The sequence below is a fragment of the Dyella sp. genome (genome assembly GCF_036746095.1).
Lineage (GTDB): Bacteria > Pseudomonadota > Gammaproteobacteria > Xanthomonadales > Rhodanobacteraceae > Dyella_B.
Map to the genome: position 1 here is coordinate 57,672 of NZ_DAIOEU010000010.1, position 54,277 is coordinate 111,948.

51 protein-coding genes and 1 tRNA gene (1 of these 52 running past the window's edge) are annotated in these 54,277 nt (G+C 62.5%); 26 read left to right on the forward strand and 26 right to left on the reverse strand.

What is annotated here, in order from left to right:
- Both glyA and V7M64_RS06870 read right to left on the reverse strand, forming a co-directional pair.
- A protein-coding gene (glyA, locus tag V7M64_RS06865; protein WP_333678029.1) for a serine hydroxymethyltransferase crosses the window boundary here: on the reverse strand, positions 1-1,069 show its 5' portion. It extends 185 nt beyond the left edge of the window; the window shows 1,069 of its 1,254 coding nt (coding positions 1-1,069); it begins with the start codon at positions 1,067-1,069; its stop codon lies off the left edge, out of view.
- Positions 1,070-1,238: 169 nt separating this feature from the next.
- Positions 1,239-2,099, reverse strand: a complete 861-nt coding sequence (locus V7M64_RS06870; protein WP_333678031.1) for a DUF817 domain-containing protein — start codon at positions 2,097-2,099, stop codon at positions 1,239-1,241.
- A gap of 234 nt (positions 2,100-2,333) precedes the next feature.
- On the opposite strand from V7M64_RS06870, the gene ettA reads away from it, so the two are divergent.
- The 5 genes from ettA to V7M64_RS06895 all read left to right on the forward strand — a co-directional run bounded on the left by ettA (position 2,334) and on the right by V7M64_RS06895 (position 8,913).
- Positions 2,334-3,995, forward strand: coding sequence for an energy-dependent translational throttle protein EttA (gene ettA / locus V7M64_RS06875; RefSeq protein WP_333678032.1), 1,662 nt, complete (start codon positions 2,334-2,336; stop codon positions 3,993-3,995).
- A 177-nt stretch (positions 3,996-4,172) separates the two neighbouring features.
- Entirely contained in the window at positions 4,173-4,991 is an 819-nt protein-coding gene (pyrF, locus tag V7M64_RS06880; protein WP_333678034.1) for an orotidine-5'-phosphate decarboxylase, read from the forward strand.
- Positions 4,992-5,128: 137 nt separating this feature from the next.
- Positions 5,129-5,626 carry a hypothetical protein gene (locus V7M64_RS06885; protein WP_333678036.1) on the forward strand — a complete coding sequence of 166 codons (498 nt, stop codon included), beginning with the start codon at positions 5,129-5,131 and terminating at the stop codon, positions 5,624-5,626.
- 237 nt (positions 5,627-5,863) lie between these two features.
- Positions 5,864-7,825 (forward strand): trypsin-like peptidase domain-containing protein, encoded by a 1,962-nt coding sequence (locus tag V7M64_RS06890; protein WP_333678037.1) that lies wholly within the window; start codon positions 5,864-5,866, stop codon positions 7,823-7,825.
- Positions 7,826-8,082: 257 nt separating this feature from the next.
- The gene (locus tag V7M64_RS06895) at positions 8,083-8,913 is read left to right on the forward strand and encodes an undecaprenyl-diphosphate phosphatase (RefSeq protein WP_333678039.1); all 831 of its coding nucleotides are present in this window, start codon (positions 8,083-8,085) and stop codon (positions 8,911-8,913) included.
- A 100-nt stretch (positions 8,914-9,013) separates the two neighbouring features.
- Here V7M64_RS06895 and def read toward each other — a convergent pair whose 3' ends face one another.
- A complete protein-coding gene (gene def, locus V7M64_RS06900) occupies positions 9,014-9,553 on the reverse strand; it encodes a peptide deformylase (protein WP_333678041.1) in 540 nt (179 codons plus the stop codon).
- Between the two features lie 345 nt (positions 9,554-9,898).
- Here def and V7M64_RS06905 point away from each other — a divergent pair, with 345 nt between their 5' ends.
- The 4 genes from V7M64_RS06905 to V7M64_RS06920 all read left to right on the forward strand — a co-directional run bounded on the left by V7M64_RS06905 (position 9,899) and on the right by V7M64_RS06920 (position 13,400).
- Positions 9,899-11,983 carry a carbon starvation CstA family protein gene (locus tag V7M64_RS06905; protein WP_333678042.1) on the forward strand — a complete coding sequence of 695 codons (2,085 nt, stop codon included), beginning with the start codon at positions 9,899-9,901 and terminating at the stop codon, positions 11,981-11,983.
- Between the two features lie 3 nt (positions 11,984-11,986).
- Positions 11,987-12,175, forward strand: coding sequence for a YbdD/YjiX family protein (locus V7M64_RS06910; RefSeq protein ID WP_333678043.1), 189 nt, complete (start codon positions 11,987-11,989; stop codon positions 12,173-12,175).
- 108 nt (positions 12,176-12,283) lie between these two features.
- Positions 12,284-12,769, forward strand: a complete 486-nt coding sequence (locus V7M64_RS06915; RefSeq protein ID WP_333678044.1) for a DUF2127 domain-containing protein — start codon at positions 12,284-12,286, stop codon at positions 12,767-12,769.
- Between the two features lie 142 nt (positions 12,770-12,911).
- Complete coding sequence (locus V7M64_RS06920) at positions 12,912-13,400, forward strand: DUF2127 domain-containing protein (RefSeq protein ID WP_333678046.1); 489 nt, start codon at positions 12,912-12,914, stop codon at positions 13,398-13,400.
- Between the two features lie 77 nt (positions 13,401-13,477).
- On the opposite strand, the gene V7M64_RS06925 is transcribed toward V7M64_RS06920, so the two are convergent.
- The 7 genes from V7M64_RS06925 to xerD all read right to left on the reverse strand — a co-directional run bounded on the left by V7M64_RS06925 (position 13,478) and on the right by xerD (position 22,905).
- On the reverse strand, positions 13,478-14,374 hold the full coding sequence (locus tag V7M64_RS06925; protein ID WP_333678048.1) for a DMT family transporter: 897 nt from the start codon (positions 14,372-14,374) through the stop codon (positions 13,478-13,480).
- The gene (locus tag V7M64_RS06930) at positions 14,371-15,237 is read right to left on the reverse strand and encodes a glycosyltransferase family 2 protein (RefSeq protein WP_333678050.1); all 867 of its coding nucleotides are present in this window, start codon (positions 15,235-15,237) and stop codon (positions 14,371-14,373) included. Before V7M64_RS06930 ends, V7M64_RS06925 begins: the two co-directional genes overlap by 4 nt.
- A gap of 147 nt (positions 15,238-15,384) precedes the next feature.
- Positions 15,385-16,173 (reverse strand): hypothetical protein, encoded by a 789-nt coding sequence (locus tag V7M64_RS06935; protein WP_333678051.1) that lies wholly within the window; start codon positions 16,171-16,173, stop codon positions 15,385-15,387.
- Complete coding sequence (gene purL, locus V7M64_RS06940; RefSeq protein WP_333678053.1) at positions 16,131-19,991, reverse strand: phosphoribosylformylglycinamidine synthase; 3,861 nt, start codon at positions 19,989-19,991, stop codon at positions 16,131-16,133. Before purL ends, V7M64_RS06935 begins: the two co-directional genes overlap by 43 nt.
- Positions 19,992-20,106: 115 nt before the next feature.
- Positions 20,107-20,973, reverse strand: a complete 867-nt coding sequence (locus tag V7M64_RS06945) for a DNA ligase (protein ID WP_333678054.1) — start codon at positions 20,971-20,973, stop codon at positions 20,107-20,109.
- 60 nt (positions 20,974-21,033) lie between these two features.
- Positions 21,034-21,816, reverse strand: a complete 783-nt coding sequence (locus V7M64_RS06950; RefSeq protein WP_333678055.1) for a thioredoxin fold domain-containing protein — start codon at positions 21,814-21,816, stop codon at positions 21,034-21,036.
- A 165-nt stretch (positions 21,817-21,981) separates the two neighbouring features.
- Entirely contained in the window at positions 21,982-22,905 is a 924-nt protein-coding gene (gene xerD / locus V7M64_RS06955; protein WP_333678056.1) for a site-specific tyrosine recombinase XerD, read from the reverse strand.
- Between the two features lie 79 nt (positions 22,906-22,984).
- Here xerD and V7M64_RS06960 point away from each other — a divergent pair, with 79 nt between their 5' ends.
- Together V7M64_RS06960 and phaZ are read left to right on the forward strand one after the other, a co-directional pair.
- Positions 22,985-23,485 (forward strand): RDD family protein, encoded by a 501-nt coding sequence (locus tag V7M64_RS06960; RefSeq protein ID WP_333678057.1) that lies wholly within the window; start codon positions 22,985-22,987, stop codon positions 23,483-23,485.
- A 133-nt stretch (positions 23,486-23,618) separates the two neighbouring features.
- Positions 23,619-24,890, forward strand: coding sequence for a polyhydroxyalkanoate depolymerase (phaZ, locus tag V7M64_RS06965; protein WP_333678059.1), 1,272 nt, complete (start codon positions 23,619-23,621; stop codon positions 24,888-24,890).
- Positions 24,891-24,941: 51 nt separating this feature from the next.
- Here phaZ and ltaE read toward each other — a convergent pair whose 3' ends face one another.
- The 4 genes from ltaE to lptF form a co-directional block, all read right to left on the reverse strand.
- Positions 24,942-25,955 (reverse strand): low-specificity L-threonine aldolase, encoded by a 1,014-nt coding sequence (gene ltaE, locus V7M64_RS06970; RefSeq protein WP_333678061.1) that lies wholly within the window; start codon positions 25,953-25,955, stop codon positions 24,942-24,944.
- Positions 25,956-26,007: 52 nt separating this feature from the next.
- Positions 26,008-26,472, reverse strand: a complete 465-nt coding sequence (locus V7M64_RS06975) for a putative toxin-antitoxin system toxin component, PIN family (RefSeq protein WP_333678063.1) — start codon at positions 26,470-26,472, stop codon at positions 26,008-26,010.
- The gene (gene lptG, locus V7M64_RS06980; RefSeq protein WP_333678065.1) at positions 26,465-27,571 is read right to left on the reverse strand and encodes an LPS export ABC transporter permease LptG; all 1,107 of its coding nucleotides are present in this window, start codon (positions 27,569-27,571) and stop codon (positions 26,465-26,467) included. Before lptG ends, V7M64_RS06975 begins: the two co-directional genes overlap by 8 nt.
- A 177-nt stretch (positions 27,572-27,748) precedes the next feature.
- On the reverse strand, positions 27,749-28,852 hold the full coding sequence (lptF, locus tag V7M64_RS06985; protein WP_333678067.1) for an LPS export ABC transporter permease LptF: 1,104 nt from the start codon (positions 28,850-28,852) through the stop codon (positions 27,749-27,751).
- Positions 28,853-28,949: 97 nt separating this feature from the next.
- Here lptF and V7M64_RS06990 point away from each other — a divergent pair, with 97 nt between their 5' ends.
- Positions 28,950-30,443, forward strand: coding sequence for a leucyl aminopeptidase (locus tag V7M64_RS06990; protein WP_333678069.1), 1,494 nt, complete (start codon positions 28,950-28,952; stop codon positions 30,441-30,443).
- Between the two features lie 60 nt (positions 30,444-30,503).
- A complete protein-coding gene (locus tag V7M64_RS06995) occupies positions 30,504-30,926 on the forward strand; it encodes a DNA polymerase III subunit chi (protein WP_333678070.1) in 423 nt (140 codons plus the stop codon).
- 99 nt (positions 30,927-31,025) lie between these two features.
- Here the strand turns inward: V7M64_RS06995 and V7M64_RS07000 are convergent, their stop codons facing one another.
- Positions 31,026-34,631, reverse strand: a complete 3,606-nt coding sequence (locus V7M64_RS07000; RefSeq protein ID WP_333678071.1) for an ATP-binding protein — start codon at positions 34,629-34,631, stop codon at positions 31,026-31,028.
- A gap of 168 nt (positions 34,632-34,799) precedes the next feature.
- Between V7M64_RS07000 and V7M64_RS07005 the strand changes: the two genes are divergently transcribed.
- The 3 genes from V7M64_RS07005 to V7M64_RS07015 are packed head-to-tail and all read left to right on the forward strand — an operon-like array spanning position 34,800 to position 36,546.
- Complete coding sequence (locus tag V7M64_RS07005; protein WP_333678072.1) at positions 34,800-35,414, forward strand: YceI family protein; 615 nt, start codon at positions 34,800-34,802, stop codon at positions 35,412-35,414.
- Positions 35,411-35,992 (forward strand): cytochrome b, encoded by a 582-nt coding sequence (locus V7M64_RS07010; protein WP_333678073.1) that lies wholly within the window; start codon positions 35,411-35,413, stop codon positions 35,990-35,992. The genes V7M64_RS07005 and V7M64_RS07010 overlap by 4 nt, the downstream gene beginning before the upstream one ends.
- Complete coding sequence (locus V7M64_RS07015) at positions 35,989-36,546, forward strand: YceI family protein (RefSeq protein ID WP_333678074.1); 558 nt, start codon at positions 35,989-35,991, stop codon at positions 36,544-36,546. Before V7M64_RS07010 ends, V7M64_RS07015 begins: the two co-directional genes overlap by 4 nt.
- Positions 36,547-36,557: 11 nt before the next feature.
- Here V7M64_RS07015 and V7M64_RS07020 read toward each other — a convergent pair whose 3' ends face one another.
- Positions 36,558-36,845, reverse strand: a complete 288-nt coding sequence (locus V7M64_RS07020; protein WP_333678075.1) for a glutaredoxin family protein — start codon at positions 36,843-36,845, stop codon at positions 36,558-36,560.
- Between the two features lie 76 nt (positions 36,846-36,921).
- Between V7M64_RS07020 and V7M64_RS07025 the strand changes: the two genes are divergently transcribed.
- Positions 36,922-38,304: an L-serine ammonia-lyase gene (locus V7M64_RS07025; protein ID WP_333678076.1), complete on the forward strand. Its 1,383-nt coding sequence runs from the start codon at positions 36,922-36,924 to the stop codon at positions 38,302-38,304.
- A gap of 47 nt (positions 38,305-38,351) precedes the next feature.
- Here V7M64_RS07025 and V7M64_RS07030 read toward each other — a convergent pair whose 3' ends face one another.
- The 4 genes from V7M64_RS07030 to V7M64_RS07045 form a co-directional block, all read right to left on the reverse strand.
- Positions 38,352-39,638 (reverse strand): HAMP domain-containing sensor histidine kinase, encoded by a 1,287-nt coding sequence (locus V7M64_RS07030; protein ID WP_333678077.1) that lies wholly within the window; start codon positions 39,636-39,638, stop codon positions 38,352-38,354.
- A complete protein-coding gene (locus tag V7M64_RS07035) occupies positions 39,622-40,308 on the reverse strand; it encodes a response regulator transcription factor (protein WP_115494911.1) in 687 nt (228 codons plus the stop codon). The genes V7M64_RS07030 and V7M64_RS07035 overlap by 17 nt, the downstream gene beginning before the upstream one ends.
- Before the next feature lie 364 nt (positions 40,309-40,672).
- Positions 40,673-41,566 (reverse strand): 30S ribosomal protein S6--L-glutamate ligase, encoded by an 894-nt coding sequence (gene rimK / locus V7M64_RS07040; RefSeq protein WP_333678084.1) that lies wholly within the window; start codon positions 41,564-41,566, stop codon positions 40,673-40,675.
- Positions 41,541-42,011 (reverse strand): RimK/LysX family protein, encoded by a 471-nt coding sequence (locus V7M64_RS07045; protein ID WP_333678086.1) that lies wholly within the window; start codon positions 42,009-42,011, stop codon positions 41,541-41,543. The genes rimK and V7M64_RS07045 overlap by 26 nt, the downstream gene beginning before the upstream one ends.
- Positions 42,012-42,319: 308 nt before the next feature.
- Between V7M64_RS07045 and V7M64_RS07050 the strand changes: the two genes are divergently transcribed.
- The 4 genes from V7M64_RS07050 (at position 42,320) to V7M64_RS07065 (ending at position 45,738) form a co-directional block, all read left to right on the forward strand.
- A complete protein-coding gene (locus V7M64_RS07050; RefSeq protein WP_333678088.1) occupies positions 42,320-43,204 on the forward strand; it encodes an RHS repeat-associated core domain-containing protein in 885 nt (294 codons plus the stop codon).
- Positions 43,205-43,221: 17 nt separating this feature from the next.
- Positions 43,222-43,617, forward strand: coding sequence for a hypothetical protein (locus tag V7M64_RS07055; protein ID WP_333678090.1), 396 nt, complete (start codon positions 43,222-43,224; stop codon positions 43,615-43,617).
- A gap of 447 nt (positions 43,618-44,064) precedes the next feature.
- Positions 44,065-45,057 carry a hypothetical protein gene (locus V7M64_RS07060; protein WP_333678092.1) on the forward strand — a complete coding sequence of 331 codons (993 nt, stop codon included), beginning with the start codon at positions 44,065-44,067 and terminating at the stop codon, positions 45,055-45,057.
- Between the two features lie 51 nt (positions 45,058-45,108).
- Positions 45,109-45,738: a hypothetical protein gene (locus V7M64_RS07065; protein WP_333678094.1), complete on the forward strand. Its 630-nt coding sequence runs from the start codon at positions 45,109-45,111 to the stop codon at positions 45,736-45,738.
- 63 nt (positions 45,739-45,801) lie between these two features.
- Here the strand turns inward: V7M64_RS07065 and V7M64_RS07070 are convergent, their stop codons facing one another.
- The 6 genes from V7M64_RS07070 to V7M64_RS07095 all read right to left on the reverse strand — a co-directional run bounded on the left by V7M64_RS07070 (position 45,802) and on the right by V7M64_RS07095 (position 49,304).
- Entirely contained in the window at positions 45,802-46,083 is a 282-nt protein-coding gene (locus V7M64_RS07070) for a hypothetical protein (protein WP_333678095.1), read from the reverse strand.
- A gap of 1,170 nt (positions 46,084-47,253) precedes the next feature.
- Positions 47,254-48,114, reverse strand: a complete 861-nt coding sequence (locus tag V7M64_RS07075) for a site-specific integrase (protein ID WP_333678097.1) — start codon at positions 48,112-48,114, stop codon at positions 47,254-47,256.
- Positions 48,115-48,177: 63 nt separating this feature from the next.
- Positions 48,178-48,312, reverse strand: a complete 135-nt coding sequence (locus V7M64_RS07080) for a hypothetical protein (RefSeq protein WP_333678098.1) — start codon at positions 48,310-48,312, stop codon at positions 48,178-48,180.
- Between the two features lie 4 nt (positions 48,313-48,316).
- Positions 48,317-48,535: a hypothetical protein gene (locus tag V7M64_RS07085; RefSeq protein ID WP_333678100.1), complete on the reverse strand. Its 219-nt coding sequence runs from the start codon at positions 48,533-48,535 to the stop codon at positions 48,317-48,319.
- Positions 48,536-48,624: 89 nt separating this feature from the next.
- Positions 48,625-49,125, reverse strand: a complete 501-nt coding sequence (locus V7M64_RS07090; protein WP_333678102.1) for a hypothetical protein — start codon at positions 49,123-49,125, stop codon at positions 48,625-48,627.
- Positions 49,126-49,230: 105 nt separating this feature from the next.
- Positions 49,231-49,304: transfer RNA gene (locus tag V7M64_RS07095), tRNA-Gly, on the reverse strand.
- Positions 49,305-49,537: 233 nt separating this feature from the next.
- Between V7M64_RS07095 and V7M64_RS07100 the strand changes: the two genes are divergently transcribed.
- From V7M64_RS07100 to V7M64_RS07120, 5 genes are all read left to right on the forward strand, one after another.
- Complete coding sequence (locus V7M64_RS07100) at positions 49,538-51,583, forward strand: DUF6600 domain-containing protein (protein WP_333678104.1); 2,046 nt, start codon at positions 49,538-49,540, stop codon at positions 51,581-51,583.
- Between the two features lie 89 nt (positions 51,584-51,672).
- A complete protein-coding gene (gene thiS, locus V7M64_RS07105) occupies positions 51,673-51,873 on the forward strand; it encodes a sulfur carrier protein ThiS (protein WP_333678106.1) in 201 nt (66 codons plus the stop codon).
- Positions 51,874-51,897: 24 nt separating this feature from the next.
- Positions 51,898-52,698 carry a thiazole synthase gene (locus tag V7M64_RS07110; protein WP_333678108.1) on the forward strand — a complete coding sequence of 267 codons (801 nt, stop codon included), beginning with the start codon at positions 51,898-51,900 and terminating at the stop codon, positions 52,696-52,698.
- A 150-nt stretch (positions 52,699-52,848) separates the two neighbouring features.
- A complete protein-coding gene (gene trmB, locus V7M64_RS07115; protein ID WP_333678110.1) occupies positions 52,849-53,553 on the forward strand; it encodes a tRNA (guanosine(46)-N7)-methyltransferase TrmB in 705 nt (234 codons plus the stop codon).
- Between the two features lie 249 nt (positions 53,554-53,802).
- The coding region (locus tag V7M64_RS07120) for an SLC13 family permease (protein ID WP_333678114.1) at positions 53,803-54,277 on the forward strand (475 nt) is incomplete at its 3' end.

Consider the following 54,277-nt stretch of genomic DNA (forward strand, 5'->3'; position numbering starts at 1 on the left):
ATGGCGAGCGCGGATCGTTCGGCACGGCGTTCTTGTTGACGGTGATGTGTGCCTTGCCGAGCGCCGCTTCCGCATCCTTGCCGGTGACTTCGCGGCCGATCAGGTCGATCAGCATCAGGTGGTTTTCGGTGCCGCCGGAAACCACCTTGTAGCCGCGTTCGATCAGCGTCTTGGCCATGGCCTTGGCGTTCTTCACCACCTGCGCCTGGTAGTCCTTGAAGGCCGGTTCCAGCGCTTCCTTGAACGCCACCGCCTTGGCGGCGATCACGTGCATCAGCGGGCCACCCTGGATGCCGGGGAACACGATGGACTGCAGCTTCTTTTCCAGCTCTTCGCTCGCATCCTTGGCGATCACGAAACCGCCGCGCGGACCACGCAGGGTCTTGTGCGTGGTGGAGGTGACCACGTGCGCATGCGGCAGCGGACTGGGGTAGACGCCGGCGGCAATCAAACCGGCGACGTGCGCCATGTCGACGAACAGATAAGCGCCGACCTTGTCGGCAATCGCGCGGAAGCGCGCCCAGTCCATCACCTGCGAGTACGCGCTGAAGCCGGCCACGATCATCTTGGGTTTGTGTTCGAGCGCGAGGCGTTCCACTTCGTCGTAGTCGACCAGGCCGTGCTCGTTCACGCCGTACTGCACCGCGTTGAGCAGCTTGCCGGAGATGTTGACCTTGGCGCCGTGAGTCAGGTGGCCGCCATGCGCCAGGCTCATGCCGAGAATGGTGTCACCCGGATTGAGCAGCGCGAAGTACACCGCCTGGTTGGCCTGCGAGCCGGAGTGCGGCTGCACGTTGGCGTAGGTGGCGCCGAACAGCTGCTTCAAGCGCTCGATGGCCAGGCGCTCGGCCACGTCCACGTATTCGCAACCGCCGTAGTAGCGCTTGCCCGGATAGCCTTCGGCGTATTTGTTGGTAAGCACGGAGCCCTGGGCTTCCAGCACGCGCGGGCTGGCGTAGTTCTCCGAAGCGATCAGCTCGACGTGGTCCTCCTGGCGGCGGGCTTCGTCGGCAATGGCCTTGGCCAGCTCATCGTCATAACCGGCAATGGTTTGCTGCTTCGGGAACATTCGGGCCTCGTGGGGTGGCATGACTGGGGGTAAGACTTAAAAGTGTAATGGCCGGGGGGAATGGCGGCCACCTCCGAGCTTATGGCATTCGCTTGAAAGCGGCTCTCGCGCCGGGTGTAACAAGGCCCTACCCCTCGCCAAAGACTGACGGTAAATCAAGAAGATATGGCTAGCGAGCGGATTTACGCCTGGCCACGGCGCTTACCATCACATAGCTGATGATCATCAGCAGAAACCATGATCCCAACTTCGACGGAGGCACCATCTGCCACCCATGGTGTTGCATGGGATAGCGCCACGCCGCGGTGAAGGTGCCGATGTTTTCGGCAAACCAGATAAACAGCGCCACCAGCGAGAATCCCAGCGGCAACGGCATGCGCCGATGCACGTGGCGGATACGGAAATGCACCCAGGTACGGCCAAACAGCATCCCTACGGCCGCAAACAATAGCCAGCGCATGTCCGGCATGAAGTGATGCGTGAAGAAATTCGCATAGATCGCCATGGCCAGCCACACGGTGGCCGCAAACGGCGGATGCCGCGTAAAGCGGAAATCGAACAACCGCCACACCCGCGCAAGATAGCTGCCCACCGATGCATACATGAAACCGCTGAAGAGCGGCACGCCGCCGATGCGCAGCAACGAGGGCTCCGGATAGATCCATGAACCCATTGCGGTCTTGAATACTTCCATCACCGTGCCGACCACATGGAACAGGAGAATCACCTTCGCTTCCTCCGGCGTTTCCATGCGACTGATGATGAGCGCCCCTTGGATGAGCAGCGCGACGAGCGTGAGGAAGTCGTAGCGCGCCAGGTGCGCATGCGGCGGATAGCACGCCCAGCTGAGCCCCAGCAGCAGCACCATGCTGCCGCCGAACAGGCAGGCCGAAGCCTGCTTCACGCCGAAGCAGACCAACTCGTGCAAACCCACGGCGACAGGGCCCCGTGCACGCGCCCACGTGGCCGCGCGCTCATCCCAGCTACGCAGCGCGCCGAACACATCGGGGAATCCCGTTCCTATCGCCATTCGGCCTGCCGCCACCTGCCTCATTCGCAGGCCACGCAGCCTGACAGCAAGACATGGCCCAACCGGCGCGAAAAGTGGCGAACGCGTGTCCAACGGCTCGCAAGAAGACGGCACGGAATGGCCCGGTTGTCACCGGCGCTTACAGAGAAGCCGTTATACTAGACGGCTTAATACCCACGCCCTGCGCGTCGCCCGCTCATCCGGGCCGGTCTCGCGCATGCCCACGGAGCCAGCATGCAATACATCTACACCATGAACGGGGTCAGCAAGATCGTTCCCCCGAAGCGCCAGATCATCAAGGACATTTCGCTGAGCTTCTTCCCGGGCGCCAAGATCGGCCTGCTCGGATTGAACGGCGCGGGCAAGTCCACGGTGCTGCGCATCATGGCCGGCGTCGACAAGGACTTCCAGGGCGAAGCCCGTCCGCAGCCGGGTATCAAGGTCGGTTACCTTGCGCAGGAGCCGGAGCTGGATCCGGAGAAGACCGTCCGCCAGGCGGTGGAGGAAGGCGTGTCGGTGATCTTCGACGCGCAGAAGCGCCTGGAAGAGGTCTATGCCGCCTACGGCGAAGAAGGCGCCGATTTCGACAAGCTCGCCGCCGAACAGCAGCAACTGGAAAACATCCTGGCCGTGAACGACGCGCACGCGCTGGAGCGCCAGCTGGAAGTGGCCGCCGACGCACTGCGCCTGCCGCCGTGGGACGCCAAGATCGGGCCGCTCTCCGGTGGCGAAAAGCGTCGCGTGGCCCTGTGCCGCCTGCTGCTGTCCAAGCCCGACATGCTGCTGCTGGACGAACCGACCAACCACTTGGACGCCGAGTCGGTGGATTGGCTGGAACAGTTCCTGCAGAACTACCCCGGCACCGTGGTAGCCGTTACCCATGATCGCTACTTCCTCGACAACGCTGCCGAGTGGATCCTGGAACTCGACCGCGGCCGCGGCATTCCGTGGAAGGGCAACTACACCGAATGGCTGGAACAGAAAGACCAGCGCCTGAAGCAGGAAGCGCAGCAGGAAAAGTCGCGCCAGAAAGCGATCGAGAAGGAACTGGAGTGGGTGCGCTCGGCCGCCAAGGGCCGGCAGTCCAAGGGCAAGGCGCGCTTGAACCGCTTCGAGGAACTGAACGCGGTCGAATACCAGCGCCGCAACGAAACCAACGAAATCTTCATTCCGCCGGGCGAGCGCCTGGGCCAGGAAGTGATCGAGTTCAAGAACGTCAGCAAGTCGTTCGGCGATCGCCTGCTGATCGACGACTTGTCGTTCAAGATCCCGCCGGGCGCCATCGTGGGCGTGATCGGTCCGAACGGCGCGGGCAAGTCCACGCTGATGAAGCTCATCACCGGCGTCGAGAAGGCCGACAACGGCGAAGTGAAGATCGGCCATACCGTCAAGCTCGCCTACGTCGACCAGTCGCGCGGCGCGCTCGATCCGAAGAACAACGTGTGGCAGGAAGTCTCGGGCGGATCGGACATCCTCACCATCGGCAATTTCGAAATCCAGTCGCGCGCCTATATCGGCCGCTTCAACTTCAAGGGCACCGACCAGCAGAAGATCGTCGGCAATCTGTCCGGCGGTGAACGCGGCCGCCTGCATATGGCCAAGACACTGCTACAGGGCGGCAACGTGCTGCTGCTCGACGAACCGTCGAACGACCTGGATATCGAAACCCTGCGCGCACTGGAAGACGCCCTGCTGGAATTCCCGGGCTGCGCGATGGTGATCTCGCATGATCGCTGGTTCCTCGACCGCATCGCCACGCACATCATCGCGTTCGAAGGCGATTCGCACGTGGAATTCTTCCCGGGCAACTACAACGAGTATGAGGCGGACAAGAAGCGTCGCCTGGGCGACGAAGCGGCCAAGCCGCATCGCGTGAAGTACAAGAAGCTGGCGTAATACCGCTGCTTTAACTCCCTCTCCCCTCCGGGGAGAGGGCTGGGGCGAGGGGCCAAGGCTTGCCCCAAACTCCAATAAATCCACGCTCTGATCTACCAACACCGCAAGATTCGTCCCTCACCCTACCCTCTCCCCAAAGGCAAGAGGGAAAGAAGATAGTGGCAAGGAGAGAGAAACATGCATTTCATGCAGAGCCTGCAAGCCGCATGGACCCGCAACAACTCCCTGGTCTGCGTCGGCCTCGATCCCGAACCCGCCAAATTTCCCCCGCACTTCAAAGGCCGCCCCGACGCGGTATTCGAATTCTGCGCCGCCATTGTCGACGCCACCGCCGACCTGGTCTGCTCCTACAAACCGCAAATCGCCCACTTCGCGGCGCTGCGCGCGGAAGAAACGCTGGAACGCCTGATCGCGCACATCCACGCCAAGCATCCCGGCATACCGGTGATCCTCGATGCGAAGCGCGGCGATATCGGCAGCACCGCGCAGCATTACGTCACCGAAGCGTTTGAGCGTTTCAAGGCCGATGCGGTGACGCTCAATCCGTATCTCGGCCGCGACTCCGCGCAGCCCTTTCTCGATCGCGCCGACAAGGGCGTGATCCTGCTCTGCCACACCTCCAATCCCGGCGCGGCTGACCTTCAAGACCTGGACGTCGGCGGCAAGCCGCTGTACCAGCATGTCGCGCGCCTGATCGCGCAGACATGGAACACGAACGGCAATTGCGCCCTGGTTGCCGGCGCCACCTACCCGGAGCAGCTTGCCGAAGTGCGCGCACTGATCGGCGATATTCCGTTGCTGGTGCCAGGCATCGGCGCCCAGGGCGGCGACGTGCAGGCCGTGGTGCGCAACGGCCGTACCGCAGCTGGCACGGGCCTGATGATCAATTCATCCCGCGCGATTCTTTACGCCGGCCATGGCGAAGACTTTGCCGACGCGGCGCGCAAGGCCACACTCGACCTGCGCGACAGCATCAATCACCATCGGCAAAGTTGATTCTTCCGAAACTTCTCCCTTCGAGGAACGCGCAGCATGCCGAACTTCGATCTGTTGATGTTGTTTGGCTTCGTTCTGCCCGGCGCAATCATCTGCCTGATTCATAGATACCTCACGCGGACACCGCGCTGATGTACATGGGCCACTTCGCCCTGGCCTTGGGGGCCCGACGCTCGCTGAAGCCGCTGCCGATGGCGTGGCTGCTGTTCGCATCGATCGAGCCGGATCTGCATGACGTAGTGGGTAATGCGATTCCCATGCTCAGCATGGGACCGGACACGCATACCGTTGCCGGCGTAGCCGGCGCTGCCGTGGTCGTTGCATTGCTCGCGCTGCTCCTGTTCCGGCAAGCATCGCTCGCTTTGGGTAGCGGCTTGCTGGTGCTTTCCCATGTCTGCGTGGACTACCTCACCAGTCGTCTGCCGCTGTGGCGCCATGGTCCGGTTGTCGGGCTGCACCTCTACGCAATGCCATGGGCCGATTTTGTGCTGGAAGCGCCCGTGATCGTGATCGGCTTGATCGTCTATGCCACATCGCCCGATCTACGTCGCCCCGCGCACGGCGGCCTGATAAGCATGGGATTGCTGATGCTGGCCGCACAGGCGATATTCAATTTTGGCCTGGGCAGCCGGTGACGTCTCGAGGCCGCCGACCCCATTTCTAACCTGCTGAAAGTCTGATCATGCGATCAGCCACCAGCCGCCTCCCTGCACGAGCTTCCGGCCCTCCCCCGCCCCTCGGCACTGTGTCAGTATCACGCGCGGAATCGGCGATGTGCCGATCGGGGAATCCTCAAGAGGGAACGTATGCGGACGTTGAATGGGCGGGCTCGGGAAGCGGTCTCGAATTCTTGCGTTTTTTTGTGTCGGGCGATGTTGACGGTAGGGTTGGCCACGCTTGCACTGGGTTCGGTGCAGCGCGTTTACGCAGCCAGCCCTGATCCGTCGCTGGTGGCGAAAATCAATGCGGCCACGTTCGAGGTGGTGATTCCACGCGCGGTGGATGATCCACTCACCTACGAAAAACCCCTGCCGCTTGACCTGCTGCCGTATGAAGAACGCACGGACAAGTATTTCTCTGTCGGCACGGCGTTCGCGATCGGGCACAACCATTACGTCACTGCCGGTCACGTGCTGATGGCCGCCATCGGTGATCTCACCGGCGCGCCCGCGCTGCGCGATGCCAGCGGCCATGTCTATGCCATCGACAAGATCGAGAAATTTTCCCTGCAGCAGGACTTTGTGATGTTCTCGCTGAAGGAGCCGCCCAAAGGCGATGCCTTCTTGGCCACCAACACCAAAGCCGGGTTGAACAGCGTGGTCTACGCGGTAGGCAACGCGCTCGGTACGGGCGTGGTGATTCGCGATGGCCTGTACACCTCCGACACGCCGGAAGACGAAAACGGCCGCTGGAAGTGGATGCGGTTTTCCGCAGCGGCATCGCCCGGCAACAGCGGCGGCCCGCTGCTCGACCAGAACGGCAAGGTCATCGGCGTCGTGCTGATGAAATCGCCCAACGAGAACCTCAACTATGCGCTGCCGATCGGCGAAGTGCTCAACGCTTCGGACAGCCAGGCGGTGATGGACAAGCGCATGACCTACCAGCTCGACGTGGTCGAAGACACGTTGACCGGCACGTTCAAGGCGCAATTCCCCTTGCCGGCGAGCTACGCGGACTTCAGCGCCACCTACCTCAAGCTGTTCTATGCCCAGGGCGACAAAGAGCTGAAAGAGCTGCTGCAACAACAAGGTAACGATCTGTTCCCGCACGGTGCCGGCTCCAACCACATCCTGCACGACACCCCGGAATTAAGCCTGTTTCCTGAGCTGATCGTGCGCAACCGCAGCGGCCAATGGACGTACACGGGGCACGAACTCAACCGTGTGCCGCTCAGCGGTAACGGCTACGTCGCCGGTGGTTACGTGGGCCACAACTTCCTGATCCATCTGCGCCGTCCCGACGACATGAAGGCGGCCACGTTCTACAACGATCCCAAGCAGATGATGGACCTCATCCTCAAGACCGGCTTCTGGACGCGCCAGGTCGGCCCGGAAAAGATCAAGGTCACCTCGCTCGGCAATCCCGCAAGCAACAGTACCTATACGGACAACTGGCAACGCCACTGGAAGGTGCTGGTGTGGTCGCTGCCGTACATCAACGCGCAAATGGCCGTGTTCGCCCTGCCGGTGCCGGATGGTTACGCGATCATGATGCGCATGACGCCCTCCATGAGCACGCATGACAGCTTGGCCGACATGACTGCGCTCACCGATTTCTTCAATGTCGATTACGGCGCCACGCTGGCGCAGTGGAAGGAATTCCTGGCCGATCCGTCCCTGCTGCCTGACGTGCTCAAAGACGCGCACATCCGCTTCGACGATGGCAAGCAATTCAGCTACGACTCCAGCAACATCAGCTTCAGCTATCCGTCCGCGCTGCAGCCGATCGCCGCGGACAACGTGCTGTCTGTGGGTGTTGGCTATTACCAGGACCACGGCAAGTTTGCGCTGCAGACGGGGGTGATCCAGATTCGCAAGAACATCACCGATCCCGATCGCATCAGCATCAAGCGGCATATCGCGCCCAGCCCCGATCTCGACGACAACTTCAAGGAAGCGTGGGGCAAGTTGCAACACAAGCAGCATCCGTTCGATGGCGTGCCGTACAACGACGGCGACGAGATGGACGTCGCGGCGGTGATCAACGCCCCCGATGGCGATGCGGCATCCGAGTTGTATACCGCGTTTTATGCCACGCAAGGCACGCACAAGCCGGACGCCATGAAAGCGAAGCTGAAACTGCTGACGCAGCAGTTCAAGGTGAAAGCGCACTGACGCGGAAACGCCTCCTCCCTGCTTGCAAGGGAGGAGGCGACAAGCGAAGCTCATTTCCAGCTGCGACCGCATATGCTTGCGTCACAGCGTTGCAACTTTCAGCCCATGTGATGCAGCACCGCCATGGCGTGCGCGGATAGCTGTCGCGAAGCTTTCTCGCCCATCCACATTCGCGCTGCCCTCATCTTTGTTTCCGATAATGACGAGTCGGCTCGCTTGGCTGGCCGCTTTTTCCATGACCCCATAAGGATCGATGCGTGAGCTTGTGGTTCCTGATTTTCCTGAGCGTGCTGCAAGGCGTTACCGAGCTTTTTCCGGTCAGCAGCCTGGGCCACACCCTGATGGTGCCTGCGCTGTTCGGCGTGCACATCGACAAGCACGCGCCGCAGCTGATTCCCTTTCTGGTGGCATTGCATCTCGGTACGGCGCTGGCCTTGCTGGGTTATTTCCGCCATCGCTGGGTCGCGTTGATCCGCGGCTTCTTCGCCACGCTGGCCGGCCGCCACAACGATGAAGGGCACATGATGTGGGCGCTGGTCATCGGCACGATTCCCGCATGCGTGGTCGGATTGCTGCTGGAAAAACGCCTGGAACTCGTCTTCAAGGATCTGCGCATCGTGGCCGTTGCGTTGATCGCCAACGGCGTGCTGCTGTGGCTGGGCGATCGCCTGGAGCGCACACGCCCGCACAAGGCACCGGAAAAACTAAATTTTAGACAAGCGTTTCTGGTCGGGCTGGCGCAGATCGGCGCCTTGATTCCGGGTTTCTCGCGCAGTGGCCTCACCATGATTGCCGGTTCGGCTACGGGCCTGGACAAGGAAAAGGCGGCCGAATTTTCCTTCCTGCTCGGCACGCCGATCATTCTTGCCGCCGGCGTGCTGGAGATCCCGAAGCTGTTCAAGGCGCCGGAACAACTGGGCAGCGCCTTGCTCGGCGGCGTGCTCACGGCGATTGCAGCGTGGCTGAGCTTGCGCTTTTTGATGAGCTACTTCGAAGGCCGCGGGCGATTGGCATCGTTCGGCACGTATTGCGTGATCGCTGGCGCGGTATTCCTCGGCTGGTTCCTGCTGCACCCACAGCCCGTGTAGGTCGGGGTGAGGTGAGGCGAGGACGAACCCCAACATCGCATGCTGATGCCAGGAATGTCGTGGGTCGCGTTCCGCTCATCCCAACCTGCGCGGCTAGACGTTAGTCGTCTGCGGCTGGATCCATCCCAGGAAACAACACCTCAGTAAACCCGAACTTGGTGAAGTCGGTAATGCGCGAAGGATACAAGCGCCCGATCAGGTGATCGCATTCGTGTTGCACCACGCGCGCGTGAAAGCCATCCGCCGTGCGATCGATGCGTTCGCCTTTCGGATCGATGCCTTCGTAGCGGATCAGCGAATAGCGATTCACTGCACCACGCAGCCCTGGCACGGAAAGGCAACCTTCCCAGCCTTCTTCCATGTCTTGCGACAGCGGCGTGATGACCGGATTGAGCAGAATGGTTTGCGGCACCGGCGGTGCATCCGGATAACGCTCGGAGCTGTCGAAACCGAAAATCACCAGCTGCAGATCCACGCCGATCTGCGGCGCGGCCAGTCCAACGCCACCGGCTGCATGCATGGTTTCGAACATGTCGGCGATCAGCGCATCGAGCTCGGCGCTGCCGATCATGTTTTCGGGTACGGGTGGAGCAATGCGGAGCAGACGCGGGTCGCCCATCTTCAGAATCTCGCGGATCATGCCAACCTCACGCCGAAGCCCAGGAATGCTGTGATTAATTCTACGTAGGCAGCAAGTGTGAGGCATGAGCTATGCGTGAATCCATCGGGACAGTCCATCGCATGCCTGGAATGTGACCGCCCTAACGCGCTGCAAAAAGCGCCCCGCTCGCCTTCCGTCCGCCGTCATCCCCGCCAGTACGGCGCATGATTTCGGCGTATCGGCTATTGACCCACGGCGCTGTCAGGACGAACCTAGGCGCCAACAGAAACCCCGCGCGGATCGGACGGTACTGTTTACCGCAGCCATGCTGCGCTGCCGGAGCCCTCTGCGTGGGCGGCATGAAGTCCTGACAGGAGAACTTTCATGGCAACCCTCGCAATGAGGCCCGCCGGTATCGCCGGCAAGATCCTCTGGGCTTTGATCGCCGCCATCGGCGCCGCCTGCCTGGCGGTGATCGCCTTGCGCCGCGGCGAGCCGGTCAACGCCATCTGGCTGGTGGCTGCCGCGGTGGCGATTTTCCTGATCGGCTACCGCTTCTACGGTAAATTCATCGAGCATCGCGTGCTGCAGATGGATCCCGGCCGCGCGCCGCCGTCGGTGTTGCACAACGACGGGCTGGACTACGTACCGACCGACAAGTGGGTGGTGTTCGGCCACCACTTCGCTGCGATTGCCGGCGCCGGTCCGCTGGTGGGCCCGGTATTGGCGGCGCAGATGGGCTATCTGCCGGGCACCCTGTGGATTCTGTTCGGTGTGGTGCTGGGTGGCGCGGTGCAAGATTTCATGGTGCTGGGCCTGTCGGTGCGGCGCGATGCCCGCTCGCTCGGGCACATGCTGCGCGAAGAACTGGGCGCACTGGCCGGCGTGGTGGCCATGTTCGGCCTGCTGGCGTTGATGATGATCGTGCTGGCGGTGCTGGCGCTGGTGGTGGTGAAGGCGCTGACCCACAGTCCCTGGGGCACGTTCTCGGTGGCTTGCACGATTCCCATTGCGCTGTTGATGGGCGTGTACCTGCGCTGGCTGCGGCCCGGACGCATCCTGGAGGTATCGCTGATCGGCCTGGTATTGCTGCTGGGCTCCATCGCTTATGGCGCGCACATCGCGGCAACGCCGGAGCTGGCGCGCTGGTTCGACTTCGACGCCAGATCGCTGGCATGGCTGCTGATCATCTATGGCTTCGTCGCATCGGTATTGCCGGTGTGGCTGTTGCTGGCGCCGCGCGATTATCTGTCCACCTTTCTCAAGATCGGCACGATCCTGCTGCTGGCGATCGCGATCATCTTTGCCGCGCCGCAGTTGCAGTTGCCGGCGGTGTCGCGCTTCATCGATGGCACCGGCCCGGTGTTCCAGGGCCAGCTGTTCCCGTTCCTGTTCATCACCATCGCCTGCGGTTCGGTATCGGGCTGGCATTCGATCATCGCCTCGGGTACGACACCGAAGCTCCTGTCGAACGAAGGCGAAGCGCGCATGGTTGGGTACGGCGGCATGTTGATGGAAGCGTTCGTGGCGATCATGGCGTTGATCGCCGCGGCATCGCTGCACCCAGGCGTGTACTTCGCCATGAACTCGCCATCGGCGGTAATCGGCACCACGGTAGAGCACGCTGCCAGCGTGATCAGCCAGTGGGGTTTCGTCGTCACGCCCGATGAGCTGGCGCGCACGGCGAAAGACATCGGCGAAACCAGCATCTTGAGCCGTGCCGGCGGCGCACCCACGCTGGCGGTCGGCATGGCGCAGCTGCTGCACAACATTCTTCCCGGCGAAGGCATGGTCGCGTTCTGGTACCACTACGCGATCCTGTTCGAAGCGCTGTTCATTCTCACCACGGTGGATGCCGGCACGCGCGTGGGTCGCTTCATGATCCAGGAGATTGCAGGCCTCGTGCATGAGCCGCTGAAGAGCACCGAATCATGGATCGGCAACGTGCTGGCCACCAGCATCTGCGTCGGCTTGTGGGGTTATTTCCTGTATCAGGGCGCGGTCGATCCGCTGGGCGGCATCAATACCTTGTGGCCATTGTTCGGCATCGCCAACCAGATGCTGGCGGCGATCGCGCTGATGCTGGCCACGGTGGTCACCGTAAAGCTAAAGCGCGAACGCTATGCGTGGGTGCCTGGCATTCCCGCGGCGTGGCTGGTGATCTGCACGCTTACGGCCGGCTTCGAGAAACTGACCGGCCCGATCAGCTTCACCGCCGCCGCGCAGAAATACCAGGACGCGATGGACGCCGGCAAATTGCTGGCGCCCGCCAAATCCTTGAACGAAATGCAGCGCATCATCACCAACAACAGCGTCGACGCCACGTTGACGGCTGTGTTCGTGCTACTGGTGCTGACGATGCTCGGTTTCAGCCTCTACGCAATCATGAAAGCCATGCGCAGCAGCGCGCCGACGGCGCACGAGGCGCCGCGTATCGCACTGGCCAGCGTGGCAAGCCGGAGCAGCTGAGCCATGACACTCCACCAATTTTGGCAGCGCCTGGTACAAACCGCCCGCTTGAGTTGCGGCGTGCCGGACTACGAGGTGTACGTGGCGCATCTGCGCGCCCATCATCCGGAACGCAAGATCCCCACCTACGCCGAGTTTTTCCGCGATCGGCAAACCGCGCGCTACAAGGGCACCGGCGGGCGCTGCTGCTGACCCTGCCTTTGGTCACGCTGGAAATACAAGGCCATGTCCATATGAAGACATGGCCTTGTTTTATATCTCCCATCGAACTTCTCGCGTCGTGGCCCTGGGTGTTCCCACATGACCAAGCCCGTTTCCGTCGTCGAAGCCCGGCACGTTTTTGGGCTGCGCCTCATCGCCGTGTACAAGGCGATCAAGGTGGTGTGCCTGATCTTCGTGGCCTTCGTGGCCTTCGGTCTGCACAAACCCGAAAATTTCGATCATCTGATGCACACGCTGGAGCACCTGTCGCTGCAGGACAGCAGCGGCATGCGCTGGCGGCTGGTCGGATTGCTGCAGAAATGGGGGCCCAGCAAGTTCATCGCCGTGGGCATCGCGGCGCTGGCCTATGCGGCAATCTTCGCGACGGAAGGCACCGGTCTGTGGCTGCGCAAGCACTGGGCGGAATGGTTCACCGTGATCGCCACCGGCTCGCTGATTCCAGTGGAAGCCTATGAAATGTTCCACAAGTTCAACTGGCTGAAACTGGGAGCATTGATCGGCAACATCGCGATCGTGATCTACCTGGTGCGTATTGCGATGCAACCTCACGGGCGCAAGCTTTAAGGCAACACTGATCACGTATCGCCGACAGGCACCATGCGGCACCGTACGCAGAGCCGCGCCCCTACCTGCACATCGCCTTGCCGTAACGACCTGCGGTTAGACTTGTCCTTTTCACCCGAGCCACCGCCCTGGGCGTCCCCACATGACCAAGCCCGTTTCCGAGATCGAGGCCAGCCACAGCTTCGGCCTGCGCGTGATCGCCATCTACGAGGTGATCAAGACGCTGTGCCTGCTCTGCGTGGCCTTCGTCGCGTTCGGCCTGCACCAGGAGCAGAACTTCGAGCGGCTGGTACACACGCTGGAACACCTGTCGCTGCAGGACAGCAGCGGCATGCGTTGGAGCCTGGTGCAATTGCTGCAGGAAATGGGGCCCAGCAAGTTCATGGCGATCGGCATCGTGGCCTTGGCCTATGCCGCCATCTTCGCGACCGAAGGCATCGGCCTGTGGTTGCGCAAGCACTGGGCGGAATGGTTCACCGTGATCGCCACGGCGTCGCTGATCCCCGTGGAAGCGTATGAGATGTTCCACAAATTCAGTTGGCTGAAACTGGGCGCATTGCTCGGCAATATCGCGATCGTGATCTACCTGGTCCGCATTGCGATGCAGCCGCATCGACGGAAAACCCCGTAGCGCAGCTTCGCAGGCTCGAATGCAATCCCAGCTTTTTTGATACCTGATGCCGGGATTTCATCCCAGCCTACGAACACCTACACCTCGTGATGGATCGCTTCGGCCGGCGGCTCGCGACGCGGCATCAATTCCACCAAATACATCGCCGCGAGCACCAATCCACCACCGCACAACATGCGCCAGGTGAGCACGTCGCTGCCGAATGCCACGGCAAAACCCGCGGCAAAAACCGGTTCGGTGGTCATCACGATGGCCGCGCGCGTCGCCGGCAAATGGGCTTGCGCCCAGGTCTGTATCAGCATCGCGCCGGCGCCGGCAATCAGCGCCATGTACAGCACGGCGATCCATGCACTGCGATCCGGCGGCAGGACCGGACCGCCGTGTCCGGCCGTAGCGAGCAGGCAAACCAATGCGATCATGCCCATCTGGACGGCAGACAAACCGAACGCCTCGTCCGCGCGCGACCAATGCCCCAGCGCCACGATGTGCAAGCCGTACAGCAACGCGGAAGCGAGTGTGAGCCAAACGCCGAGGTCCACGGAAAGACCGTTGAGCGAGAGCAGCGCCAGGCCAAACGTAGCCAGCGCGACCGCCAGCCACACCGTAACCGGCATGCGTTGGCGCAATAGCGCGGTGGCGAGTATCGGCGTGAACACCACATACATGCCGGTGACGAAGCCGCTGACGCTGGGCGAAATCAGTGACAGGCCCCAGGTCTGCAACAGCTGTCCGCAACCATACAGCGCGCCCAGCGCCATGCCGCGCAATAATTGCCGGCGTTCCAGCCGCGCGACGTGGCGATGGAACAGCGCGAACATGGCGATGGCGGCGACGGTGAAGCGCACGGCCAGGAAATCCGCCACCGGCATGCGATCGACCACACCCTTGATCAGCACGAAGGTGGAGCCCCACACGGCTGTCATGACCAGCAGACCCACGGTCGCCAGCAAGCTGATACGCGATGTGCCGCTCATCGACGAGCAGCCCGCAACCACTGGCCTGGGACTTTCAGCAGGAACCGGCTCCAGATGCCCAGCCACACCACGGCGGCAGTGAGCGGATTGCGCGAGGCCGGATCGAACTTGCGGAACCAGCGCCACATGCCGCGATGCTTGTGATAACTCACGAACACCGGACGATGCCGGCTCGATCCACCCTTGCCGTGCAGGACGCGCACGTCGCCGGCAAGCAATACACGCCAGCCCGCATCGCGCACGCGGCGGCACAGATCGAGATCTTCGCAATGCAGGAAATATTTTTCGTCGAAACCGTGCAGCAGTTCGAATACGCGCAATGGCATCAGCATTACCGCGCCGGAGACGGCTTCGGCTTCGACCACCTGGTCCGGCACGCGCTGCGCATTCACGCCATCCTTGCGCCTGAGCAGCGTGGCAAGTGCGCGCCCGAGCACGGGATCACGCCGGAACGAGGCCGGATCGGGCACGCCTTGCGCATCGCAGACCACCGCACCCACCAGTCCGACTTTCTTTTCGCTGGCAAGGACATCAAGCAGGCGCTGCAAGGCATCCTGGGTGATCAGGCAATCCGGGTTGAGGATCAGCAGGGCCTCGCCATGCGCTTGCGCGGCAGCACGATTGATGGCCGGACCAAAGCCGAGGTTGGCGTGGTTGTAGATCACCTTGAAACGCGGATCGCTTTCGCGCGCACGGGCGACCGCTTGCGGCATGCTGTCCGAGGAGGCGTTGTCGATCAGCAGCACTTCGAGCGGCGTCGTGCATGCCAGCACGCTTTTGACGCAGTCGCGCAGACTCGGGCCGCTATCGGCCGAGACGATGATGACGCTGACTTGCGGTTTGACGGGATCGAGGGCGGACATGATCGGGCGGCGGGTTCCGAGTTTGCGGTCTTACGAAATCGAACGACTCTACGACGGACGGCGCAGGTTGCGTTAGCGCAGCATCACCCGGCGTTTTTCAAAAACGTCATCGGTGATGCTGCACTGGCCCTGCCTGCGACGGTGCTGCTAGGACCTGTCGATCACATCCTGTCCCAGCACGTGCGACAGCGCCAACGGCGGCTGGTCCTCATCGCGGCTCAGCCACGCCTCGCCGGCATGCCATCCATACAGTCGCCAGCCACGCAAGCGATACGACCTGTCGTGGACGCGATCGTACAGCAGCACGCCGCGCCCGGCTGTCATCGACCACGCGAGCCAGCGCTCGCCGGGGGCGATGGAAACCTGTGGCTCGACCGGACCGACCTGCGTGTGTGCGCCGATGCGGCAATTATGTTCATCCAACATGTTTATATCGGCGGGAAGCTTTCGCGACGTACCATCCAGCGCGATCCAGCATGGCACCTGCAATTCGATCAGCGTATGGGCGGGACCGATCGGCGCCAGCGCCAATTCGTTCCAGTCGGGCGAGGCAACCGCGCCAGCGACGCTGCGCCGAGGTTTGTGATCCTGCCAGGATTCGAGCAGCACCAGCAGCGAAAATCCTGCCAATGCCGCCAGCGCGGTCAGGGTAAGGCCGAGGCCATGGTGGTCGAATGCGCGATAGGTGGCGAACAGCAAGCCGGCAAGGCCCCAACGCAAGCTACGCCGCAGCGCGTAGTGATAGCGCTGCAAGCGCGGCAACCGAATGACCTGGATGGTGGCCAACCCCAGCAGCAACGGCAGGCCGGCCCACCACGGCATCACGCCAAGCAACACTGCCCAGGCGATGGCCAGCAACCAGGGCGGCCATCGGTGTCCCGGTGCGGCAAACGTCAGCCGCACCACACCCTGGCGTTGCGGAACATGCGCATCCACGGCGAATCCTCGCCCCAGTTATCCGGATGCCAGCTCATCTGCACGCTGCGGAACACACGTTCCGGATGCGGCATCAGGATCGTCACGCGCCCATCCGCCGCGGTGAAGCCCGCCAGGCCACCCGGCGAGCCGTTGGGATTGAGCGGATAGTGTTCGGTGGGCTTGCCGCGGTTGTCGACGAAACGCACCGCACTGCCGGACTTGGACGGACTGCAGGAGGCCGGGAACGCCACGCGGCCTTCGCCGTGCGCCACCACCACCGGAATGCGTGAGCCATGCATGCCCTTGAAGAAGATGCTGGGCGAATCCAGTACTTCGAGCGTGGCCAGGCGCGCTTCGTATTGTTCGGAGGCGTTGCGCAGGAACTTCGGCCAGTGCTGCGCATCGGGAATGATGTCTTTGAGCTGGCCCAGCATCTGGCAGCCGTTGCACACGCCCAGCGCGAACTTGCCGGCGTCGGCAAAGAACGCGCTGAATTCGGCGCGCAGCATCTCGTTGTAGAGAATCGACGCCGCCCAGCCACGTCCCGCCCCAAGCACGTCGCCATAGGAAAAGCCGCCGCACGCGGCAAAGCCACGGAAATCGCCAAGCTTGATGCGACCGCTGGCGAGATCGGACATGTGCACATCGACCGCGTCGAAACCGGCACGCGTGAATGCCGCGGCCATTTCGACCTGGCCATTGACACCTTGCTCGCGCAGGACCGCCACGCGCGGACGCGCTGCTTTGCCGATGTACGGCGCGGCGATGTCCTGGGCCGGATCAAAGGTCAGCTTCGGGCTGATGCCGGCATCGGCGTCGTCGATGCGCCATTCCAGTTCGGCATCCGCATTCGCCGGGTTGTCGCGCAGGCGCTGCATCGCGTAGCTGGTTTCGTTCCATGCCTTGAACAGCTGCGTCCAGTTCCACTTGAACAACGTGTCCTTGTTGAGGAACAGCTTGATGCCAAGTTTTTCCTTTGGACGGCCGATGCGATTGCTCATGCCGGCCACGCCATGCTTGATCAGCAGCGACTCGAACGCTTCGCGATTGGCCGCCGCCACTTGCATCACCGCGCCGAGTTCTTCGTTGAACAGCGAACGCAGCGTGGCTTCGGCCCAGCCATCCAGGATGATTTCAAGGCCGCAACGGCCCGCGAAGGCCATTTCCAGCAGCGTCACGATGACGCCGCCGTCGGAACGGTCGTGATAGGCCAGCAGCATGCCTGCGCGGTTGGCTTCCTGCACCAGGTCGAACAGCGCTTTCAGGCGCTTGGCGTCATCCAGGTCCGGTGGTACGCCGCCGCCGCGATTGAACACTTGCGTAAGCGCGGAACCGCCGAGACGGTCGCGGCCTGCGCCAAGGTCGATCAGCCACAGGTCCGACTCGCCACGATCCAGGCGCAGCTGCGGCGTGAGCGTGCGGCGAACGTCGCTGACGCGCGCGAAACCGGTGATCACCAGCGACACTGGCGCCACCGTGCGTTGCGGCGTATCGCCGTCCTTCCACACGGTCTGCATCGAGAGCGAATCCTTGCCGACCGGAATGGAGATATCCAGTTCAGGGCACAACTCCATGCCCACGGCTTTCACCGCATCGAACAAGGCCGCGTCTTCGCCGGGATGGTTCACGGCGGCCATCCAGTTGGCGGAAAGGCGCACTTCGTTCAACTGATCGATCGGCGCCGCAGCGAGATTGGTGATCGCCTCGCCCACCGCCAGGCGCGCCGCGCCCGCGCTGTTGAGCAGCGCTACCGGCGCGCGCTCGGCCATCGCCATCGCTTCGCCCTGGTAGCCTTCGAAATCCAGCAGCGTGACCGCGCAATCGGCCACCGGCACCTGCCACGGGCCAACCATTGGATCGCGCGAGCACAAGCCGCCCACGGTGCGATCGCCGATGGTGATCAGGAAGCTCTTGCTGCCCACCGTCGGCAGGCGCAGCACGCGCATCAGCGCTTCGTCCATGCCGATGCCGCTGAGATCCGGCACCAGGTCGATGCGCGGCTTGATGTGCCGGGTATCGCGATGCATCCGCGGCGCCTTGCCGAACAGCACGTCCATCGGCAGATCGATCACTTTCAGCTGGCGACGCGGGTCGGTCACGCGCAGCACGCGCTCTTCGGTGGCCGTGCCGACCACGGCATACGGACAACGCTCGCGTACGCAGAACGCTTCGAACTGCGGCAAGTGTTCCTGCGCGATCGCCAGCACGTAGCGCTCTTGCGATTCGTTGCTCCATACCTGCATCGGCGACAGCGAAGGATCGTCGCACGGCACTTTCGACAGATCGATCTCGCCGCCCACGCCCGCATCGTTGAGCAATTCAGGAATAGCGTTGGACAAGCCGCCCGCGCCGACGTCATGAATGCTGACGATGGGATTGCGTTCGCCCAGCGACCAGCAGCTGTCGATCACTTGCTGGCAACGACGCTCCATTTCGGCGTTGTCGCGCTGCACGGAAGCGAAGTCGAGTTCCGCGCTGGATGCACCGGACGCCATCGACGACGCGGCACCACCGCCCAGGCCGATCAGCATGGCCGGACCGCCCAGCACGATCACCGCATGGCCCGGCTGCAGCTCGCGCTTCTGCACGTGGTCGTTGCGGATGTTGGCGATACCGCCGGCGATCATGATCGGCTTGTCGTAGCCGCGCCGCACGCCGGCTTCACCGGTTTCGTGCTCGTAGGTGCGGAAGTAGCCGCCGAGGCACGGGCGGCCGAATTCGTTGTTGAACGCCGCGGCGCCGAGCGGGCCATCGCGCATGATTTCGAACGCGCTGGCCATGCGTGGCGGCAATGGGCGTTCGAGTTCCCACGGCATCGGCGTGCCGGGAATGCGCAGGTCGGAGACGGAGAAACCGGTGAGGCCCGCTTTCGGCTTGGCGCCACGGCCGGTGGCGCCTTCGTCGCGGATCTCGCCGCCGGCGCCGGTGGCCGCGCCCGGCCACGGTGCGATCGCGGTGGGATGATTGTGCGTTTCCACCTTGATCGCGTATTCGATGCGTTCTTCGTTGGCGCGCCACACGCCATCGTCGCCGCACACGAAACGCTTGCCGGCGTGGCCTTCGACCACGGCGGCGTTGTCCTTGTAGGCCGAAAGCGTGTAGGCCGGCGAATGCTGGTGCGTGTTCTTGATCATCCCGAACAGGCTTTTCTCCTGCGCCTCGCCGTCCAGCGTCCAACTGGCGTTGAACACTTTGTGGCGGCAATGCTCGGAGTTGGCCTGCGCGAACATGAAAAGTTCGGCGTCGGTCGGATCGCGGCCGAGTTCGGCGTAGCGCGCGGCGAGGTATTCGATCTCGTCGTCGGCCAACGCGAGGCCCAGGTCGGTATTGGCGCGAGCCAACGCCGCGCGCGGATCGGCGCCCAGCGCGATGTGCACCAGATCGCCCGGCTGGCCGGCCAGGAACAGGCCCTGCGCCTGCTCCAGGCGAGTGAGCACCGATTGCGTCATCGCATCGTGCAGTACCGCCAGCAGCTCGCGGTAACTCGCATCCTCGAGCGCCGGCAGGCCGCTTACCTGGTGGGCGATGCCGCGCTCGACACGGCGCACGTCGAAGCCGCAGTCATGCAGGATGTCGGTGGCCTTGCTCGACCATGGGGAAATCGTGCCCAGCCGCGGCACGATCCACAGCGAAGCCGGCTCGGGCTTGCTGTCCTTCGCTTCCAGCGCCTCCAAGAGGCGCTTGCGCTGCTCGCCCTCGGGCTCGGCGGCGGCATCGATGAAGTAGACGAACCAGCAGGCCTGCACGCGGGTGCCACGATGCAGGGCATCCAGGCGGGCGTTGAGACGGTCCAGACGAAACGGCGAGAGGGCGCTCTGCCCGTCGAGTGCGATCATTGCGGGGAAAAGGCGCTAAGCGGTGGAAGCCGCGTATTGTACCTGAGCGGGGGCGTTCCCTGGGCAGAGCCGCGGCAAGGGTCGGATTTCATCCCGGCTTGCGCGCCATACAGGGTCAGGGCTCTTCCCGTACCCGCATGAAGCGTGCAAACCGTGGCTTGCCGGCAGCCGTCATGCCCTGATACCGGAACGTGACCATGGTGCCCACGGGTGGCGGATTTTGGCGCTGCTCGTCGCTGAAGCCGGTGCCGATGCGAAAACGCGTACCGTCCGGCAGTTCCATCATCAGCGAACCCATCATGCCTGCGTATTTGCCCTTGCCGGGCACGATGCCGACCACGCGGGCCTCGGCGTCATCGAAGGGTTTGAGTTTCAGCAGGTCGTCGCTGCGGCCGGCGCGGTACAGCGAGGCGCCCCGATGCAATACCAGGCCTTCACCGCCGCCCTGCACCACCTGGTCGAGTTTGTGTTGCAACTCGGCGGCGTCGGCAATCTTGAACTGCGTGACGGCCTGCACCCACGGATGGTCGATCTGTGCCACGAGCTTGTGCAGCACGGGAATACGCTGATCGAACGTGCCCGCATGCCCGGGCAGGTCGAACACCATGTAGCGCATCCGGCGCCATGCATCGTCATCGGCAGGCTGTTGGCGAATGGTCGACGAAGCCTGCTCGAATCGGCCGCGTCCTGCCCATAACTCACCATCCATTGGCGTCTTCGGCCAGCGCGAGGTAAACCACGCGGGCGCGGGAATGATGGCGCCGCTGCGCGTGCGCAAGGTTTCGCCATCCCAATAGCCGCGCACGCCGTCGTACTTCTCGCTGATCCAGTAATCGCCGAGCGTGATGCCGGCGTGATAGACGTTGGCCAGCATCACCGGCGACGACGCAAGCGTCGCCGCGTAGGCCGGCGCAACCAGGCTCAACCCTAGCCACAACGGCAAGCCGCACCACCGGCCTGCCAGACGCTTCGCTATGCGCATGACACTTCCCTGTAAACGACCTCGCCGTTGCTGCGGCGTGCGCCGATGAATCCACCTCGATCAACCACCTTTGGCGGAATGTTCCTGCACCGCCTTCAGCATGTCCTGCGGCGACAGATAACCGCCGATCAGGGTGCCATCCTCGGCATACACGGCCGGCGTGCCGGTGACGCCGAGGCGCAGGCCGAGATCGAATTGATCCTTGACCGGATTCTTGCAATCGGCGGGTTTCGGATCCTGCCCTTTCTTGGCTTGCGTGAAGGCATCGTTGCGATCGGCCGCGCACCAGATCGACACCATCTCCTTGTACGTCTTGGTAGGCTTGCCGTCGTCGCCGGTCACACCCGAGCGCGGCCATGCCAGGTATTGCACGGCGATGCCTTCCTTGTTGAAGTCCTTGATCTGCTCGTGCAGCACGCGGCAGTACGGACAGGTCACATCCGTAAACACCGTAACGGTGTACTTGGGATTGGGCGGTGCGAACACGATGCGATCGGACACCGGCACCTTGGCCAGTTGCGTCTTGCGATACGCGGCCCAGGCATCGTCGGTGAGGCTGCTGCCCTTGCTGGTGTCGATGACGTCGCCGTTGATCAGGTACTTGCCGTCGCTACTGACGTACACCAGATGCCCGGAGGCGATCACCTGGTAGAAACCCGGCAATGGCGACGGCGCGACCTGATCGATCTGCGCCTTGGGCACGAGCTTGAGCAATGCCTGCCGCACCACGGCCTCGGGCGTGTTCGCCGCCGGTGGCGTCGAAACCGTGGCACCGGCCAATGCCGTGCCTGCCTGCATCGCCAGCACGCTCGCGCAAAGCATCTGCCAGAACTTCTTGGACATATAACCTCTTACCGAGCGGCTACGTGAAAGGCGTCGAGTATCGCATACCGACTGCGATAGCCCGTTGTAGGGAAGTACCGATATGACTGTCCCGTTTGCCGCCATGCTACGCCGCCTGAATGATGCCGGTTTGAATCTCCAGCACATTCTGTCATCGCACTCGCATCAACCGCGCGGATGGTGCTGCGCATGCAGGCGCTTCAACCCTTCCTTCGCCACCAGCGTATAAATTTGCGTCGTGCTCAGCGCGCTATGGCCCAGCAGCATTTGCAATGCCCGCAGGTCCGCGCCGTGATTCAGCAAATGCGTCGCGAACGAATGTCGCAACACGTGCGGAGAAATGCGCTTGCCGTTGATACCCACGGCAATGGCGTGGCGCTTGACCAGGGTCCAGAACATTTGACGCGTCATGCCTTCGCCGCGCTTGCTCAGGAACAATGCCGCCGGCTGCCGCCCTTTGGCGAGCACCGGACGCGCCTGCGCGAGATACGACAGGACAAATTCCAGCGCCACCTCGCCTACCGGCACCAGCCGGTCCTTGCCGCCCTTGCCGGTCACGCGCAGCACGCCCTGGCGGGTATTCAGTGCGGCCAGTGGCAATTCCACCAGCTCGGAAACACGCAAGCCGGAGGCGTACATCAACTCCAGCATGGCGCGATCACGCAGGCCTAGCGTGGTCGCTACGTCGGGCGCATGCAGCAGGCCTTCCACTTCGCGCTCGGCCAATGCCTTGGGCAGGCTGCGCGGCATCTTGGGGCGCTCGATCAGCAGCGTGGGATCTTCAAAACCGGGTTCGTTGCGCGCCATCGAGGCGTAGAAGCGCCGGAACGCCGATTGGCGCCGCGCCATCGAACGCACCGCCACCGGCTGCGAACCGTGAAACGCCGAGAGGTCTTCGCGCCGCGCCGTGCGCAAGATGCGGCCACGGGTCGAGAGCCAGCGCGACAGCGCTTCCAAGTCCTGGCGATAGGCCTGCAGCGTGCGTTCGGCCAGGCCATCTTCGGACCATACACGCTCAAGGAAGGCGGCAATTTCCAGCTCGTCCGCCTCGGCAATGGCGGCTGGCTCTTTACTAGCGTTCTGTTTCATGCGCACGATGCTCGGCGTTACGCCTGCGCAGTGCAAGCGTGACGCTGCGCAATCACATGGCTGAGTTGATGGCGAACCGATGACGCAAGCGACCACGACCGATCCGTATTGCCCTTTGTGGCGGCGCCTGTTCGCCTTGTTCTACGACTTGTTCGCGGTACTCGCCATCGTGGCGACAGTCGGCCTGGTCTGCCAGTTCGCCACGCGTGGACAACTGATCACCGCCGGCGCACACGTGCATATCGCCTGGTGGTATCAACCGCTGCAAGGTTTGATGGTGGCGGCGTATTTCCTGGTGTCATGGTTGCGTGGCGGCCAGACGCTGGGCATGCGGCCATGGCGTATCCGTATCGCAACCAGCGACGGCGCACGCCTGACGTTGCGGCAGGCGCTGGTTCGGCTACTCATCGCCGCTTTGCCTTTGCTGCTGCTGTGGCTCGCCCCTGCGTGGGGGCTGCGGTCGGCGCTTTGGGCCATGGCTGCCGCATGGGGCGTATGGTTTGCCGCGGCCTTGCTCGATCGTCGTCACCGAACCGTGCATGACCTGGTGGCTGGCTGCGAACTGCGGCGAGTTGCCTGACCTCGCCGTCGCTGGCCACCTGAGACACGCCAATTCGTAACCTGTTGATATGCAAGGCGGCAGCAGCCTGTCGCAATGCAACAATGCGCGGCATAAACGGCTATCATATGACTTTAGTCGCCGGTTCCCGCCCATGCTTTACCAGCTCCACGAATGGCAACGCGCCTTCCTCGGCCCTTTGAGCCACTACGCTGAAGCCAGCGCCCGCATGCTTACCGATCCCAGCAGCCCCTTGGCGCAGATGCCGGGCGCGCAGCGCATGGCGGCGGGTTACGAGCTGGTCCATCGCCTGGGCAAGGATTACGAAAAGCCGTCCTTCGACATCCACAGCATCACCAACCCGCAGGGCAACCAGATCGCGATCATCGAGCGCATCGATCTGGAAACCCCGTTCTGCCAGCTGCGCCGCTTCAAGCGCTTCAGTGACGATCCGGAAACCATCGAGAAGATGAAATCCGAACCGGTCGTGCTGGTGGTGGCTCCCCTGTCTGGTCACCACGCGACGCTGCTGCGCGACACCGTGCGCACGCTGCTGCAGGACCATAAGGTGTACATCACCGACTGGATCGATGCGCGCATGATTCCCGCCTCGGCCGGCGCGTTCCAGCTCGACGACTACGTCGCGACGATCGAGAACTTCATCCGCCATATCGGCGCCGAATCGCTGCACGTGATCTCGGTATGCCAGCCGACCGTGCCGGTGCTGGCGGCGATTTCGCTGATGGCCGCACGCGGCGAAGCCACGCCGCGCAGCATGACGATGATGGGCGGCCCGATCGATCCGCGCCGCAGCCCGACCAGCGTCAACAACCTGGCCATGCAACAGCCGCTCAGCTGGTTCCGTGGCAACGTGATTCATACCGTGCCGACCAACTATCCCGGTCACGGCCGCGAGGTGTATCCGGGCTTCCTGCAGCATGCCGGCTTCGTGGCGATGAATCCGGGCCGCCACCTCAGCTCGCACTGGGATTTCTATCTCAATCTGTTGCGTGGCGATCTGGACGACGCCCAGGCACACCGCAAGTTCTACGACGAATACAACGCCGTGCTCGACATGCCGGCCGAGTATTACCTGGACACCATCAGCACGGTGTTCCAGCAATTCCTGCTGCCGCGCGGGCTATGGGAAGTGAATGGCGAACGCGTCGCCCCAAGTGCGATCAAGCGCACCAGCTTGCTCACCATCGAGGGCGAACTGGACGATATTTCCGGTATCGGCCAGACCGAAGCGGCGCATGACCTGTGCACCGGCATCCCTGCTTCGCGCCGCGCGCATCGCGTGGTGGAAGGCGCCGGGCATTACGGCATCTTCAGCGGCCGGCGCTGGCGCGAGATGGTTTATCCGCAGATTCGCGACTTTATCCGCCGCTCGGAATTGGCCTTGGTATCCACCAAGCGCGCCTGACGCACCCCACGGCCGTCATTTCCGCGAAAGCGGGAATGACGGCCGTGGGGATTACGCGAAGAATGTCTTGAACGCATCGATGGTGCGTTCCACCGCTGCATCATCGATATCCAGGTGCGTCACCAGGCGCAGGGTCGGCAAATAACCAATGCTGATGCGTATCGACGCGGCACGCAGATGCGCGTCGAGTTCGCGCAGACGCTCGGCAGGCACGTCGATAAACACCATGTTGGTGTGCTGGCCAAGCAGCTTGATGCCGGCTATGTCGCCCAGGCCATTGGCCATATGCACGGCACGTGCATGGTCGTCCGCCAGGCGTGCCACGTGGTGGTCCAGCGCGTACGAGCACGCGGCGGCCAGCAAGCCGGCCTGGCGCCAACCGCCACCGGCGACCTTGCGCCAGCGCCGCGCCTTCTCGATCAACGCGGCGGAGCCGACCAGTACCGAGCCGACCGGCGCGCCCAATCCTTTCGACAAACACACCGACACGCTGTCGAAGTGCCGCGCGATGGCTTGCGCCGGCACGCCACCGGCCACAGCCGCGTTGTAGAGCCGCGCGCCGTCCAGGTGCAAAGCGAGACCGCGCTCATGCGTGAATTCACGCGCGGCGCGCAGGTAGTCGAGCGGCAACACACGGCCATGCCAGGTGTTTTCCAATGCCAACAGGCGTGTGCGTGCGAAGTGTGGATCGACCGGCTTGATCGCGGCCTTCACTTTGTCCAAAGGCAACGTGCCATCGGCATCGTGCGGAATCGGTTGTGGCTGGATCGAGCCCAGCACCGCCGCGCCACCGCCTTCGAATTTGTAAGTGTGCGCATCGGCGCCGACGATGTATTCGTCGCCGCGCTCGCAATGCGACATCAAGGCCAGCAGGTTCGACTGCGTGCCCGAGGGTACGAACAATCCCGCTTCGAAACCCAGATCGCCGGCAAGGCGCTGCTGCAGTGCATTGACGGTGGGGTCTTCGCCATAGACGTCGTCCCCGACGTCGACATCGAGCATGGCTTCGCGCATCGCGCGCGTCGGCTTGGTAACGGTGTCGCTGCGCAGGTCGATCCAGTCCATGGTGCTCTCGATGATGGATGGGAAGGCATGACTTTGCCGCGTGCGGAAGCGATCAGCAAGCTGCCATAGGTAACCCAACCTGCACGGCTTCCTTCCATGCGTTCGGCCGCAGGATGGCAAACAAGCCATCACGCTTAGCACGCCTTGCAAGGCGCAACAGCTCGTCATCACGCGTAAGCAATGCGGCAGCGCCTGCCTGATGCGCCAGTTCCAGAAATTTCTGATCGTCGCGATCGCGGCAGCGCGGCAAGCCCACACTGCCTACAGACAATGTCAAAAGCCGTACATGCGCATCGAACATTTCGGCGACCTGCATGCGGCGCTCCTCACCGAGCTTCAACTGCGGATAAGCCAGCACCGCCAGCCATTCGTCACGGCAATCGTCGCGCGTAACCAGTTCGACCTCACCCGCATGCACGGCCGTAAACAGCGATGCGCACTGCGGATCGCCGAACACGAATAGGTCAAGGCAAACGTTGGTATCCAGCACGAAGCGTAGCGGTGTGCCGCTACGCATTTTTGCGGAAATAGAACCAGGCGATGAACACCATCAAGGCCGCTGGCAAGATATTCGCCGCGAGCGGCGGAACGCCATACACGGTGCCGAAACTTACAATGGCCTTCTGCACGAAGTACCAGCTGATGGCGATGATCATGCCCATGAAAATGCGCTTGCCCAGGCCGCCCGAGCGCAGCGCGCCGAATGCGAACGGCATGGTGCACAACACCAGCACCAGGACGTTGATCGGGTACATCACGCGGCCCCAGAACGGCGTTTCGTAAGGCCTGGTGTTTTCGCCGTTCTTGCGCTTGTAGGTGATGATGTGCTGCAACTCGCGCATCGCCAGGTATTGCGGTTGCACCAGCGATTGCTGCAGCACTTCCGGATCGAGGCGCGAATCCCAGTGTTCGCTGGCGGAGGTACTGCTGTGCACGCCTTTGTCGTCCACCGTGGTGGTGCGCACATGGTCGAGCACCCATTGCTTGCCGACCTGCTCGGCCGTGCTGGCCTCATCGAAGCGGCTCAGTTGCCGCCCATCGGGCGTCAGCGTGAACACACGTACATCGCTGAGCTGCACGTAAGCGTGATCGCCTGCATTACGCAAGCCGCTGCTCTTCGCGTTGATGATGCGGTCGCCGTCGCGCGCCCACAGGCCGCTGCTGGTAAGCCCGAGGTTGCCACCGGAACGCAGTCGCAACTGCAGGGCCTGCGCCTGCTGGTCGCCCCATGGGCCGACGGTTTCACCCATGACGACCACGCCCGCCACCAGCACCGCCACCACGCCGACCGCCGACACCGCAATACGCAAGCGCGACATGCCTGCAGCACGCAAAGCCGTCAGTTCGCCGGTGGAAGCCAGGCCGCCGAGCCCCATCAGGCCACCGATCAGCGCCGCAAAGCCGAACATCTCGTACATGCGGCGCGGAATCGTCACCACGATGTAGAAAATGGCATTGCTGAGCGTGTAACCGTTGCGGCCGATGAACCCGAGCTGGCGCACGAACTGGATCATCGCGTCCAGGCCCACCAGGATCAGCCACACCATCAGCAGAGAACCGAACACGGTGATGCCGATCAGCCAATCGACGCGCTTGACGCGCAAGCTAGCCTGCATTTCTTGCCTCCCTCCATAGCGATGGCGCCGAGCCATCGTGCTGAGGCGCGATGATTCCTTTCGGTGAGTGCAGGCGTACTCGGCAGTACGTCAAGCTCACCGAAAGGGAGCAGCACGCCTCAGCGCGAGTGGATCGGCGGCCGCAGTAGGGTGGAGGTGAGAAATGCAGGCTACTCATCAGCCCCTCGCCTTGCGCGGCGCGCGCGCGGTGTATTGATGGCGAAAATTCCAGGCGGCAAGCGCAAACAATCCAAGGCTGAGCAGCCACATCGGCGTGGCGTGGTGCCAGTGCCCCTTGGCGAGCTGACCGCGGCACAAGGCAAGCAGGTTGTAGTAAAGAAAGAAGCCAAGCACGGCGATCAGCATGCGCCCGTAGCGCGGTTCGCGCGGCGTCTGTTTCGACAGCGGCATCGCCAGCATTAGCAACGCCAGCGTCATCAGCGGCACCACCGTACGCCACGCGAATTCGGCGCGCGCATCGGGCGTGGTGTTGTGCATCAGGTCGATCATGCCGAGGTTGTGGATGGGATCGGCTTCGTCATCCGATTGAATGGACGAGAGTGCGTTGTCGTTGCGCTCGTATTGCATGCGGCGCCAGTTGTCCGCGCCCAGCGGAATTTCGTATTGCCAGCCGTCATTCAACGCCAGATAGCGGTTGCTGCTGTCGCTGTTGGAATAGAGGTTGCCGTGCTGGCCGGTGGCCATTTTCATCACCCGGCTGCCGTCCTTGTTGGTGCGCTCGGCGGCGATGAAGGTGCGACCGAGCTTCTGGCCATCGCGGCTCAGCGTATCGACCAGGATGATGCCGCCCTTGCCCGGCAGTTCGGTAAAGCGGCCGGCGTCGAGGCCTGCGGCGATGATGGAACGGTTCGCCGCCGCGACCAGGCTGTCGGAGGTGCGCGCCGACCACGGCCCCAGCCACATCGACACCGCGCTGACCAGCACGAGCATGACCACCGCCACGATCGCCATCGGCCGCAGCAAGCCGCCCATGCCCATGCCCGAGGAGGCAAGCACGTGCATCTCGCTTTCGCGGTACATGCGCCCGAAGCTTTGCAGCACACCCAGGAAGCCCGCCAGCGGCAGCATGCTGGACAGGGTGTCGATCATGTTCAACCCCAGCACCTGGAACATCACGCTGGCCGGAAAGCTGCCCTTGGCCACTTGCTCAAGCACGTGCGCGAACGTGGTGCCGGCCATGATCACCAGCAGCACGATGACGGTCGCGCCGATGGTCGTGCCCAGCTCGCGCAGGAAATACCGGTCTAGGATGCTCAGCATGCGATAGAATTATGAGTTCCGTGCCTGGCCGGTCCTGGCAGGCAAACCCGTAGTCTAGCCGGTTCGGTGCGTGCCGGTCTTCCCGCAGGAAATGACGATGACGCTTCAATTCAGCCTAGTCTCCGCCGCTCCCGAAACCGTCGAGACCCCGTGCGTGGTGGTCGGCGTCTATGAAAACGGATTGCTGACCAGCGCCGCGGCGCGCGTTGACAGTGCAGCCGACGGCGCGATCAAGCGCCAGGTGGAAAGCGGCGACATCAACGGCAAGGCTGGCAGCAGCATCCTGCTGTTCGCACCGCCAGGCGTGCAGGCCAAGCGCGTACTGGTCATCGGCCTGGGCGGACAGAAAGGCTTCGACGCCGCGCGTTTCCAGAAGGTGAACCTGGAAGCGGCCCGTGCGCTTACGCGCCTGCCGATCGACGGTGCCGTGTCCTTCCTCGCCGAAGCCGACGTGCCGGGCCACGACGCCGCATGGCGCGTTCGCACCGCCGCGCTGGCCGCCGATTACGCCGCCTACCGCTACACCGCCACCTTCAAGCCGCGCGAGAAAACCGGCCAGCCGGAATTGCGCAGCCTCGGCTTCGTCGCCGACGCGCACGCACAAACGGGCCTCGATCAAGCCATCGCCATGGCCGAAGGCGTGCGCTTTGCACGCGAGCTTGCCAACCTGCCGCCCAACATCTGCAACCCGGCCTACATCGCCGAACAAGCGACGAAATTCGCCGAGGCGCATGCGGCCAACGAGGTCGGCTGCAAGATACTCGATCACGAAGACATGCAACGCCTCGGCTTCGGCTCGTTGCTGGCCGTCGGCCGCGGCTCCGCCAACAAACCGAAGCTGGTGATACTCGAATACAAGGGCGGCGCGGCGGACGAAAAACCCTATGCACTGGTCGGCAAGGGCATCACCTTCGACACCGGCGGCATCAGCCTGAAGCCCGGCCCGGGCATGGAAGAAATGAAGTTCGACATGGGCGGCGCCGCCGGCGTGCTCGGCGCGTTCGTCTCGGCCGTGAAGCTGGGCCTGAAGATCAACCTCGTCTGTGTCGTGCCGGCAGTGGAGAACATGCCCGACGGCGACAGCTATCGCCCCAGCGACGTGCTCACCAGCCTCTCCGGCCTCACCATCGAAGTGCTCAACACCGATGCCGAAGGCCGCCTGATCCTTTGCGACGCGCTCACCTATGCCGCGCAGACGTTCCAGCCCAAGGTGCTGATCGACGCCGCCACGCTGACCGGCGCGTGCGTGATCGCACTGGGCAAGCACGCCAGCGGCCTGATGAGCAAGCACGACGACCTGGCCGAAGAACTGCTGCGTGCAGGCGAGCTGTCGCTCGATCGCGCATGGCGCCTGCCGCTGTGGGACGACTACCAGGCGCAACTCGATTCCGGCTTCGCCGACGTGGCCAACATCGGCGGCAAGAACGCAGGTGCCATTACTGCCGGCTGCTTCCTGTCGCGCTTCACCGAAGGCCAGCGCTGGGCGCATCTGGATATCGCCGGCACCGCGTGGGACGAAGGCCGCAAGGGCCTGGCCACCGGTCGCCCGGTGTCGCTGCTGGCACAGTGGCTGATCGACCGCGCCGGCTGACCAAAATCCGGGAACAGCAGCGCAAGGGCTTCTGTTCCCTCCCCTTCGCCACTGACGACGATGCCCCGCGCCGACTTCTACCTCATCGCCAAGCCGCGCTTCAGCGAGCAGCCGCTATTGCTTGTATGCGAACTGGCACGCAAAGCCTTCGCCGCGCAACAGCCAACGCTCATCCTCACGCGTGACTTCGAACAGGCAGAAGCCCTGGACGAATTGCTGTGGTCGTTCGACGACGACACCTACATCCCGCATCAACTCGCCGGCGATGATGACGACGGCAACACCGCCGTACTGATCGCTCCGCCCGGTGTCGACACATCGGCGCGCCCATTGATCATCAACCTGCGCGAGCAATGCCCGCAGAGCTATGGCGAACGCGTGCTCGAAGTGGTGGCGGCAAACCCGGAAGAACGCGAAGGCTCGCGTCTACGCTGGCGCGAATACCAGCGGCTGGGTTTCGAGGTGAATAAACACGACATGTAATCCGGCCGTCTCGGCATACATCGGTATGCCTTCGCTGACGATGCAAACCGAGGCACGCATACCGCGTGGCGACGGGTACGTGGAATAGATCAGACCAGCCTAAGCCATTTTTATATCTTTCGACGCCGCCGCCCGCGCCATCATTGCCTCCTGCAACGCCGACGCCAGCAGGGTGCCGTTCAACGGCTTGTGCAGGAACGCATCGATGCCCACCTGTCGCCCGCGCGTCATTTCTTCCTTGTCGCCGCGTACCAGCAGCGCAACGATCGGCACCTGCTCACCGCCGACATCGCCGCGGCGAATCAACTGCGCCACCTGAAAACCGTCGATGCCGGGCAAATCCAGTTCCAGCAGCATCACATCGCAGGCTTCCACCGCCAATTCCGCCAAGGCATTCAAACCATGATTGGCATGCCGCACGCGATGCCCTTGATGTTCGAGCATGGCGCGAATGGTGTCGGCGATAGTGGCATCGCCTTCCACCAGCAGGACATTCAACACGCGCTGATGACTGCGCTCCGATTCGTCGTGCGCGGTTGCCGGCGCGACGTCCAAGGGCAGATGTACGTGGAAGGTACTGCCTTCGCCGAGCGTGGAGTCCAGCGTCATGCGGCCGCCCATCAGCCCGACCAGTTCGTTGCAGATGGCCAGGCCCAGGCCGCTGCCGATGCTGCGCTGCGGGCCTTCGTCCTGTTCGAAGCGGCTGAACAGGCGCACACGGCTGGTTTGGGAAATGCCGGGGCCGGTATCGCTCACGTCCAATGACAAAGAACCGTCCGACCAACGGACATCGATGCGAACGCCGCCGCGCTCGGTGAATTTCACCGCGTTGTTGACCAGGTTGAACAGCACCTGGCGAATGCGCAGCGCATCGCCGATCAGTAACGCGGGCACGTTTTCATCGACGTGCAGCTCAAGCGTCAGGCGCTTGGCCTGTGCAGCGCCTTTTTGCAGGTGCACCACATCCTGCAAGACGGGGCGCAGCTCGAATGGCGTTGGATCCAGCACCAGCTTGCCGGCTTCGATGCGCGCCAGGTCCAGCGCATCGTTCAGCAGCTTGAGCAGCAGGTTGCTCGCGCGCTGCATGGATTCGGCGTATTCGCGCTGCGTATTGTTCAGGGGTGTCGCCAACAACAGCTCGGCCATGCCCATCATGCCCGTCATCGGCGTGCGGATTTCATGGCTGAGCGTAGCGAGAAAACGGCTCTTCGCCGCACTCGCCTGTTCGGCAATCTGGTGCCGTTGCTCGGCAAACAGAATGCGTCGACGATGCGCCAAGCGGCGGCGCCAGGCGAACATCACCAGCAACCCCAAGCCTGCCGTCACACACACGTAAAGCAGCCACGCCCACCAGCGCAGCCACGGCGGCGCCTGCACGATGATGTGCAAGGGAGCGGACAGCTGCACCCATTCGCCTTCTGAACTGCGCGCCATGATGTCGAGGGTGTAATCGCCGCTGCCAAGGCCGGTGAATTCACGCTCGCCATGATTGCCGCGATCCACCCAATCGCTGTCGAAACCATTGAGACGGAAGCGGTACTGATTGGCCGACGGGTTGATGTAGGAGAACAACGTGGCCTGTATATGCAATTGGCTGTCGCGCCAACTCACACGAATCGGTTGCGCGTTCAACGGCAAATGACGGATCGCGCCCTCGTGCTCCACGGTAATCTCGGTCACCGACAAGGCCGGCGGCACCAGCGGCGGGTCCACTTTGTCAGGATCGAACCCGACTACACCGCCGTTCGTCGCGGCATAGAGATAGCCGTTGGGTAGCAGTGCGTAGCCGCGATCGAATTCGCCGTTCGCCAGGCCGTTCTGCAAACCCACGTGGTAGAAGGTGCCTCGTGCGGGATCGTAGCGCCACAGTCCTTCGATGCTGAAAATCCACTCCCGTCCCAGGCAGTCGACATCCATGTCCACGGCACGCAATGACGGCCAGCCGTGCTCGGCATCCACGCTCTTGTCCAGCACCATGCGCTGTCCGGCAAGGTGGTAATGCGACAGGCCATCCTCGGTGGCCACCCATAGACCGGTGCGATCGAAATCGAACGCGTCGACGGCCTTGCCGACCGGTATGCCCGGCACCATCACGAAACGGTCGCGCGCATGATCGAACCACATCAAACCGCCGTCGCTGGCGTACCAGAACGTGCCCTTGTAGAGCGTCATCTGGCTGCCCCACATCACCTTCTCGTTCGGCTTGTCCATCTCCACCGCAGACACCGCCAGCGTCTCCGGGTCGATGCGGAAAATGCCGTGGCCGAACGTGCGGGCGTACATCCTGCCGTCCAGGCCCGGCTCTACCTCGAGCGGATGATCAAGCATCGCGCCTTGGGGATCGACCTGGTCGAGCCGGTCGTGTACGTAGTCGTAGCGATACAGCGCGCCCTGCGAAACGATCCACAAGCGCTGGCGAAAGTCTTCGGTCATGCCGACCACGTCCCCGCCGAGACCGTCGAGAATGTGCTCGACCTTGCCGGTGACAGGGTCCAGCCGATCCACGCGGCCATCGCGTTCGCCCACCCATACGTGCCGGCCATCGCGACCGCGCGCCATGCTGGTGGCCATCGAATCGCGCAGGCTGTCGGGATCGTCGGGAATGTGCGTGAAGCGGCTGAAGCGGTTCCAGTCCGGCGCGAGATAGGCAACACCGCCCTCGAAGGTCGTCGCCCACAGGCCGCCTTCACGATCGACCCGCGTTTGCCAGATCCAGGTGCCCGGCAGGTCGCCATGCAGCAACGGCTGGTCGACCAATGGAATGATCGGCGCATCCGGGCGCATCTGCAGATACATGCCGCGCTGCGTGCCGATCCACAGATGACCGGCCTTGTCGCGCGTGCTGGTCATCACGTTGGTCCGGTGCGGAATCGTCGATTCGCCGAACAGGTGCGCCACGTCGTCCGGGCCGACTATCAGCAGCCCTCGCCCGGTGGCGATCCGTACTTCGTTGCCGCTGCCATTGATGCGCCAGGCATCCATCGACTGGCTGGGATCGGCAGGCTTGATGCGCACGAAGCCACCATCGGCTTCGCGGCGAAATACACCGCGATCGGATCCCACCCATAGTCGCCCCTTGGGGTCGACGTACAACGTCGCTACCGTCCCGAAATCGCTGGGATACAGACCAAGCAAGGGATTGGTGATGTGTTCGAAACCCTGGCCATCGGGCAGCATGCGGTCCAGGCCGTCGGCCGTGCCCACCCAGATCGCGCCGTCCGGCGTTTGCGCGATCGACCACACCTGGTCGCTGGTCAGGCTTTGCGGATTGCCCGGATCGTGCCCCCAGTGCGTGAACTTGCCCGTGGCGGCGTCATACCGGTTCAGGCTGGCGTCCAGGCTGCCAGCCCAGAGCCTGCCTTGCTGGTCGACCAGCAGGGTCGAGATCTCGTTGTTGTAAAGCGAGTCCGGATCGTTCTCGATGTGCCGGAACACCTGGAAGCGCACGCCGTCGAAGCGGGCAAGGCCGCCCTTGGTGCCGAACCACATGGCGCCGTCGTGATCCTGCACCACGGTGTAGACGACGCTGCTCGGCAGCCCATCCTGCGTGCCGTAGCGGCGGAACTGTGGCGTGGGCAGCGGGGCGACGTCGGACGTGTGGATGGCCGTCGGCTGAGCCGGCGCACTCGTCGCAGATGCCGCTGCCGCACTGCCGGACGCCGACGCACCCAGCAGTAAAGCCAGCCCCAACATGACAACCGACACTTATCGACCCTCAGGCACGTCGGCGAAGCAGTCACCCTACCCATGCGCCTCGCAAGGGGAAATCATGCCAAATCCGTCTGACTGCCGCACCTGCTGTTCATGGCAACGCAACAATCCGTTTCTGTCTCTGCGCTGGCGGAGCCATAACGTTTCCGCCAGACTTCCGGAATGAACCGCCTACGGCTCGCCCTGCTGCTGCTCGCGTCATGTTTCGGCTGCATGTCGGTGCAGCCCGCCCACGCGGCCCCCGATAGCTACCGCTACGACACAGTGCACAGCCAGATCATCTTCAGCATCGACCACGATGGGTTCTCGCGCCCGCTCGGGCGACTGCATATCGCCCAGGGCACGCTGCGCTTTGACCCTGATGACTGGTCCAAATCCAGTACCGAGCTGGATATCGACATGCGCGATGTAGACATGGGCGATGCAGCCTGGAACGAAGCGGTGTGCAAAGCCTCGCTGCTCGATTGCAAGACGTACCCGAGCGCGCACTTCGTCAGCACCGCGGTGGAACGCAAGGACGATACGCACGGCGTGCTGCACGGCACGCTCACCCTGCACGGCGTGAGCCAGCCGGTCGACCTCCCGTTTCGCGTCAACCGCATCGGCAAGACGATCTACGGCTTGCACACCGTGGCTGGTTTTTCCGCCACCGCCGCGCTCGATCGCACGACGTTCGGCATCAACGGCTTTCCCCGTGCCATCGGCCGCGGCGTCGCGGTCTGGCTGGAACTGGAAGGCATACGCGACAGTTCCAGCAACAACAAGGTGCATCCATGAGTTTGCGCAGCAATGGTCATCAGTGGGGTTCGGTGGCCAAGCTTTTCCATTGGATCGTCGCCCTGGGCATCCTCGGCAACGGCATATGGGGCTTGCTGATGACCGGCATGGCGCCGTCGATAAACAAGATCAACATCTACGCGCTGCACAAATCGATCGGCCTGACGGTGCTGGCGCTGTTCGCGCTGCGCCTGGCGTGGCGCTTGTATGACGGCGCGCCGCCGGACGAACCCATGCCGCGTTGGCAGCGCGTCATGGCGCATGCCACGCACGCCGTGCTGTACGGATTCATTCTGGCCATGCCGTTGAGCGGGTGGCTGTTCAATTCATTGCACGGTTATCCGCTGCAATGGTTCAAGCTGTTCAACCTGCCGGCGCTGGCGGCGAAGAACGACGATCTTTCGCAGCTCGCCGGCGAAGTGCACGAATGGCTGTTTTACCTGCTGCTGCTGGTGCTGGTGGGACACGTCGGCGCGGCATTGAAACATCATTTCTTCGAACAGGACAACGTATTGCGGCGCATGCTGCCGTTCGCACGCGTGCGCCAAGGCAAGACCACTTCAGGAGGACTCACATGAACATCCGCACTTCTTCCATTGCCGTGCTGCTCGCCCTGGCCATGCCATGCATCGCCAATGCTGCCGACTACAACGTGCAACCCGGCAGCACGCTGGGTTTCACCAGCAATTTCCAGGGCAGCAACTTCGATGGCCATTTCACCAAATGGACGGCCGCCATCAGCTATGACGCGACGAAGCTGGCCTCGTCGAAATTCGATGTGACGGTCGACCTTGCTACCGTCAAGACCGGCGACAAGGACCGTGACGGTGCGCTGCCCGGAGCGGATTTCTTCAACGTCGCGAAATATCCGCAAGCGCACTTCGTCACCACGGCATTTCACCAGCAAGGCAGCCAGGTCATTGCCGATGGCATGTTGACGCTGCGCGGAGTCACCAAGCCGGTGAGCTTGAACGTGGCATTCAAACCGCAAAAAGGCAACGGCGCCACGCTGGATGTCACCGGCACGGTGAAGCGGCTGGACTTCGGCGTGGGCGGCGGACAGTACGCGGATACGTCGGTGATCGGGCCGGACGTGAAGGTGATGGCGCATCTGGTGCTGAGCGCCAAGTAACGAGCCCGGCGTTATTCCCTACGGTCGTCATTGCCGCGAAAGGGGGAATGACGACCGTGCGGGTCTTGGGTGGCGGCCATCCAATTTGTCAGTGCCGCCGCATCGAACGGCCAATCCAACTCGCGCCCATCGCGCAGGTCGCGCAACACCGGCACACGCGTACCGTAGCGGCTTTCCAGATCTTCGCTGTCGTCCACCCACACGCTGTCGAAATCCGGCACGCGCGCCTCGGCCAAGACGGCCAGTGCGAGGTCGCACAAATGGCAGTAATCGCGTTGATAGAGCACGAAATCGACCATACGTGCGCTTGCAGAATGCCCCGGTGGAAACGCCCGCGTAGAATAGCCGGTTCATCCCCTCTCCACAGCGTCCCCCATGGCCGTCAGCGCTTTCGACATCTTCAAGATCGGCATTGGCCCGTCTTCCTCTCACACGGTCGGTCCCATGCGCGCGGCGGCGCGTTTCTCGGAACGCTGGCTGGAAGAAAAAGGCGTGCTCGATCGCGTCGTCCGCGTGCGTGCGGAGCTGTACGGCTCGCTGGCCATGACCGGCCGCGGGCACGGCACCGACAAGGCCGTGATTCTCGGCTTTGAAGGCGAGCATCCGGATACGGTCGATCCCGACATGATTCCGGAAATCCTCAAGCGCGTGCGAACCAACCATCGCATTCGTGTGCTGGGCAAGCAGGAGATCGATTTCGACGAAAAGCGCGACCTGGTGTTCAACAAGCGCCAGAAACTGCCGTTCCACACCAACGGCATGCGCTTCACCGCCTATGACGCTGATGGCAATGAATTGGCCACGCGCGATTATTACTCGGTGGGCGGCGGCTTCGTGGTCAACCACGATGAAGCAGCAGAAGACCGCATCGTCGCTGACACCACCGAGCAGCCCTACCCGTTCCACACCGGCGACCAACTGCTGGCCTTGTGCGAGCAGCATGGCCTGACCATTCCGCAGTTGATGATGGAAAACGAAAAAGTCTGGCGCAGCGAAGCGGACATACGCGCTGGCCTGCTGATCATCTGGAAAGCCATGCAAGGTTGCGTCGAGCGCGGCCTGCGCTCGCCAGGCACGCTGCCCGGCGGCCTCAAGGTGGCACGCCGCGCACCGGCGATGGCGACGGAGCTGCGCAACCAGCCCGAGGCGTCGCTCAAGGATCCACTCACCATCCTCGACTGGGTGAACCTCTACGCACTGGCGGTGAACGAGGAAAACGCCGCCGGCGGACGCGTGGTGACGGCACCGACCAATGGGGCCGCAGGCATCGTCCCCGCCGTGCTGCATTACTACCACCGCTTCTGCCCGAAATCCGACGAGCATGGCGTGGTGGATTTTCTGCTCACCGCCGCGGCAATCGGCATTCTCTACAAAGAGAACGCATCCATCTCCGGTGCCGAAGTCGGTTGCCAGGGTGAAGTAGGTGTCGCATGTTCCATGGCCGCCGGCGGTCTTACGGCAGCCCTGGGCGGCAGCATTCACCAGATCGAAAACGCCGCCGAAATCGGCATGGAACACAACCTCGGCCTCACCTGCGACCCGATCGGCGGCCTGGTGCAGATCCCCTGCATCGAACGCAACGCGATGGGTGCCGTCAAAGCCATCAACGCCAGTCGCATGGCTTTGAAGAGCGACGGCAAGCATCGCGTATCGCTGGACAAGGTGATCAAGACCATGCGCGATACGGGCTTGGATATGAAGGACAAGTACAAGGAAACGTCGCGCGGTGGCTTGGCGGTCAACGTAATCGAGTGTTGAGCTTTGCTCCCTCCCCTGCTTGCAGGGGAGGGAGCCGGACCCGTCATTCATCGCTCGAAGACGATGCTCGCAATCGCGCCATTGGCATCGGTGCGCGGCCTCATCGAGACATCCCAGCCGTAGAGGTCGCACAGGCGTCGAACGATCGCCAAGCCCAGGCCGGCGCCGCTGCCGCCAGCGCCTTCGCCGCGCACGCCGCGCTGGAACAGACGTTCGGCATCTTCGGGCTTGATGCCGGGGCCGGTATCGATGATATCGATGCGGCCTTTTTCTACCTGCACGGTAACGCGGCCTTCCAGCGTGTATTTGATGGCGTTGCCGATAAGGTTGGTAAGCGCCACCGACAAAACCGACGCGGGTGCGTTGACGGTGACCGAATCGTGTTGCAGCAATTCGACCTCGATGGGCTTATCGCGAATCTGCGGTCGCTGGCTCTCGATAACGTCCGCCGCCACTTTCGCGATATCGGTGATTTCACCGCGCGTCGGACCGCGCCGTTCGGCACGCGATAGCAGCAAGAGTGCTTCAATCAGCTCGGTCGCCTGGCGCGAAGCGCGTTCGATGCGCTTCAAGCGTTCGCGCAGTTTGTCGGTAAGGTCGGGCGAACCTTGCAGCAGTTCGGTAGTGCTGGAGATCACGGCCAGCGGCGTACGCAATTCATGGCTGACGTCGGAATTGAATTCGCGATCGCGTTCGACCATTGCGGTAAGACGCGTGGAGTACTCGTCGAGCGCTTGGGCAAGCTCGCCCACTTCGTCATCGGCAAAATGCGGCGCCAGCGGTTCGGCCCGGCCTGCCTTGCGGAAATCACGCAGGCGCCTTGCGAGTTCGGTAACTGGCTTGAGTACTTTGCGCGAGAGCCACATACCGATCGCCAGCGACAGCAGACTGAATAAGATGACCGAGGCCACCAACGATGTGATGAGTTGGCGCTTGCCAATATCTTCGCGACTAATGTCATAGCGAATGAATCCGATAACCCCGTCTTTTCGCCGCACTGCAAGCTTGTAATGCCGAATACGTCCACTGTCATCGGACTCATACATATCATGGACGCCCGTACTTAGATTCTGCCAAGCAAGCGGCATCTTATAGAGCGTGCGATCACTCTTGATCCAGGCCTTGACCAGTTCGGATACAACAGGTTGGCTAGGATTCTCGATAGTCTTATTGACCGCCTGATCGACGTCGGCCTGGAGCGCAGCTGCGACTAATTGATCCTCAACTTTTGCCCGCACATACAACGAAGCCACGGCAAACAGCGCGCTGAGGCCGAAACCAAACAGCGCGAACGAGATCAACAGGCGGAAACGCAGCTTACGCCTGGACTGCATCCGGATCGACCATGCGGTAACCGATGCCGTGTCGGGTATGGATCAACGCCTTTTCGAACGGCTTGTCGATCGCGGCGCGCAGGCCATGGATATGCACACGCAGGCTGTCGCTGTCGGGCAGTTCCTCGCCCCACACCTTCTGCTCCAGGTCCTGGCGCGTGACCACCGAAGGACTGGCCTCCATCAGCGCCTGCAACAGCTTCAAGCCGATCGGGTTGAGCTGGATGGACTTGCCGTCGCGGGTCACCGTGAGGGTGTCCAGGTTGTAGGTCAGGTCAGCCACCTTCAGCACCCGGCTCTGCGGGCCCTTGCCGCGGCGCGCCAGCACCTCCAGGCGCGCGGCCAGTTCCTGCAGGGCGAAGGGCTTGGTCATGTAGTCGTCCGCGCCCGACTCGAAGCCGGTGAGCTTCTGCTCCAGCGCGTCGCGGGCGGTCAACATCAGTACCGGCGTCTGCTTGTGCGCTTCATGACGCAGCTTGCGCGCTACATCCAGGCCATCCATGCCGGGCAAGGTCAGGTCGAGCACGATGACGTCGAAGTCGTGGACGACGGCCAGATGCAGGCCGGTCACGCCATCTCCGGCGAAATCCACCACATGACCGCGATCTTCCAGATAATCGCCAATGTTGGTGGCGATATCGCTGTTATCTTCAATCACTAGAACGCGCATGCGTTTCTCCGCTACGCAACCGGCGCACCGGTCGGGACATCGCCAAGCTTAACGAGAGTGCGGCGCAAATGTTAAGCGCCATGCTGAATGCCGATAGTCGAAGGAGGTCCAGGCAAAGAAAAAGCCCGGATACCGCGACCGTTCGCCGCTGCACCCGGGCTGAAGCTACTGCCCCGATACCGTCGTCTGCTGTCGCACTTGCGATTGAAGTAGCGGGCAAACAAACAGTGGTGCCTTTATAGGGGCGAGGCGGTTACGTGGCAGTTAACCCATGCTCACTGCTTGGTTAATGCGCCTGCACATTCACGGCCGTGCTGTATCCGTGAAGGCCACAGGAGCAAGCATGCTGGGATTTCATCCCAGGCTACGCACGCTTGGATGCCTTGGCGACGTGCCGTTCCAGGTGCCGGATGATGTGATCGGCCACGTTGACAGCCGATGCCGCCTCAATGCCCTCCAGGCCCGGCGATGCGTTGACCTCCAGCACCAACGGACCGCGCTTGGAGCGCAAGAGATCAACTCCGGCAATACCCAGCCCCAGCGCTTCGGCGGCATCCACTGCAATACGCCTCTCCGCCGGAGTCAACTTGGCGGCCACGGCGGTACCGCCACGGTGCAGGTTGGCGCGGAATTCCCCGGCCACCGCATCGCGTTGCATGGCCGCCACCACCTGCCCGCCGACCACGAAGCAGCGCAGGTCGCTGCCCTTGGCCTCGGCGATGAACTCCTGCACCAGGAAGTTGGCATACAGGCCGCGGAATGCCTCCACCACGCTTTGCGAAGCGCTGCGTTTTTCCGCCAGCACCACGCCGGTACCCTGGCTGCCTTCGTTGAGCTTGATCACATGCGGGGGGTCGCCCAGCATGTCGAGCACGTCGGTGGTGTCGTCCGGGTTGTCACCAAAGACCGTCACCGGCATGTCCAGGCCTTTGGCGGCAAGAATCTGCAGGCAACGCAATTTGTCGCGCGCACGCAGCACGGCATCGGAGGAATTGGGGGTATACACGCCCATCATTTCGAGCTGGCGCAATACCGCCGTGCCATAGAACGTGCTCGATGTGCCGATGCGCGGAATCGCCGCATCGATATCGTGCAGGGCTTTGCCCTTGTAACGGATCTCCACTTCACCCGGCGCAATGCGCACGTAGCAGCGCAGTGGATCGAGCACGCGCACGACATGGCCACGCTCGCGCGCCACTTCGACCAGGCGCTGGGTCGAATACAGCCGCGCATTACGTGAGAGGATGGCGATTTTCATGGCTGGTATGTGTATGCGCGGGTTTGGGCAGGGTATAGGAAAGGGCGGGGTCGACCTTGAAGCGCCCGATCAAGGCGGTGCGCCCCAATAGCATAGGAAACAGCATGTGCCGGCGATCCGTCAGGTTTATGTCAACTTCGAAACGCTCGCCGGCCAGCATCACTTCGGTACGGATAAACCAGCGCTCGCTGCGCCCGCCGCCGGTGTCGACCACCACCCGCCGGTCGCACGCCGGTGCTTCGCACTGCACCTGGCGCGCCGAGCGGCGACCGAGGCCCACCATGAAGCGCAGCCAGGTCTGTGCATCACGGCTGAAGGTTTCCAACTCGTCCACGTGCAGTGAACTGCTGCGCGCGCCGGTATCGAGCTTGACCTTGAGAGAGGTGATGCCGAACTGCGGCAATGCCAAGCGTTCCCGCCAACCGAGGGTGATTATGTCCGCCATGTCAGCTCACGCTGTTAGGTTGGAAAATCTCGGTGGGGACCGGAGAGGGAGGGTTGGAGCGGATGAAGGGAGTAGAACTCCATCTCCCGCATAGCCCTTGCCAATGCTCATTTTTCTCGGCAAGAACCCGCAAACATCGATACCTGAAACGATACCCTGCAAGGGTAACATTGGGCTCGTGGCGAATACCATCCTGCGTCGGCGAGGTTACAAGCGGGTGCATTCCGGGTAACCTCGTGCGCAGGGAAAATCAGGGGAACGAAATGGCCATTCTTGGAAGGCATAGGCGCGTGCGGCAGTGGATAGGGATGTTGCTTTTCTTGCTAACCTGCGGGGTTTTGCATGCCCAACAGCAAGGCACCGTCACCTATGTCTACACCGACCCGCAGGGCACTCCGCTTGCGGAGGCCGATGCCCACGGCAACATCACCGCGACCTACGACTACACCCCCTACGGCACCATTGCTCTAGGCACGCCCACAGCGGGACCCGGGTATACCGGCCATGTGGCAGACCCCGAGACCAATCTGGTCTACATGCAGGCGCGTTATTACGACGCCGCCACCGGTCACTTCCTCAGCGCGGACCCCATTGGCCCGGCGGCAGGAAATACCTTCAACTTCAACCGATACGCTTACGTCAACAACAATCCGGTCAATCACATTGACCCGAACGGAAAATGCTTGGAAGACGGTTGCATCGGGGAAGCGGCCATTGCCTGCGCAGCCGCCCCCGCATGCAGCCGGGCGGTCATGGCAGCCGGCGCGGCCACTATCGCATTCTTCACCGTTCGGGCCGTCCATAACACGACCACGACCACCACGCAGAACAACAACTCCGATGTCCCCTTGCCTACACCAGCTCCAGGGACGGCGCCCGCCCCCACGACCGACGCTCCTAAAGACTCGCAACGGCCCAGCAAAACCCCCAATGACGGCGAGCCGGGTTCAACTTATAAAAACCCGGGAAGCGGCCAGGAACGGGAATACGGGCCCGATGGTAAGCCGAGCAAGGACATTGATTACGATCATGACCACGGACAAGGCACCCCACATGTCCATGAGTGGGGGCGTGACCCAAATGGCAATCCAGTCCGCGGCCCGGGACGAGCTCCTAATCCGCAAACCGAGCCTCATATAGCTCCGCCAAATCCCCCTCCACCGAGCACGCCGCCACCTAGCTCGTCTCCATAATCGCCGACAGACAACGCATGAGTTACGAACAAATCAACGGTTACCACGACGCTGCCTTGAAGGGTATTGAGGCTGGTGAGGCGCCACGCAGCTTGGCCCTGTCATTTGTCCTCGAGGATGGACAGCAGAAAACTCTAACGCTGCATGGCTGTGAAATATTTCGAATCAATGATTTTGTAAATCAGAATGTGGTTTCCAGGCTCCTGCTTTTCCGTGGTTCCGAAATCGATACCGCCATGGTCGCAGAGAAACTACAGTGGGCATCGAGCCAATCAGACACCCACTCGTTTCTAAAGCCAGAAAGACTGGATGAACTGCTTGCAAAAATAAAAGCCGGCGCGCTTTCTTTGCTGGTGCTCGAGCCAAGCTGGGGGGCTGAAGTGGCAGCCTTATTTACCCATATGTCCAGTTGATGCCGAAGTTCACCTACGACAATATTGTTCGAGTCTGCGGCAATCCCCGACACACATAACCACCCCCAGTTCCTTTGGTTGAACGTCAAACGCACCAGCTGAAGCGTCCTCGTTGATTCGAGCCAGTTAGAAGTAGAGTTCCCATGGATCGCCTCGGAAAGCGAATTGAATCGCTTAACCGGGTGTCCGTGGAAGAAGGGCAAGATCAGAAGCACAACGGCAACGGTCACGGGCACGGATCAACCGCACTCCGCGACCAGAACTCCGCCCGAGACGATGAGCCACCACCCTGCCCGACCTCGGCGGGGATGACAATGTGGGTCGGTAGCGGACAGCTTGGTCATTCGAACGGAGCCGACAGCGGTTACCATTAGACACGATCTTCCAAACCACCACTCTTCTTGCGGGATATGAGTGCAAATCGTCTCCATTAGGCTACGAAACCACATGAAACCTGCCAGCTCCCGCACCGCACCTTCAAACTCATGCCGCACGCTGGTCATTGCGGTGGGACTGCTCTTGGCTGGCTATGCACGAACCGGATCCGCTTCGGAAGGCTGGGAAGTATTCGACGGACCTTCTTCGGGCAATGATCTAGTGCGTGTTTGCTTGGTCCGCCATGATGGCCGCTGGGCGGAAGGGGACAGCAACCATCCGAGCAAATGTCGTGAGATGCTCGTCGCCGCGACAGATACTCATACCCTGTGGCCTGACCAATCGTTTTACCTTGCGCGTCAGAAGACAGTTGGTTACGGCGCAACGGAATACAACTCTGATCTTTTCAAGTTCAAATTATCCGTAGAAAACGATCCTGATCTCACGGCGGCTGTCCTTGCAGCCTTTGCCCAGTCAGGGGCAGAAGAGAGGCTGGACGTTCAGGCTGCAAATGCAACAGCGTCATGCTCGGCACGATATGCGCAAGCCGCGACGATCGAGGAGGTGCAAGACGTAGACAAGACCTGCCATGCCTACGCAGGAACGGCAGGGCGTGAGGCATACAACAAAGCCCTTGGTCGACAAGAGGCCGCCCAAGAAACCGGGAGAGAAGCACTGGTTGAGCGAACCCAGCCGAAGTGCTCGACTGTTCGCATATCCGGGATCGTCGTTGGTGCCGAGCCCCAAGCGCTAGATGGCCTTGGCCATTCATCCAGTGCGGCAGACATCATTGCACGCCATCCTTTGCAATGCGGCCCGAGCGGGTTCACACAGACGTTCGTCTGTAAGGGCGCGACGGTATTGACCAACCAAGCAGCCCACATCATCGCTTGGTCAGATACCAGTTATCAGGTTGCAACCCCCGTAGATCTGACGAATGGACGCAAGGACGCTTTGCTTTATGTGAGCCGGGCGGACGCAACGTGCCAAGACGCCACGAAGCCGTCACTAGACTTCTCCACAAATCTCCAAAATTTCCTCAGGCACTACAACGCCAACCGCTGATTGCGCGTTGCCTTCAAAGCCAAGGATGACCTACAAGTGACGCAAACAAAGATGACTGACCTGTTGGCGCCGAACCGCGAAGGGTTCAACAAAGACCCCGGAGGCTACGCCGCATTGGCGTGGATGCGTTGGGCCATTGCTCAGAACATGGCTGGACTTCCCGTCGATCCGACACAGCCACCGAAAGCCGAAGATCTGAAAGACCCCATTCTTTGGCTGACCCAAGCTCAGGCTCTTTCTGTCTCAGCCGTCACGTTGGCAAAGCACCAACCAGCATTCAGCGAGATGCCGCTTCCTGTTCGCGGGGTCTGCGATAGCCAATACTGTGCGATCGTCCTGATGCTTGTGGGTTTCAGCCTCGAAGTCAGCCTAAAAGCTATGATCATCATCCGCGATGGAGTGGATGCATTCATGAAAATGGAGAGCAAACACCTCCACCATCGACTGAGCGAACTGGCCGCTTTCATCCCAGATCTTTCGGCCAAGGACCACGGCATTTTGAAAATGCTGACGCACTTTGTTTACTGGGCAGGGCGTTATCCCGATCCGGGCACCAAGCGACACGACGATATGGAAGATGTCTTCACATTGGCAGAAACCCATCAAATCTCCGCACATGACGTGTTCGATCTTGCCGGGCGGGTCTTGGGCCATGTCCGCGCATTGGTCCCGGACGACTAATCGGCAATAACAAGGGCAAGGGCAAGTGAGGGCAGAGTTGATGCTTCTTCTAGAAGGCTTGCACTAATGGATACTTCGAGCGGTCGAGCCTAATCGATGGGACGGCAAGTTATATTTTTCCTGGACTACTGCGACCGCCTTTTGAAGAACTTCGAGATATTGGCTTTCGAGTGGCGGCTCCGGCTCAATCCACCAGTTGTTTTCGCCGGGAGCGGGGAAAAAATTTTGGCGGATATGGAAGTCCGGGACCGAGGCTCCGGGAGGAGCCATATTTTTGTAGGTCACAATAATTTTTAGCTTTAACTGGCCGTCAGGCAGTTCGTCACGGCGGATTGGGCTGCTCACAGATGAAACTCCTTCTGTCATTGATGTGAGCCTAATTATGTGCGTCACGACCGAGGGGAGTGGTAGCGCTTCAACCCGTCCATGCCGGCCCGGCCGGCGGGCGGCCTTCGGCCCTTGGGCGCACGTCCTGCGCGCCTAGCCGCTTTCGCGGCGGGTTTAGCGGAGGAAGGAGCAGGCTACAAGGCGAGCCTTGTGCATCATGGATGACCTACGCCGGATCGAGCCCTGAGGCTGCATGTTACTTCGCCCCCTTACGTCTGCCTTTGCCGTCATCACCTTTACGGGTTGGACTTACTACTTTTTCCGCAAAAACCACGTCATCTGAGGGGCTTGCGCATTCGGCGTTTTCCGCTATGAAAATGGGAGGCCCGAGGTGCATCTGCTCCAAGGGCTGCGCGATCATTGCTAGGCGTCCCTGGAATGCACAACTACCCCAGTCCCGGTTCTCGATGGTCAGCCCTTCACTGGGCAGCGCGCGGCTACCTACCTCTCCCGGAGCTGTATAGGACGGGTTTTAAGCAGGGTCTGACGGTTAGCCACTGTCGGGCGAATGAACCCAAGGCCGCAAACCCAGAGAAACCCCGGCAGCCAAACGACCGGGCGCACGGACGGGGGCAGCAGCGGCGACGCTGTGAACCGTGCTAGTGGTGGGCCGTCGCACTGGCTCATCACCACCGCCAGCCAAAACACCGGCGCTTTAATCGGCGGCCTGCGATTTCAAGCATTGAGACGTTTAGACGTCCAAATACCCTGCAATGGGTAGGGGCAGCGCCGCTCGCAACCCACGGCGAACGCCGGGGGCTTCCTTCGCCGAAGGGTGCTGCGCACCCGAGGAGCCCGACGCGCCGGGCCGAAGGCCCACGCAAGCGCGAAGGGGGTTGCGCGAAGGCGGAGCGCGCCAGCGCGGAGCCGGAGCGACGAGGGCGTGGGGGTGGCGGTTCCACCCCCACAGGGGCGCAGCCCCCGCCAAGGCGCGCAATCGCGCGGCGGATGGGGTGGGCAAACGCAGGGCGCTTGGATGCGGCGCCCAGCCCGGACTGCGCCTTTCATCCGCATTTCCCGCCCCCACCCCAAAAAGCCAGAGCAAAAGCTGAGCCCAAGAGCGCTTACGGGGCGGCTACGCCGCCCGTTCCACGATATGCGCGGCGTGGCATTGCCACGCCAGGCGCCTCAACGCTTGGATTTCTTGCTTTGGCGTCCTGCACGAGCAGCCACCGCATCCGCCCGTGCCCGTTTCTTCTTCAACTCGGCAAACGCATTGGCAAACTGGCCCGGCGCATAGGTCGCCAGCGTCGGCACGGCAAACTGAGCCACGATGGTGTCCACGTGTTGCTTGCGCACCTGCACAGTTTTGCGGCGGATGTAGTGCTGCCCCAACACGGTGGCCGACTGGTGCCCGGTCAACGCACCGATTTGTGCCTCAGTCAACCCCACGCCATCGCCAGCGTCGGCAAAGGTGTGCCGGAACGAATGAAAGACCAGAGCGGGATCCGTGAGACCAGCAGCGCGCGTGTAACCACGGTTGAACCATTTGGATACTTTGTCGCCGGGGCCGTTTTTCGCTGCCCATGAGCCGTCAGGAAACACACGATCAAAACCAGCGGCGCGAACGTCGGCGACGTAGCCCAGGAAGCCCAAGGCCAGCACCGCCGACGCCACCGGGACGAACCGCTGGCTCTGGGGATTTTTCAATGGCCCGGCTTGGTAGTTGATATCCCCGCCCCAGATGCCATCCACTTCATGCACGTCAATCAGACGCAGTTGCGCCAGTTCGCGGAGCCTCGCCCCCGTGTGCAACGCCAGCACCGGCAACCAGAAATAGGACGAGTCACTGGCGGTTGATGCGCGCAACTGCGGCGCAAAGAGTGCCGCCAACTCCGACTTGGTGAAACCGCGCCGGGTCAGCGTGGCCTTTGGGGCCTTGGTCTGCAAACGCACCCCCGACAACGGGTTGTGCGTCATTTCATGCCGCTGCACGGCCCAGGTGAAAAACTTGCGCACGTTGTCCAAGTGCTTGTCCTTGGTGCGCACGTTGATGCCGGGCGGCTTTTCTTTCTTGGCCTTCCTTAGGATGTCGCGGGTGCTCAGCGATTTCTATTCCGGGCGCACCCGTGCGCGGGCCGGCCACAGCGCCAGCGCTTCACGCAAGGCATCGACATCCTCCACGCCAACCTCAGACATGGATTTGCCAGTTCCCACCATGTCCACGAACAGGCCTAGTGTTGCCACGGTTTCATGCAAGGTGGGGTGCCGGGTTCTTTTCATTGAATTGCACCGGGAACAGATCGCGGGCCTCGCCCAGTGTTCTGGCAGCTTTGGCCGTCGGTGCCGAAGCGGTCGGTCGGCCCATGCGGTCATGCAACTCCATGACGCGAAGGTGATCCTCCTCGGTGTCTGCATGGATGTGCAGCGAACCATCCGCGCGTTGCTCGTAGGAATAGGAGGCATCCAAGATCGCCTCACCCGGAGGATGTGGTCGACGGGACCCAATCCACGCATCCACTGCCTCGTTGAAGTCCTGCGCAAGTTCGCCACGCGCAATCAATCCATCCGCAAAAATGCGCACCTTGGACAGGTAGCGCTCCCACGTTTCCAAGCCAATCGGCTCTGCCTTGGCGCGCTCCGCCCGGATGACCACTTCTTGCGGGGTCCGGCATCCCGGGGACAATGCTGCATCGTCTCAGCAAAGGCGTTCACATCGGCGGCGGAAAGCTCCGCCAGCGGCTTGTCGCCCACCCATGCCAGGAACAGACGAAGGTAACGACCCGCACTAGGGCGCGATTTCAAATAGACGGCTATACGTTCGCCAAGGGTGGCGGAAGAAATGGCAGGCGCTCCATGCTTCATCTGGTTTTTCATCCTGGCAAACCGATGCGCAAGATCATAGCCGAGCCGCGCGGCTTCCAAGCGCGCGGCATCGCCGCGCAGGCCACCGAGGGAGCGCACGATGTAGTTGGAACCCACGGCAGCGCGCAGCATCAAGGGCACCCAGTAGCGGACATAGAGCCCGCTGGGCCGACGCAAAAGTAGCGGCTTGGGCATGAAAACAGTCCCTCAAACGATACCTATCCGAGGTATGAATGAGGCAACCTTTCCGCTCTATAACTTCACTTGGAACAGTGAGTTATGCCTTGCTCACGGCAAGAATGGAGCGGGTGAAGGGAATCGAACCCTCGTCAGTAGCTTGGGAAGCTACAGCTCTACCATTGAGCTACACCCGCAATGCCGGGCGATGGTAACCGGCGGATGCGGCTTTGGGAATCCTGGACACGTCCCGCTTTTTCATGCCCGTGCAAAGTTGCGATCGACCGGCAATGATGCCGCCTGGCTAAACCGCCGGCAACGGCCATCGTGGCCCTAAGCGGCCGCTCATAATCCCTGCGCAAGATGATCAGCACATACAGGGATTGATAGCGGGGCGCGACCGTTTCGCGTGCATCAAATGGAGTGATCTATGCGTGGGCTCAATGGTGTTGTGTCACAGGCGCGCGGGTGGCGCGCCTTGCTGGCCGTTTTGCTGCTATGCACGGGCATGGCCTTCGCCCAGGCCGACGATAGCCAAGCCCAAGCCGATGCCACCGACCCGCCCGCACGTGCCGCGCGTCTTTCCTATGTTTCTGGCGACCTGGGCCTGATGCCGGCAGGCAGTACCGAATGGGCGGCCGCCGACGTGAACCGCCCGCTGACCAATGGCGACAAGCTATCCAGCGGCCCCGACGCACGCGCCGAACTGGAACTGGGTGGCGCGGCCTTGCGCATCAGCAATCAGACCGATCTCGGCATACTGAACTTCAACGACCAGATCGGCCAGTTCGAGCTGACGCAGGGCACGCTGAGCATTACCGTGCGCAGCGTCGACCAAGGCGCCAGCTATGAAGTCGACACGCCAACCATGGCCTTGGTGATCAACCAGCCCGGCACGTTCCGGGTCGACGTGGGCACCAACGGCAACGGCAGCAGCGTGACCGTGTTCGACGGCGGCGGCATCGTCTACGGCGAGAACAACGCCCAGCGCGAAGTATTCAGTGGGCGCAGCTATCAGTTCGGCGATTCCACGTTGAGCGACATGACGGTCAGCGACATCCAGGGACGCGATGAATTCGACGCCTGGAGCAATGATCGCGACGCGCAATACGCCAGCAGCAACAGCACGCAGTACGTATCACCCGACGTCGTCGGCTCGCAGGACCTGAATCAGTACGGCGATTGGCAACAGGACGAAGACTACGGCGCCGTGTGGTATCCCACCACCGTGGCGGCCGGCTGGGCTCCTTATAGCCTCGGCCACTGGGTATGGATCGGCCCGTGGGGTTGGACCTGGGTGGATTCCATGCCGTGGGGCTTCGCGCCTTACCACTACGGCCGCTGGGTCTATCTGCATCGCCGTTGGGGTTGGGTCCCCTGCCCGCCGCGCGTACGGCCGGTGTACGCGCCCGCCTTGGTCGCCTTTGTCGGTATCGGCCGGGGCGGCCCGGTGGGCTGGTTCCCGCTCGGTCCGCACGAGGTGTACAACCCGTGGTATCGCGCATCGCGCAACTACTACACCAACGTCAATCTCACCAATATCCGGATCGGCCGCACCATCAACCGGGAAACGGTGGTCAACAACATCCACAACCAATACGGTTTCTATCGCGAGGGCCGGGCGGTCACCGGCGTGAACTATGTCAACCGCGATGTGCCGCACGCCTTCACCGCGGTCTCCGCACAGGCGTTTGCCAGCGCACGAAACGTGCACGCCGATCAGGTACGCATGAACCCGCAACAATTTGCTCACGCGTCGGTGGTTGCGGCGGCACCGGTGCAGCGTCCCTCATCGGCCAGCTTCGGTCAGCCGCGCGCTGCGAACACACGGCCTTTGCCGGCGGCAGGCTTCAATCGGCCGGTGGTGGCCGTGCGCGCACCCGCCGCCAACGTCGCGCCGGCAGGTGAAGTCCATGCGCCGCTGCGCTCCAACGTTCGTGTATTGAACGTGCAGCCGCAGAATACGCCGCGCGTCGTCTCGGGACAGGCCTTCCCCCGCTACGGAGCGCCCGCTCAGCCGCAAGCCGCACCGCGCCCGGCCGAACCGGCGCTGCCGCAAGTGCCGCACTTCGCGCCGGCCCAGCAGGTTCAGCGGATGCAGCAAGCGCCGCGCTATACCCCGGAGCAACCTCAGGAACGACAGGCGCCTCGCTACGAGCCGCAGCGGCCCGAAGTGCAGCAAGCACCGCGCTACATACCGCAGCAGCCGTCGATACAGCAGCAGCAAGAACGCGAGCGGCAGATCGAGCAGGAGCGCTTCGATGCCGCGCAGCGCGCGCATCAATATGTGCCACGCCAGCAGGCGCCGCGCGAGGTGCAGCCCAATCCCTCCTATATGCCGCAGCAGCGTCCGTATCAGCCACCGCCGCAATACGCGCGTCCGGAAATGGCGCGGCCCGCTGAGCAACCTCATCCGCAGAGTGCGCCGCATCCTGCACATGCGCCGCCACCGGGCCGAAACGACAATCAGCACTAGCGCTTTCCAACCGGAACGCCGCGGATCACCGCGGCGTTCCGTCAACGCCCAAGCGGGATAAAGCACAGGGGCGGCGCTACAATGCCTGGATGCAGATCACCCTCAACGGCCACCCGCACGACTGCGGCGACAACCTCTCGGTCACCCAACTCCTGCACGAGGCCGGTTATGCCGGCCGGCGCGTAGCCGTGGAGGTGAATCACGAGATCGTGCCGCGCAGCCAACACGACGCCTATGCATTGCGTCATGGCGACAAGGTGGAAATCGTCCACGCCATCGGCGGCGGCTGAGTTCGCCCCCAAGCGGTTCCTAGCATGAACATCAAGACTCACGACACCACTGACGCCCTGGTCATCGCCGGCAAGACCTATCGCTCGCGCCTGCTCACCGGCACCGGCAAATACAAGGATCTGGACGAAACCCGCCGCGCCACCCTGGCCGCCGGCGCCGAGATCGTCACCGCTGCGATCCGCCGCGTGAACCTCGGGCAAGACCCCAATGCTCCGAATCTGCTCGATGCCTTGCCGCCGGGCGAATTCACCCTGCTGCCCAACACGGCCGGTTGCTACAACGCGGTGGACGCCGTGCGCACCTGCCGCCTGGCGCGCGAGCTGCTGGATGGCCACAACCTGGTCAAACTGGAAGTGCTGGGCGACGAACGCACGCTGTTCCCCGACGTGGTGGAAACCCTCAAGGCTGCCGAGCAATTGGTGGCCGACGGTTTCGACGTGATGGTCTACACCAGCGACGATCCGATCCTGGCCAAGAAACTGGAACAGATCGGCTGCGTGGCGGTAATGCCGCTGGCCGCGCCGATCGGCTCGGGCTTGGGGATCCAGAACAAGTACAACCTGCTGGAAATCATCGAGAACGCAAAGGTGCCGATCATCGTCGACGCCGGCGTGGGCACGGCCTCCGATGCGGCCATTGCGATGGAGCTGGGTTGCGATGGCGTGCTGATGAATACCGCCATCGCCGGCGCGAAAGACCCGGTGCTGATGGCGCATGCGATGAAGCTGGCGATCGAGGCAGGACGCGCGGCGTACCGTGCGGGAAGGATTCCGCGCAAGCGGTTTGCGTCGGCATCGAGCCCGATCGATGGGACGATTGGTTGATGCAGGAGAGCCCTCCGGGGAGAGGGGGTGGGGTGAGGGACCATGGCTTGCCTCAGCCTTCAATAGAACCGCGCTTCGATTTTCTTTCACCGCAAGATTCTCCCCTCACCCAGCCATCTCCCCGAAGGGGAGAGGGGGTCAGATTTCCGCATGACCGAAACTCACGACGACAATCACCACCTCCGCCGCATCCGCAGCTTCGTCCTGCGCGAAGGCCGCATGACGCCGGCCCAGCAACGCGCCTTCGAAACGCACTGGGCACGCTTCGGCATCGACTACACCGGCACCGCCCAGGACTTCGACGCGCGGTTCGGCCGCCATGCCCCACGCGTGCTGGAAATCGGCTTCGGCAACGGCGAAGCCCTGGCCTGGGCGAGCGAACATGACCTGGCGCGTGACTACCTCGGCGTGGAAGTGCATGGACCGGGCGTTGGGCGCCTGATGAATGCCCTCGCCGCACGCGATGCCTCCAATGTCCGCCTCTACAAGCACGATGCGGTGGAAGTGCTGGAGCATGAGATCGCCCCCGGTACGCTGGCCGAAGTGCGGATCTGGTTTCCCGATCCCTGGCACAAGAAGCGCCACAACAAGCGGCGCATCGTGCAGCCCCCGTTCGTCGCCTTGCTTGCTTCGCGCGTGGCGCCAAATGGCCTGCTGCACTTGGCCACCGACTGGGAGCCCTATGCCCAGCACATGCTCGAAGTGATGGAAGCCGCACCCGATTGGCGTAACGGCCTAGGGCCCGGGCAGTTTGCCGAGAAACCTGCGTGGCGCATCGAGACCCACTTCGAGCGGCGCGGCCTGAAGCTCGGCCACGGCGTGTGGGACCTGCTCTATCGCCGTAATTGGGCGTAGTTGGGTTAGCGCCGCGTCACCCAACATTTTCGGAGCGACTTGTTGGGCTACGCCGCGCTAACCCAACCTACTCACCTGCAAGCATGCGAATGTGCGGCCACGGTTCACCAGTCATCCCGCATGCACGCTTATACTTCCGCGCTAAACAGGGACGAGTCACCGCGTGAAGCCACTGTTGCCCCATCGCATCCAAGCCTTCCAAGCGCCCGATAGGGACGACCCGTAGTGGCGCTCACCCTTACCCCGGAAATGATCCTGGTGCTGGGGCTGGTGTGCTTCACCATGCTGATGCTGGTGCTGGAGTGGATCCGCGCCGACATGGTGGCGCTGCTGGTAGTGGTGGTCATCGGCCTCACCGGGCTGATTCCTTCCGATCGCGTCTTCAACGGCTTCGCCGGCAACGCCGTGATCGCCATCATCGCCATCATGATCATGGGTGCCGGGCTCGACCGCGCCGGTGTGCTTGGCCTTACCGCGCAGTTCGTGATGCGCATGGCGCGCGGCAAGGAATCGCGGCTCGGCCTGGTCATCAACTCCGTGACCAGCCTGTTCAGTGCGGTGATTCCCAGCCAGGCGCTGGCCGCCCTGATGATTCCCGTCACCAGCCGCCTTTCCGCGCGCACTGGCGTGCCAATCTCGCGCCTGCTGCTGCCGATGGCGTTCTGCATTCTCACCGCCACCAACACCACGCTGATCGCGAACTCACCGCTGATCGTGCTCAACG

Bases quoted from the DNA above. Each gene is read 5' to 3' on its own strand.
- V7M64_RS06870 (WP_333678031.1), bottom strand. From the start codon at position 2,099: ATGGCGATAGGAACGGGATTCCCCGATGTGTTCGGCGCGCTGCGTAGC.
- ettA (WP_333678032.1), top strand. From the start codon at position 2,334: ATGCAATACATCTACACCATGAACGGGGTCAGCAAGATCGTTCCCCCG.
- pyrF (WP_333678034.1), top strand. From the start codon at position 4,173: ATGCATTTCATGCAGAGCCTGCAAGCCGCATGGACCCGCAACAACTCC.
- V7M64_RS06885 (WP_333678036.1), top strand. From the start codon at position 5,129: ATGGGCCACTTCGCCCTGGCCTTGGGGGCCCGACGCTCGCTGAAGCCG.
- V7M64_RS06890 (WP_333678037.1), top strand. From the start codon at position 5,864: ATGTTGACGGTAGGGTTGGCCACGCTTGCACTGGGTTCGGTGCAGCGC.
- def (WP_333678041.1), bottom strand. From the start codon at position 9,553: ATGATCCGCGAGATTCTGAAGATGGGCGACCCGCGTCTGCTCCGCATT.
- V7M64_RS06905 (WP_333678042.1), top strand. From the start codon at position 9,899: ATGGCAACCCTCGCAATGAGGCCCGCCGGTATCGCCGGCAAGATCCTC.
- V7M64_RS06910 (WP_333678043.1), top strand. From the start codon at position 11,987: ATGACACTCCACCAATTTTGGCAGCGCCTGGTACAAACCGCCCGCTTG.
- V7M64_RS06915 (WP_333678044.1), top strand. From the start codon at position 12,284: ATGACCAAGCCCGTTTCCGTCGTCGAAGCCCGGCACGTTTTTGGGCTG.
- V7M64_RS06920 (WP_333678046.1), top strand. From the start codon at position 12,912: ATGACCAAGCCCGTTTCCGAGATCGAGGCCAGCCACAGCTTCGGCCTG.
- V7M64_RS06925 (WP_333678048.1), bottom strand. From the start codon at position 14,374: ATGAGCGGCACATCGCGTATCAGCTTGCTGGCGACCGTGGGTCTGCTG.
- V7M64_RS06930 (WP_333678050.1), bottom strand. From the start codon at position 15,237: ATGTCCGCCCTCGATCCCGTCAAACCGCAAGTCAGCGTCATCATCGTC.
- purL (WP_333678053.1), bottom strand. From the start codon at position 19,991: ATGATCGCACTCGACGGGCAGAGCGCCCTCTCGCCGTTTCGTCTGGAC.
- V7M64_RS06945 (WP_333678054.1), bottom strand. From the start codon at position 20,973: ATGCGCATAGCGAAGCGTCTGGCAGGCCGGTGGTGCGGCTTGCCGTTG.
- V7M64_RS06950 (WP_333678055.1), bottom strand. From the start codon at position 21,816: ATGTCCAAGAAGTTCTGGCAGATGCTTTGCGCGAGCGTGCTGGCGATG.
- xerD (WP_333678056.1), bottom strand. From the start codon at position 22,905: ATGAAACAGAACGCTAGTAAAGAGCCAGCCGCCATTGCCGAGGCGGAC.
- V7M64_RS06960 (WP_333678057.1), top strand. From the start codon at position 22,985: ATGACGCAAGCGACCACGACCGATCCGTATTGCCCTTTGTGGCGGCGC.
- phaZ (WP_333678059.1), top strand. From the start codon at position 23,619: ATGCTTTACCAGCTCCACGAATGGCAACGCGCCTTCCTCGGCCCTTTG.
- ltaE (WP_333678061.1), bottom strand. From the start codon at position 25,955: ATGGACTGGATCGACCTGCGCAGCGACACCGTTACCAAGCCGACGCGC.
- V7M64_RS06975 (WP_333678063.1), bottom strand. From the start codon at position 26,472: ATGCGTAGCGGCACACCGCTACGCTTCGTGCTGGATACCAACGTTTGC.
- lptG (WP_333678065.1), bottom strand. From the start codon at position 27,571: ATGCAGGCTAGCTTGCGCGTCAAGCGCGTCGATTGGCTGATCGGCATC.
- lptF (WP_333678067.1), bottom strand. From the start codon at position 28,852: ATGCTGAGCATCCTAGACCGGTATTTCCTGCGCGAGCTGGGCACGACC.
- V7M64_RS06990 (WP_333678069.1), top strand. From the start codon at position 28,950: ATGACGCTTCAATTCAGCCTAGTCTCCGCCGCTCCCGAAACCGTCGAG.
- V7M64_RS06995 (WP_333678070.1), top strand. From the start codon at position 30,504: ATGCCCCGCGCCGACTTCTACCTCATCGCCAAGCCGCGCTTCAGCGAG.
- V7M64_RS07005 (WP_333678072.1), top strand. From the start codon at position 34,800: ATGAACCGCCTACGGCTCGCCCTGCTGCTGCTCGCGTCATGTTTCGGC.
- V7M64_RS07010 (WP_333678073.1), top strand. From the start codon at position 35,411: ATGAGTTTGCGCAGCAATGGTCATCAGTGGGGTTCGGTGGCCAAGCTT.
- V7M64_RS07015 (WP_333678074.1), top strand. From the start codon at position 35,989: ATGAACATCCGCACTTCTTCCATTGCCGTGCTGCTCGCCCTGGCCATG.
- V7M64_RS07020 (WP_333678075.1), bottom strand. From the start codon at position 36,845: ATGGTCGATTTCGTGCTCTATCAACGCGATTACTGCCATTTGTGCGAC.
- V7M64_RS07025 (WP_333678076.1), top strand. From the start codon at position 36,922: ATGGCCGTCAGCGCTTTCGACATCTTCAAGATCGGCATTGGCCCGTCT.
- V7M64_RS07030 (WP_333678077.1), bottom strand. From the start codon at position 39,638: ATGCAGTCCAGGCGTAAGCTGCGTTTCCGCCTGTTGATCTCGTTCGCG.
- V7M64_RS07035 (WP_115494911.1), bottom strand. From the start codon at position 40,308: ATGCGCGTTCTAGTGATTGAAGATAACAGCGATATCGCCACCAACATT.
- rimK (WP_333678084.1), bottom strand. From the start codon at position 41,566: ATGAAAATCGCCATCCTCTCACGTAATGCGCGGCTGTATTCGACCCAG.
- V7M64_RS07045 (WP_333678086.1), bottom strand. From the start codon at position 42,011: ATGGCGGACATAATCACCCTCGGTTGGCGGGAACGCTTGGCATTGCCG.
- V7M64_RS07050 (WP_333678088.1), top strand. From the start codon at position 42,320: ATGTTGCTTTTCTTGCTAACCTGCGGGGTTTTGCATGCCCAACAGCAA.
- V7M64_RS07055 (WP_333678090.1), top strand. From the start codon at position 43,222: ATGAGTTACGAACAAATCAACGGTTACCACGACGCTGCCTTGAAGGGT.
- V7M64_RS07060 (WP_333678092.1), top strand. From the start codon at position 44,065: ATGAAACCTGCCAGCTCCCGCACCGCACCTTCAAACTCATGCCGCACG.
- V7M64_RS07065 (WP_333678094.1), top strand. From the start codon at position 45,109: ATGACTGACCTGTTGGCGCCGAACCGCGAAGGGTTCAACAAAGACCCC.
- V7M64_RS07090 (WP_333678102.1), bottom strand. From the start codon at position 49,125: ATGCCCAAGCCGCTACTTTTGCGTCGGCCCAGCGGGCTCTATGTCCGC.
- V7M64_RS07100 (WP_333678104.1), top strand. From the start codon at position 49,538: ATGCGTGGGCTCAATGGTGTTGTGTCACAGGCGCGCGGGTGGCGCGCC.
- thiS (WP_333678106.1), top strand. From the start codon at position 51,673: ATGCAGATCACCCTCAACGGCCACCCGCACGACTGCGGCGACAACCTC.
- V7M64_RS07110 (WP_333678108.1), top strand. From the start codon at position 51,898: ATGAACATCAAGACTCACGACACCACTGACGCCCTGGTCATCGCCGGC.
- trmB (WP_333678110.1), top strand. From the start codon at position 52,849: ATGACCGAAACTCACGACGACAATCACCACCTCCGCCGCATCCGCAGC.